Annotated in this window: 53 protein-coding genes and 3 pseudogenes (1 of these 56 cut by a window edge); 28 read left to right on the top strand and 28 right to left on the bottom strand. The window is 61.4% G+C overall.

The features are described from left to right. From FQ320_RS25815 to FQ320_RS19890, 4 genes are all read left to right on the top strand, one after another. Positions 1-144, top strand: the 3' portion of a protein-coding gene (locus tag FQ320_RS25815; protein ID WP_187393997.1) for a hypothetical protein. Its footprint begins 237 nt before the window's first position; the window shows 144 of its 381 coding nt (coding positions 238-381); its start codon lies off the left edge, out of view; the stop codon is at positions 142-144. 71 nt (positions 145-215) lie between these two features. Further along, a complete protein-coding gene (locus tag FQ320_RS19900; protein WP_148475081.1) occupies positions 216-1613 on the top strand; it encodes a replication initiation protein in 1398 nt (465 codons plus the stop codon). 102 nt (positions 1614-1715) lie between these two features. Then, the gene (locus FQ320_RS19895) at positions 1716-2018 is read left to right on the top strand and encodes a hypothetical protein (RefSeq protein WP_148475080.1); all 303 of its coding nucleotides are present in this window, start codon (positions 1716-1718) and stop codon (positions 2016-2018) included. Further along, positions 2015-2797: a hydroxypyruvate isomerase family protein gene (locus FQ320_RS19890; RefSeq protein ID WP_148475079.1), complete on the top strand. Its 783-nt coding sequence runs from the start codon at positions 2015-2017 to the stop codon at positions 2795-2797. The genes FQ320_RS19895 and FQ320_RS19890 overlap by 4 nt, the downstream gene beginning before the upstream one ends. A gap of 11 nt (positions 2798-2808) precedes the next feature. Here FQ320_RS19890 and FQ320_RS19885 read toward each other — a convergent pair whose 3' ends face one another. Together FQ320_RS19885 and FQ320_RS19880 are read right to left on the bottom strand one after the other, a co-directional pair. Continuing rightward, on the bottom strand, positions 2809-3591 hold the full coding sequence (locus tag FQ320_RS19885; RefSeq protein WP_148475078.1) for an LnmK family bifunctional acyltransferase/decarboxylase: 783 nt from the start codon (positions 3589-3591) through the stop codon (positions 2809-2811). Positions 3592-3603: 12 nt separating this feature from the next. Continuing rightward, on the bottom strand, positions 3604-4911 hold the full coding sequence (locus FQ320_RS19880; RefSeq protein WP_148475077.1) for a hypothetical protein: 1308 nt from the start codon (positions 4909-4911) through the stop codon (positions 3604-3606). 51 nt (positions 4912-4962) lie between these two features. On the opposite strand from FQ320_RS19880, the gene FQ320_RS19875 reads away from it, so the two are divergent. The 9 genes from FQ320_RS19875 to FQ320_RS19835 all read left to right on the top strand — a co-directional run bounded on the left by FQ320_RS19875 (position 4963) and on the right by FQ320_RS19835 (position 13854). Then, positions 4963-5190, top strand: a complete 228-nt coding sequence (locus tag FQ320_RS19875) for an acyl carrier protein (protein ID WP_148475076.1) — start codon at positions 4963-4965, stop codon at positions 5188-5190. A gap of 459 nt (positions 5191-5649) precedes the next feature. Next, a complete protein-coding gene (locus FQ320_RS19870) occupies positions 5650-7215 on the top strand; it encodes an ABC transporter substrate-binding protein (RefSeq protein WP_148475075.1) in 1566 nt (521 codons plus the stop codon). A gap of 119 nt (positions 7216-7334) precedes the next feature. After that, positions 7335-8243, top strand: a complete 909-nt coding sequence (locus tag FQ320_RS19865) for an ABC transporter ATP-binding protein (RefSeq protein WP_370513087.1) — start codon at positions 7335-7337, stop codon at positions 8241-8243. Continuing rightward, positions 8240-9073: an ATP-binding cassette domain-containing protein gene (locus FQ320_RS19860; RefSeq protein ID WP_148475073.1), complete on the top strand. Its 834-nt coding sequence runs from the start codon at positions 8240-8242 to the stop codon at positions 9071-9073. Before FQ320_RS19865 ends, FQ320_RS19860 begins: the two co-directional genes overlap by 4 nt. After that, a complete protein-coding gene (locus FQ320_RS19855; RefSeq protein WP_148475072.1) occupies positions 9070-9777 on the top strand; it encodes a glycerophosphodiester phosphodiesterase family protein in 708 nt (235 codons plus the stop codon). Before FQ320_RS19860 ends, FQ320_RS19855 begins: the two co-directional genes overlap by 4 nt. Before the next feature lies 1 nt (position 9778). Then, a complete protein-coding gene (locus FQ320_RS19850) occupies positions 9779-11221 on the top strand; it encodes an alkaline phosphatase family protein (RefSeq protein ID WP_148475071.1) in 1443 nt (480 codons plus the stop codon). After that, on the top strand, positions 11218-12156 hold the full coding sequence (locus FQ320_RS19845) for an ABC transporter permease (RefSeq protein ID WP_148475070.1): 939 nt from the start codon (positions 11218-11220) through the stop codon (positions 12154-12156). The genes FQ320_RS19850 and FQ320_RS19845 overlap by 4 nt, the downstream gene beginning before the upstream one ends. Continuing rightward, positions 12153-13058: an ABC transporter permease gene (locus FQ320_RS19840; protein ID WP_148475069.1), complete on the top strand. Its 906-nt coding sequence runs from the start codon at positions 12153-12155 to the stop codon at positions 13056-13058. The genes FQ320_RS19845 and FQ320_RS19840 overlap by 4 nt, the downstream gene beginning before the upstream one ends. Further along, positions 13024-13854 carry an HAD-IIA family hydrolase gene (locus FQ320_RS19835; protein WP_148475068.1) on the top strand — a complete coding sequence of 277 codons (831 nt, stop codon included), beginning with the start codon at positions 13024-13026 and terminating at the stop codon, positions 13852-13854. The genes FQ320_RS19840 and FQ320_RS19835 overlap by 35 nt, the downstream gene beginning before the upstream one ends. Before the next feature lie 248 nt (positions 13855-14102). Here FQ320_RS19835 and FQ320_RS19830 read toward each other — a convergent pair whose 3' ends face one another. Then, on the bottom strand, positions 14103-15509 hold the full coding sequence (locus FQ320_RS19830) for a hypothetical protein (RefSeq protein ID WP_148475067.1): 1407 nt from the start codon (positions 15507-15509) through the stop codon (positions 14103-14105). Positions 15510-15956: 447 nt separating this feature from the next. Between FQ320_RS19830 and FQ320_RS19820 the strand changes: the two genes are divergently transcribed. After that, positions 15957-16265, top strand: a complete 309-nt coding sequence (locus FQ320_RS19820) for a BrnT family toxin (RefSeq protein ID WP_148475065.1) — start codon at positions 15957-15959, stop codon at positions 16263-16265. Continuing rightward, positions 16246-16560, top strand: a complete 315-nt coding sequence (locus tag FQ320_RS19815) for a BrnA antitoxin family protein (RefSeq protein ID WP_148475064.1) — start codon at positions 16246-16248, stop codon at positions 16558-16560. The genes FQ320_RS19820 and FQ320_RS19815 overlap by 20 nt, the downstream gene beginning before the upstream one ends. 24 nt (positions 16561-16584) lie before the next feature. Here FQ320_RS19815 and FQ320_RS19810 read toward each other — a convergent pair whose 3' ends face one another. The 11 genes from FQ320_RS19810 to FQ320_RS19760 form a co-directional block, all read right to left on the bottom strand. Beyond that, the gene (locus FQ320_RS19810) at positions 16585-16791 is read right to left on the bottom strand and encodes a hypothetical protein (RefSeq protein WP_148475063.1); all 207 of its coding nucleotides are present in this window, start codon (positions 16789-16791) and stop codon (positions 16585-16587) included. 138 nt (positions 16792-16929) lie between these two features. Continuing rightward, positions 16930-17199, bottom strand: coding sequence for a nitrate/nitrite transporter NrtS (nrtS, locus tag FQ320_RS26920; RefSeq protein WP_148475062.1), 270 nt, complete (start codon positions 17197-17199; stop codon positions 16930-16932). A 393-nt stretch (positions 17200-17592) separates the two neighbouring features. Continuing rightward, positions 17593-19287: a thiamine pyrophosphate-requiring protein gene (locus FQ320_RS19800; RefSeq protein WP_148475061.1), complete on the bottom strand. Its 1695-nt coding sequence runs from the start codon at positions 19285-19287 to the stop codon at positions 17593-17595. A 57-nt stretch (positions 19288-19344) separates the two neighbouring features. Next, complete coding sequence (locus tag FQ320_RS19795; RefSeq protein WP_148475060.1) at positions 19345-20652, bottom strand: TRAP transporter large permease; 1308 nt, start codon at positions 20650-20652, stop codon at positions 19345-19347. Beyond that, the gene (locus tag FQ320_RS19790) at positions 20642-21151 is read right to left on the bottom strand and encodes a TRAP transporter small permease (RefSeq protein WP_148475059.1); all 510 of its coding nucleotides are present in this window, start codon (positions 21149-21151) and stop codon (positions 20642-20644) included. Before FQ320_RS19790 ends, FQ320_RS19795 begins: the two co-directional genes overlap by 11 nt. Before the next feature lie 6 nt (positions 21152-21157). Continuing rightward, entirely contained in the window at positions 21158-22192 is a 1035-nt protein-coding gene (locus FQ320_RS19785; RefSeq protein ID WP_222861665.1) for a TRAP transporter substrate-binding protein, read from the bottom strand. A 46-nt stretch (positions 22193-22238) separates the two neighbouring features. Continuing rightward, a complete protein-coding gene (locus tag FQ320_RS19780; protein WP_222861664.1) occupies positions 22239-23279 on the bottom strand; it encodes a TRAP transporter substrate-binding protein in 1041 nt (346 codons plus the stop codon). A gap of 261 nt (positions 23280-23540) precedes the next feature. Then, positions 23541-24434 carry an amidohydrolase family protein gene (locus FQ320_RS19775; protein WP_148475058.1) on the bottom strand — a complete coding sequence of 298 codons (894 nt, stop codon included), beginning with the start codon at positions 24432-24434 and terminating at the stop codon, positions 23541-23543. Continuing rightward, on the bottom strand, positions 24431-25489 hold the full coding sequence (locus FQ320_RS19770; RefSeq protein ID WP_148475057.1) for a 4-oxalomesaconate tautomerase: 1059 nt from the start codon (positions 25487-25489) through the stop codon (positions 24431-24433). Before FQ320_RS19770 ends, FQ320_RS19775 begins: the two co-directional genes overlap by 4 nt. Next, complete coding sequence (locus FQ320_RS19765) at positions 25482-26153, bottom strand: 4-carboxy-4-hydroxy-2-oxoadipate aldolase/oxaloacetate decarboxylase (protein ID WP_148475056.1); 672 nt, start codon at positions 26151-26153, stop codon at positions 25482-25484. Before FQ320_RS19765 ends, FQ320_RS19770 begins: the two co-directional genes overlap by 8 nt. 76 nt (positions 26154-26229) lie before the next feature. Further along, on the bottom strand, positions 26230-26964 hold the full coding sequence (locus tag FQ320_RS19760; RefSeq protein WP_148475055.1) for a PIG-L deacetylase family protein: 735 nt from the start codon (positions 26962-26964) through the stop codon (positions 26230-26232). 197 nt (positions 26965-27161) lie between these two features. On the opposite strand from FQ320_RS19760, the gene FQ320_RS19755 reads away from it, so the two are divergent. Continuing rightward, positions 27162-28370: a LysR family transcriptional regulator gene (locus FQ320_RS19755; protein WP_187393988.1), complete on the top strand. Its 1209-nt coding sequence runs from the start codon at positions 27162-27164 to the stop codon at positions 28368-28370. A gap of 3 nt (positions 28371-28373) precedes the next feature. On the opposite strand, the gene FQ320_RS19750 is transcribed toward FQ320_RS19755, so the two are convergent. Next, the gene (locus tag FQ320_RS19750) at positions 28374-29186 is read right to left on the bottom strand and encodes an IclR family transcriptional regulator (RefSeq protein ID WP_148475053.1); all 813 of its coding nucleotides are present in this window, start codon (positions 29184-29186) and stop codon (positions 28374-28376) included. 267 nt (positions 29187-29453) lie between these two features. On the opposite strand from FQ320_RS19750, the gene pobA reads away from it, so the two are divergent. The 5 genes from pobA to FQ320_RS19725 all read left to right on the top strand — a co-directional run bounded on the left by pobA (position 29454) and on the right by FQ320_RS19725 (position 33960). Further along, complete coding sequence (pobA, locus tag FQ320_RS19745; RefSeq protein ID WP_148475052.1) at positions 29454-30632, top strand: 4-hydroxybenzoate 3-monooxygenase; 1179 nt, start codon at positions 29454-29456, stop codon at positions 30630-30632. 191 nt (positions 30633-30823) lie between these two features. Then, positions 30824-31234 carry a protocatechuate 3,4-dioxygenase gene (locus FQ320_RS19740; protein WP_148475051.1) on the top strand — a complete coding sequence of 137 codons (411 nt, stop codon included), beginning with the start codon at positions 30824-30826 and terminating at the stop codon, positions 31232-31234. A gap of 9 nt (positions 31235-31243) precedes the next feature. Then, positions 31244-32095: a class III extradiol dioxygenase family protein gene (locus FQ320_RS19735; RefSeq protein WP_148475050.1), complete on the top strand. Its 852-nt coding sequence runs from the start codon at positions 31244-31246 to the stop codon at positions 32093-32095. A gap of 18 nt (positions 32096-32113) precedes the next feature. Further along, positions 32114-33049: a Gfo/Idh/MocA family oxidoreductase gene (locus FQ320_RS19730; protein ID WP_148475049.1), complete on the top strand. Its 936-nt coding sequence runs from the start codon at positions 32114-32116 to the stop codon at positions 33047-33049. Positions 33050-33072: 23 nt separating this feature from the next. Then, entirely contained in the window at positions 33073-33960 is an 888-nt protein-coding gene (locus tag FQ320_RS19725) for an NAD(P)-dependent oxidoreductase (RefSeq protein WP_148475048.1), read from the top strand. Between the two features lie 285 nt (positions 33961-34245). Here the strand turns inward: FQ320_RS19725 and FQ320_RS19720 are convergent, their stop codons facing one another. After that, on the bottom strand, positions 34246-35736 hold the full coding sequence (locus FQ320_RS19720) for an aldehyde dehydrogenase family protein (protein WP_148475047.1): 1491 nt from the start codon (positions 35734-35736) through the stop codon (positions 34246-34248). Between the two features lie 394 nt (positions 35737-36130). Between FQ320_RS19720 and pcaH the strand changes: the two genes are divergently transcribed. Next, complete coding sequence (pcaH, locus tag FQ320_RS19715; RefSeq protein ID WP_148475046.1) at positions 36131-36883, top strand: protocatechuate 3,4-dioxygenase subunit beta; 753 nt, start codon at positions 36131-36133, stop codon at positions 36881-36883. Between the two features lie 40 nt (positions 36884-36923). Then, positions 36924-37526, top strand: coding sequence for a protocatechuate 3,4-dioxygenase subunit alpha (gene pcaG, locus FQ320_RS19710; protein ID WP_148475045.1), 603 nt, complete (start codon positions 36924-36926; stop codon positions 37524-37526). 161 nt (positions 37527-37687) lie between these two features. Here pcaG and FQ320_RS19705 read toward each other — a convergent pair whose 3' ends face one another. Both FQ320_RS19705 and FQ320_RS19700 read right to left on the bottom strand, forming a co-directional pair. Next, entirely contained in the window at positions 37688-38440 is a 753-nt protein-coding gene (locus FQ320_RS19705) for a sulfite exporter TauE/SafE family protein (protein WP_148475044.1), read from the bottom strand. Between the two features lie 320 nt (positions 38441-38760). Then, positions 38761-39942: an OsmC family protein gene (locus FQ320_RS19700; RefSeq protein WP_148475043.1), complete on the bottom strand. Its 1182-nt coding sequence runs from the start codon at positions 39940-39942 to the stop codon at positions 38761-38763. 295 nt (positions 39943-40237) lie between these two features. On the opposite strand from FQ320_RS19700, the gene FQ320_RS19695 reads away from it, so the two are divergent. After that, complete coding sequence (locus FQ320_RS19695; RefSeq protein WP_148475042.1) at positions 40238-40540, top strand: DUF2218 domain-containing protein; 303 nt, start codon at positions 40238-40240, stop codon at positions 40538-40540. A gap of 502 nt (positions 40541-41042) precedes the next feature. On the opposite strand, the gene FQ320_RS19690 is transcribed toward FQ320_RS19695, so the two are convergent. The 8 genes from FQ320_RS19690 to FQ320_RS19655 all read right to left on the bottom strand — a co-directional run bounded on the left by FQ320_RS19690 (position 41043) and on the right by FQ320_RS19655 (position 50927). Further along, positions 41043-41882, bottom strand: a complete 840-nt coding sequence (locus tag FQ320_RS19690; RefSeq protein WP_187393987.1) for an MTAP family purine nucleoside phosphorylase — start codon at positions 41880-41882, stop codon at positions 41043-41045. Positions 41883-41886: 4 nt separating this feature from the next. After that, complete coding sequence (locus FQ320_RS19685; protein WP_148475040.1) at positions 41887-43194, bottom strand: amidohydrolase family protein; 1308 nt, start codon at positions 43192-43194, stop codon at positions 41887-41889. Further along, on the bottom strand, positions 43195-43911 hold the full coding sequence (locus tag FQ320_RS19680) for an MBL fold metallo-hydrolase (protein ID WP_148475039.1): 717 nt from the start codon (positions 43909-43911) through the stop codon (positions 43195-43197). A 2-nt stretch (positions 43912-43913) separates the two neighbouring features. Continuing rightward, a complete protein-coding gene (locus FQ320_RS19675; RefSeq protein WP_148475038.1) occupies positions 43914-44768 on the bottom strand; it encodes an ABC transporter permease in 855 nt (284 codons plus the stop codon). Beyond that, complete coding sequence (locus tag FQ320_RS19670; RefSeq protein ID WP_148475037.1) at positions 44768-45685, bottom strand: ABC transporter permease; 918 nt, start codon at positions 45683-45685, stop codon at positions 44768-44770. Before FQ320_RS19670 ends, FQ320_RS19675 begins: the two co-directional genes overlap by 1 nt. An 86-nt stretch (positions 45686-45771) precedes the next feature. Next, complete coding sequence (locus FQ320_RS19665) at positions 45772-47283, bottom strand: ABC transporter substrate-binding protein (RefSeq protein ID WP_148475036.1); 1512 nt, start codon at positions 47281-47283, stop codon at positions 45772-45774. Between the two features lie 114 nt (positions 47284-47397). Continuing rightward, complete coding sequence (locus FQ320_RS19660) at positions 47398-49458, bottom strand: alpha-amylase family protein (protein WP_148475035.1); 2061 nt, start codon at positions 49456-49458, stop codon at positions 47398-47400. Then, a complete protein-coding gene (locus tag FQ320_RS19655; protein WP_187393986.1) occupies positions 49449-50927 on the bottom strand; it encodes an amidohydrolase family protein in 1479 nt (492 codons plus the stop codon). Before FQ320_RS19655 ends, FQ320_RS19660 begins: the two co-directional genes overlap by 10 nt. Positions 50928-51181: 254 nt before the next feature. Here FQ320_RS19655 and FQ320_RS19650 point away from each other — a divergent pair, with 254 nt between their 5' ends. The 3 genes from FQ320_RS19650 to FQ320_RS19640 all read left to right on the top strand — a co-directional run bounded on the left by FQ320_RS19650 (position 51182) and on the right by FQ320_RS19640 (position 54319). Continuing rightward, on the top strand, positions 51182-52069 hold the full coding sequence (locus FQ320_RS19650) for a LysR family transcriptional regulator (RefSeq protein ID WP_222861662.1): 888 nt from the start codon (positions 51182-51184) through the stop codon (positions 52067-52069). 20 nt (positions 52070-52089) lie between these two features. Further along, positions 52090-53931: an ABC transporter ATP-binding protein gene (locus tag FQ320_RS19645; RefSeq protein WP_148475033.1), complete on the top strand. Its 1842-nt coding sequence runs from the start codon at positions 52090-52092 to the stop codon at positions 53929-53931. 166 nt (positions 53932-54097) lie between these two features. Continuing rightward, positions 54098-54319: a transposase gene (locus FQ320_RS19640; protein ID WP_187393985.1), complete on the top strand. Its 222-nt coding sequence runs from the start codon at positions 54098-54100 to the stop codon at positions 54317-54319. A 90-nt stretch (positions 54320-54409) separates the two neighbouring features. Here FQ320_RS19640 and FQ320_RS19635 read toward each other — a convergent pair. Next, positions 54410-55796 (bottom strand): annotated as a pseudogene (locus FQ320_RS19635) (IS66 family transposase); the annotation flags it as partial. A 26-nt stretch (positions 55797-55822) separates the two neighbouring features. After that, positions 55823-56975, bottom strand: a pseudogene (locus FQ320_RS19630) (IS3 family transposase). A 47-nt stretch (positions 56976-57022) separates the two neighbouring features. Between FQ320_RS19630 and FQ320_RS19625 the strand changes: the two are divergent. Beyond that, a pseudogene (locus tag FQ320_RS19625) lies at positions 57023-57235 on the top strand (IS110 family transposase); the annotation flags it as partial.

Raw genomic sequence — 57235 nt, 5'->3', positions numbered from 1 at the left:
GGCCGTTTGTGGGACAGGTGGCCGTTTATGGGACGCAACGCCCCCGCGGCGGCGTTCTCGCTGATTTACCCGGAATATTCGCGCCGTGCGGTGACTGTCGGCCGCCAAAGGTGGCCGTTTATGGGAAGCTTGAAAACGGTCTGAAAAGGGGACGGCGCGCTTGCCTGTCCGGCCACTTTTCACTAGCCTCGGCAGAACCGGACAAAAGGCGCAAGATGAGCAGAACGGCACCTGTCGCCACGGGCGAGCAAAGCGAATTTTTTGAACCGTCCGATCTTCCGGCCGAGATTCCCGATGGCTTCAAGAAGGCGATCGGGGTGGTCCAGGTGGCCATGGGGCGGTTGGGGTTCCTGCACCGCAAGCTTTACAACGTGATGATCGCCAACGCCTATGAGGGTTTGGGTGAGGGGCGCAGCCAGTTTTCGATTCCCGCCTCGATGATGGCCGAACTCGCCGGGTTCGAAAGCAACAATTATCAGGTTCTCTATGATCACTGCCGCGCGCTGATGCAGACCGAGGTTCTGACGCTGAATTTCGACAACCGCCAGAAGGGCAGGGGGGGCAGACCGGCCCGAACCACACGGCCCCGGCGCGGCGGCACCACCCTGATCGCGGATTTCGATGTGATCGAGGGCGGTACGATCAACTATAGTTTTTCGTCCAAGATGGCCGGGCTGCTGCACGACCCGGAGCAATACATCTGGATGGCCCTGTCGATCCAGAACCGGTTTTCCAGCAAATATGAACTCAGCCTGTTCGAAAACTGCATCCGCTATGTCGGCATCGGCTCCACCGGCTTTAAGGACGTCGAGGAATGGCGCGCCGTGCTCGGGGCCGAAGAACCGACCTATGACCAATTCAAGGATTTGAACAAGAAGGTGCTGAAACCCGCAGCGGCGGGCGTCAACGGCAAGTCCGGCATTCTGGTCGTTCCGGAATTCGAACGCAGCAACCGCCGCATCGCCCGGATCAAGTTCAACGTGCGCGAAAACCCGCAGCTGTCTCTGCTGGATCACAAGACCCACTCCCTCATCCGCAACTGTCCGACCTACAAGGCCGCCCGCGCCATGGGGCTTGAGGATGTGGTCGCCATCCATTTCATCGAGACGAAGGGCGAAACCTATGTCGCCGAGGCGCTGAGCTATGTGGAGCGGCGCAATCCCAAGAACCCGGGGGGGTATCTGGCCCATGCGCTTCGGTCGGGCTATGGCGGGTTGAGCGAACAGCAGCGCGGAGAGGCCGAAGAGGCAGAGACGCGCCGCAAGACCCTCCAGGCCACGCGAGAGACCACACAGCGGCTCCAGGCCACGCAGGAGGCGCTTGAGGCACAGTTCGCGCAACACCGTGCGGCGCGGGTCCGGACGTTGCTGGCAGGGCTCTCTGGCGCCCGGCGGGCCGAAGTGATCGATGCGATCTCGACCGACATCGCCATCCCCTCGGTCGCCCGGGAGTGGGAGGCGCTGGCCCGCGATCCCGACCGACTGCCCGAGGCGCGCAAGGGCACCCGCAAGATCATGGGTGACCGGCTGGAAGACGTGCTGCTGGCCCGCTGGGGCGCGGCGGAGGATCTGGACATCGAGGCGTTTCGCGCGGCAGGCACGCCAGAGACGTAAGGCCGGGCAGGGGGGCGGGTAACCAAGCCGGATTTGCGCAAGGTCCAAGCATATTCAACGCAAGGGAAGGGCGGAGCTCGCCGGTTTTTCAAGCGGTGGATCATGCGCGGCCAGCAATGGGTTGGCCGTGCGATCATCGGGCGTGTGACGCTGGTGGCGTTTTTTCTGCCGCGCGATCTCCAGATGGAGCAGGGGCGCGGTCTGGCCGGGAACGGCGCGGCGGTGATTCTGATCAATCCCCGCCCAGTGGTTGCTGCCCGCGCCCTCAAAGCCGCCTGCAACGCGGTCGAGAAGATGGACACTGCCCGCCGTGCTCTGCTGACCCGTCGCATGAGCCTCAGGGCTTTCTCACGGTACCAAATTCATTTACGGGTCAGTCGAATTCGATGGGGAGTGGATGCATGAAGTTTTCGGCTAATTTGGGTTTTCTATGGAATGACCGATCCTTGCCGGACGCCATTCGCGCGGCCAAAGCGGCCGGTTTCGACGCGGTCGAGTGCCACTGGCCCTATGACGTGCCCGCGGAACAGGTCCGCGGGGCGCTGGAGGAAACCGGGCTGCCGATGCTGGGTCTGAATGCCCGGCGCGGCGATGTTGCGGCCGGTGACAACGGTCTGTCCGCACTGGCCGGGCGAGAGGCCGAGGCCCGCGCCGCCATCACCGAGGCGATTGCCTATGCCGGTGCCACGGGAACCCGCGCCGTCCACGTCATGGCGGGGTTTGCCAATGGTCCCGAGGCCCATTCTGCCTTTGTCGCCAATCTGCGTTCCGCCTGCGCAGAGGCCGCGCATCACGGCATAACTATCCTGATCGAGCCGCTGAACCGCCATGATGCGCCGGGCTATTTCCTGACCACGACAGATCAGGCCAGCGCGATCATCGCCGAGGTCGATCACCCGGCGCTAAAGCTTATGTTTGACTGCTATCATGTGCAGATCACAGAGGGCGATCTGACGCGCAGGTTGCGAAATTTGCAGCCCTTGATCGGCCATATCCAGTTTGCATCGGTGCCGGACCGGGGCGCGCCTGATCACGGTGAGGTCGATTACCGCCATATTTTCGCGACCGTCGCTGCTCTGGGGTACGACATGCCTCTGGGCGCCGAATACAAGCCAGTCGGCCCTACTGAGGCGACACTGGGTTGGCTTGACGCCGCCCGGAGAGGCGTCGCGATGCCAGCCTGATCCCCAAGGGTTCAGCGTTCGGCGATGGTGACGAGCGGTGCCTCGGCCAGTGACAGGAACAGTCGGCGGCCATCAATATCGCTGAGCAGTGTTGTGCAGGCATCGCCATCGCGTGTCACATGCGCCAGCACATGATCGCCATCCTCGACGTTGCCGAAATACCAGCAGTCCCGTCGGTTGTTCAATCGGATGGGATTGCCGCGGTTCTGCCGCCATTCGGCAGCTTTGGAGATCCGCACGAAGTTTTTGAAATACAGAAAGTCGGCGGTGTTGAAGTCCTGGATGCGGTTCACCTCGTAATCCATGGCCAGCGGCGCCTCGACCGGGTGGGTCTTCATCGCGTGATGGCGGTCAAGCTCGGCATCGATCAGATCACCGTTCACATCCTCTGCCGTCCAGATTTCGCGCACCTTGGCGAATTTCTTGTTCGATCCCTTGGTCTTGCGCTTGATGAAGCTCGACAGGATCCGCACCTCGGCCCTGACCTGGCCGTTAACGGTAAAACGCGTGGAAGATAGCGCATGTGGCTTGCGGATAGACAGAAAGCCGGTCTCTGCCACAAAGACATCATCCTCGCGCAGCGGGTTTCCCAGATCAAAGGCGGTGGAAAGATAGATCACCGCGCCATACATGCGGTCACCCTGGGAATCGAGCCACTCAGAAGGCTTGAGACCCAGGCTGCGCGCCAGCACGATCCAGTGATTTTCGAGCGCCGTGGCCAACGCCCAGTCTTCTGATAGGGTATGAATATCGAGATGCGGTAGCCCGGCAGTGAATTGGCTGGTGTAGTCCATGCGCGTGATCCTTCAATATCTCAGATAATTCCAGAACCCGTTGTTGGGAAACATGTCTTCGGGTGCGCCACAAACGATCGATTCAAGGCAATTCCCGTAAAAAACGCCAAAAGCCTGCTCAAACGTCTCGCGGTCCGGGTAATCGGATGCAAGCGGGCCCGGTTCCAGGGAAAAGACGAACCCTTCCCCCGTCCAAATTGAACGGGAAAAATACGCTGCCGCCTTGCCTAGATAGGCCAGCGCCGCGCCTCCGCGACCGATCTTGACCGAGCTGCCGCAGGCCGTGATGTCCATCCTGTCTCCATAGGGACCATCCGGGAATACTCGGACAAGGCGGGGGTCGCTGCGCATGAGCTTGGCCAGCTTTGCAAAGCCCTTCGCCACATCTGGCCCTGCGGTCGCGAGATGAAAATTCCGCAATTCCGGGGAGGGTTGCACGTGTTCGGCAATCAGCGAATACGGCATCTGTGGCGGCGGTATCGCATAGACTGTCGACAAGCCAGCGTGGGCATGTGCCAGCAGGACACTGCGCCCGGAGGCGATGTGGGCCAGCACCGGCGCAAGATCCAGAGGCGTGATCCGTTTGCGCAGCGCCGTTAGGATGGCCAGCGCGGTTTTTTCGTCCGCTGTCCTGTCGTCCGCCGGTTTCACTTGGATGCTCCGGGCGATCACGCTGAGATATTTCATGCGACGGACAAGCTCGCTTCCCCAGCGCATGCGGTCAAAAAACGCCTCGTCGTCCTTCGGATCCCTTCCACTCAGGCGGGCAATCATCGGACCCATCCGGTTGATCGCGGGAAATGGTCCTTCAGGCTGGATCCTGACCAATGGGTCCACAATAGCGGCCTCGGGGTCGGGCCAGAAATCGCGCAGGTGCGAGATCAGTGGGGTGATCTGGTGCTCAATGCCCCACTGTCGCAGCCAGTTGCGGATTCCCAGACGTTCGGCAGGGGTATGGGTGTTCAAAGCCAGAATGCGATTGGCCTCGACACTTGTACCTTCCCGATCGCCCAAACGCCAAATCGCAATCAGCCGGATGTAGGCCTGAGAGGCTGTATCGGCCAGATCAGGAGCGCCGAAACGGGTCAAGTGGATCGCCTCGGGCAACCGCTCAGGGGCTGCCAGCAGGATGCGCCCCGCCTCGGCAAATACGCGCTGACGTCTGGCTGCAGGCGGCTGTCCCGGGGTTTCGGTAATCCGCCCAAGCGCGGTTTCCAGAGCGTGCCGGATCGCCGCGCCATCCAAGTCAGCGGTGGCGAACAGGGCAGCCGGATCGGGCAGAGCCAGAACGCCGAACGATGAGGGAAGGTTGCCTTGCATAGAATTAACGATCCCGGCTATTGGAGAAGGAAAATATAGAAATGCAAACATATGATTGATCGGCAACAATTCGAATTCCTTTTTTGCAAATATGCAAAAGTCCCGGCTGTCTCGGACGACGACGTGATTTTCGGCAGTGGGATCAACCTCAGCTCGATCGGCTTCACAGAGTTCATCATGGAGCTTGAGGAGGTCATCGGGCGCGACATCGACATCGATGATCTCGATGCGTCGGTCCGCACCGTTGGCCAGCTTTATGCCCGGCTGAATACAGGCTGAAATGGGCCTGTCAGGGGTGGCATCCGACGGTATTTTCAGTGCCGGCATGAGGCTGCAACGGCCAAACCGCGTCGTTGATCAGACATCCCCTAAACCGACCCATACCGTGTGAAAACCTGAACAGGATTCCCAGCCTGATGTGGTCGCGGCATCCTTGGTCGTGGTGATGCTTTCCAAGCAGAAGTGACCCGGGCCGGCGTATAATTTCCACTGCAAGCTAATACTCAAAAGCTCGCATGGTTGGGAGATGAGGGTTCGCTAAAGGCCGCAACCAAGTGTCGAGGGTCAAGAAAGCGAGCAGGGGCTTCCTGCGACCAAATTTCAGCTCCTGGTCCGGGTATCCATACCAGTAGTCCTGACACCGCATCCCGCCGCGGCTGTAATATAAGGTTCATCTAAATGTAGCGCGAGTGACACATAGCAAGTCTAGCCTCAGGCTAACCAAAACCTGGGGACATTATGAAGCCTATTCAAAAATCCGCCCGCACGCTCGTCGTTGCCACTGCGCTGCTTACGGCCTTTGGCGCTGCTGCGACTGCGCAAGAGGACAGCCGTCCCAACCTAACGATCGCCGTTGCCGGCCTGCCGCCCACTCTGGAGCCCGCGAAGGAGCTCTCCAACGTCGGCACGCGAATTACCTATTCCGTCTATGACACGCTCATCCGCCGCAACTTCCTCTCCGAAGAGGGCGGTGGCGGCTCCGAGCTGACCCCCGGCCTCGCAGAGAGCTGGGAGCGGGTGGACGACCGCACCCTCGAAGTCCGACTCCGCTCCGGCGTGACCTTTCAGAACGGCTCTGGGCTGACGGCCCAGGACGTGGCCTTCACCTTCTCTCCCGAGCGTCTGACCGGTCCCGACACCCTTCTGCCTGAAGGTGCCGGCTATTTCTCCACGCTCGAGAGCGTCGAAGCGGTCGGTCCGCTGACCGTGCGCTTCGTGACCACTGAACCCGATCCGCTTCTGGAGCAGCGTCTTGCCTCCTGGGCGTCCTGGATTGTGAATGCCGCGGATTGGCGCGCGAAGGCCGAAGAAACCGGCGGCCTGCCGCGCTTTCCCGTCGGCACCGGCCCCTACATGCTGAATGAGTTCCAGGCCGATCAGGAGATCCGTCTGGAGGCGTTCGACGATTATTACGGCGGCCGCCCCACGGCCCAGAGCGTGACGTTCCGCGCGGTGCCTGAAGATGCGGCCCGCATCTCCGGCCTCGTCAGCGGCGAGTTCGACATCGTCACCAACATTGCGCCGGACCAGATCGCCCAGATCAACTCCTACGACGACATCGAAACGCGCAGCGTCACCCTCGCGAACTCCCACGTGCTTGTCTACAACACGAACCACCCTGTGCTGGAGGACAAGCGCATCCGTCAGGCGCTGAATCTCGCCATTGACCGGGACCTCCTGAACGCCGCCCTCTGGAGCGGTGAGGCGAAGGTGCCGAACAGCCACCAGTATCCCGAATACGGCGATATGTACGACGACAACCGGGACGACCTGCGCTACGATCCCGAAGCAGCAAAGGCGCTTCTCGAAGAGGCCGGCTATGACGGCACGGAGATCGTCTATTCCACGCACCCGTCCTACTACCTTAACGCCCTTCCCGCCGCTCAGGCACTGGTCGAGATGTGGAAGGCTGTGGGGCTGAACGTCAGCTTGAACGTCACCGAGGATCTGAACAACCTGCGCGGCGACGATCTGATGATGCGCAACTGGTCCAACTCTACACGCTACCCCGATCCGCTCGGCGCGCTGTGGCTGGCCTGGGGCCCTCCGGGCGGCCCGCAGCAAACGTGGATGACGTGGTCCAACGATGAGTTCAACGCCGCCGGTCGCGAACTTGAGGTGACCACGGTGCTGGAAGAGCGACAGGCGCTCGCCACCGAGATGCTGGACATCTGGGCGGACGACGCGCCTGGCACGATCCTCTACCAGCCGCTGGAGACCTACGGCGTCCGCAAATCGCTGAAATGGCAGCCCTACACGTTCTACTACATGGATCTGCGCCCCGATAACCTTGAGGTCGAATGACCTTGCCCGGGATCATTACATTGGACGGGAGCGCCGTTCGCCCTGCCGTCCAGACCAGGTCCGCAAGGATCGGGGGACCCGCGCTGAGCGTCACGGATCTTTCCGTGCGGCGGGGGTCCGTGGCTTTGGTCGAGAACACCTCCCTGTCCGTAGCGACGGGGGAGACGCTCTGCCTTGTCGGTGAGAGCGGCTGCGGCAAGAGCCTGACTTGCACCGCCATAATGGGCCTCATCGATGCGCCTCTGGCGGCCGAGGGCTCAATCCGGCTCTTGGGCCGGGAGATTGCCGATCTGCCGGAGCGCCAACTGAACGGGGTTCGCGGGCGGGACGTTGCGATGATCTTTCAGGACCCGATGGCGGCGTTGAACCCGATCCAGCGCGTCGGTGCCCAGGTCGCCGAGATTCTGTCCGTCCACGGCACGACCTCCGCCGCCGAGCGGGGCCGCGAAGTGCTCGCTCTCTTCGAGCGTGTCGGGTTGCCGGATCCCGCGCGACAGGCCCGCGCCTATCCGCACCAGCTTTCGGGTGGGATGTGCCAACGCGTGATGATTGCCATGGCGATTGCCTGCCGTCCGAAGGTGCTGATCGCGGACGAGCCTACCACAGCGCTCGACGTCACCATCCAGGCGCAGATCCTGCGCCTTCTGCGCGAGCTTCAGGACGACACCGGCATGGCGATAGTCTTCGTCACCCATGACCTGGGCGTTGTGGCCGAGATCGCGGACCGCGTCGCCGTGATGTATTCGGGTCGCGTCGTCGAGGAGGCGGGTGTGCACGAGATATTCGACGCGCCCCGCCATCCCTATACCCGCGCGCTCATGGCCTGCCGCGTCGGCACCGGCCAGCCAGGAACGGCTCTGCCAGCGATTACCGGAAGCGTGCCAGCGCCTTCCGCCCGACCTGATGGCTGCATCTTTGCGCCCCGCTGTGATCATGCCGGGCCGCTCTGTCTCGTCCGGCCTGCGCTGACGCAGCGGGGGACGTCCGGTACCCGGGTCGCCTGCCACCACCCGGAGGAAGCACAATGAACGAACCGATCCTGCAAATGAACGGCGTGACGCGGCGCTATGAGACTGGCGGCGAATTCTTCTCCAGGCCGACCGTCACTACCGCCGTCGATGATGTCAGCCTGACCGTCGCCGCCGGTGAGGTCTGCGCCATCGTCGGTGAAAGCGGCAGTGGCAAGTCCACCCTCGCGCGCCTTGCCGCCGGGTTCGACAGCCCTGATGCGGGGCAGGTGCTGTTCCGCGGCACGCCCTATGCAAAGCCGGGAAGCGCGCCGTGGCGGCGGGAGCGGGCCGTCGTCCAGTTCGTCTTCCAGAACCCCTCCAGCGCCCTTGATCCACGCGCGACGATCGCCAGCCAGATCGGCGAGATGCTGACCACCCACGAGCGCTGCGACGCGGCCACGCGGCAGCTGCGCATCGACGAAATCCTGGATCGTGTCGGGCTTGGCGGAATGGGCCGCCGCTTGCCGCAGCAGATGTCGGGCGGGCAGCTCCAGCGCGCGGTTCTTGCACGCGCCCTTATCGTGCGGCCGGAGCTGCTCATTTGCGACGAGGCGGTGAGCGCGCTCGACGTCTCGGTGCAGGCGCAGATCCTCAACCTGCTGATGTCTCTCAAGGACGAGTTCGGGCTGACAATGATCTTCATCACCCACGATCTCGGCGTGGCCCGCCACGTGGGAGACCGGATCGCCGTGATGCAGAAGGGTCGGATCGTTGAGAACCGGCGCACCGGCTACCTCTTCGAAAGCCCGCGCCACGCCTATACCCGCACCCTCCTTGCCGCGATCCCGGCGGCCACCCCCGCCGCCCGCCGCGCCTGGGATGCCGCTGCGGCGAAGGCAGCGGCATGATGCGCATCGTCGCGCATCGCGGCCATTCGGCCCGCTATAAGGAGAACTCGGTCGCCGCCTGGCGCGGAGCGGTGGAAGCTGGAACGGATCTAGTCGAAATCGACGTCCGGTTCACGGCGGACGGTCATGCGGTCTGCTGTCACGACCCGGATCTTTCGCGACTTGCGAGCGATCCGCGCCTTATCTCGGAGCTGCAGCTTGGCCATCTGGCAGAGCTTCGGGATGCGCATCCGGGGCTAGTGCCGGATCTCCGAGACGCCTTCGCAGAGATTCCAGCGGGCACAGGTCTTCTGTTCGACGTCAAGGATGAGCTCCCTTGGGCGCTGGATCTCCTCGCGGCGGTTCTGGAGCAAGCGGCCCGGCCCATTTGCGTCCTGGGTTTACACTCGCTTCAGGCCGTCCGGCGCATGGCCGGGGTCGCCCCGATTCTCGCCCTCTCGCCGCGCGGGTCTGACAGCGACGCCTTTGTCGCTGCGGGCGCGGACATAATCCGTCTTTGGGAGGCGGATGTGCCGCCCTCTGGCCCCCCAATCGACGCCGCGCCGGTCTGGGTCACCGCAGGCGGCGAGGAAACCGGGCGCGCGGTCGGAGATATTGAGGCGTCAGACCTCCGCCGCCTTGCCGAGCGGTGCGTCGCGGGCGTGCTCGTCAACGATCCGGAGGCCGCGCGCGTGGCCCTGACCCCCTCTTACCCTCGGGACTGACATGATGACCGATACCTGCCTTATCGTGACCTTCGACGGGTTGCGCCGGGACCGTGCGACAGCGGACCTGATGCCCAACCTCGCCCGCTTCCTCGGCGAGGGAACCGATTGCGTGAATGCCCGCTCGGTCTTCCCCAGCGAAACCCGCGTGGCGGTAACCAGCACCGTCACCGGCTGCGCCCCCGCTGCGCATGGTTTGGTCGCGAACCAGTTCCTGCACCCTGTGGTGCCCGACCGGATATTCCAGACTGCCAGCAATGCGGATCTCTCTGCCGCCGCCGCGGCGGGCCAGCTCATCGATCGCCGCTCGCTCGGAGAGCGTCTGTCGGAGGCGGGGCGCAGCATGGCCATCGTCAGCACAGCGAGCGGCGGAGCGACCCGGATGATGAGCCATCGCGCCCATGCCTTGAGGCATCCTGTCTTCTCCGTCCATGGCACACCGGTGGGCACCGAGGCGCTGCAACAGATGGCGGAGGAGCGCCTGGGCCCGGTGCCGGAGGCGGGCACGCCCAACAGCGCCCGCGTTGACCATGCGGTCGATGTGCTGACCGAGATCGTCTATCCCGAGCACCATCCCGACCTCGCGATCCTCTGGCTCTCCGATCCTGACATCACCTCGCATGGCTACGGCGTCACCGCGCCTGAAACCGCGGCGGCGCAGAGGGCTTGCGATGCGGCATTCGGCCGGCTTCTGAAGTGGTGGCAAGCGGGGAATGGCCCCGCGAACATCGTCGTGATGTCCGACCACGGTCAGATCACCGGCAGTGCCCGCGTGGATCCGGTGGCGGAGTGTCCGGACTGGGAAGGGCAGCTTGTGCCCGGTGCGCTCTGCGGTCTCTGGCTCGACGACCCCAGTGCGGGCGAGGTGCAAGACGCGGTGGATCGGCTGAGGGATGCGCCCTGGGCCGGCCTGATCTTCGCGAACGGACCTGACGGCGGAAGGATCAACGGTGCCATGCCGTGGTCCGCCGTCCATCAGGGACACGCCCGCACCCCCACCATTGGCGTCACACTGCGCGCGGGGCCTGAAGGGGCGGACGGGATGGAGAGCACGCTCTTCGCCGCCGGTATCGAACCCGGCGGAGGCATCCATGGCGGTCTGACGCGAGGCGAGCTTTCCACGGTCCTTGCGGCGCAGGGTCCGGCCTTCCGGCAGGGGCATCGCTCCGACGTGCCGTGCTGGTTGCCCGATATCGCCCCGACAATCCTGTCCGTGATGGGGCTCCCGGTGACCGGAACGACCGGGCGCGTGATGGCGGAAATCCTCGCTGCCGATGGAGCTGCCCCCGACTGGCACCGCCATGTCGAGACCGTGGAGCATCGCGGGCAGGTCCAGCATCTTGCCTGGTGGCAAGTCGGCGCGTCCCGTGTCGTGGATTGCGGCTGGATGGAGGAGGCAGGCGAGGCCGCCCCGCAGTGCCTCACCAAGGAGGCGGGCGCATGAGCGGCCCGTTTCTCTTGCGCAAGTTCGCGCGCTGCCTGCTGACGCTGCTGCTGGCGGTCACCTTCGTTTTCGTCGTCCTGCGTCTGTCAGGCGATCCGGTACAGCGGATGCTGGCCGATGACGTGCCGGCGCGAGTGATCGAGTCCTACCGCACGATGTGGGGCCTCGACCGGCCCCTGCCGGAGCAATACCTGCGCTATATCTCGCGGGTTGTGCAGGGGGATTTCGGCGTTTCCTTCCGGGACGACCGGCCCGTCGCCGCGATCATCGCCGAGCGCATTCCGGCAACGCTCCACCTCGGCCTCCTTGCGCTCGGGATCACGCTTTTGATCGGCATTCCGGGCGGCATCGTCGCGGCGCTGAACCGGGGGCGAGTGGTGGACCGGGTGGTCATGGGGATCACCATTCTCGGCCACAGCCTGCCGAATTTCCTCCTCGGGATCCTGCTAATCCTCTACTTCTCGATGACGCTTCGGCTTCTGCCGAGCTCCGGCATCGGTACATGGCAGCACATGGTGATGCCCGCCATCACGCTCGGCACATCGTTCGCCGGAACCGTGGCGCGCTTCACCCGCTCGGCCATGCTGGAGGTGCTGAACCAGCCCTATATGCGGACCGCGCGCGCCAAGGGACTGGGCCGGCCCGCCCGCGTCTGGCGTCATGCCCTGCCGAATGCGGCGATCCCGATCGTGACCGTGATCGGCCTGCGTCTTGGCGCGCTCGTCGGCGGGGCAACTGTCGTGGAGACGGTGTTCGGCTATCCCGGCATCGGGTCGCTTCTCGTCAACTCGGTGGCACAGCGCGATCTGGCGGTGGTGCAGGGCGTGGTCCTGCTGATCGCTTTCACGATGGTGGTCACGAACCTGACAATCGACCTCACCTATGGCTGGCTCGATCCGCGGATTGCAACGTCAGGGAAGGGGGCGAAGGCATGAGCGCTCTGGACGCACACCCGCCCGCGCGACGCTGGTTCTTTCGCCCGCGCCGCCGTGCTGTCAAGGCGCATCAACGGCCGTCGCTTCTGGTGATGATCTGCCTTTTCTGGCTGGCGCTCGTTGTCTTCACCGCGATATTCGCCGGCTGGCTGGCACCCTTCGGCTATACCGAGCAGAGCCTCATGAACCGACTGAAGCCCCCGGCTTTCCTTGGCGGTCCGGCGGAGAATCTTCTGGGCACGGACGGGCTCGGGCGGGACGTGCTCAGCCGCTTGTTCTTCGCCCTTCGGACGAGCATCCTGGTCGCGCTTCTGGGCACGGTGATCGGTGCCGTCACCGGGACCGTTCTCGGCATCCTTGCGGCGCACTTCCGGGGCTGGGTGGACGATATCGTCATGGTGCTGGTGGATTTTCAGGCCAGCGTGCCGTTCCTCATCGTTGCCCTCGCGGTTCTCGCATTCTTCGGCAACAGCTTCGTGCTCTTTGTCTGCATCGTCGGGCTGTTCGGGTGGGAAACCTATGCAAGACTGGTGCGCGGTCTGGTCCTGTCGGTGTCGGGGGAAGGCTATGCCTTCGCAATCCGCACCCTCGGAGTCCATCCCGCGCGAATCTACCTGCGCCATGTCCTGCCCAACATCGCCGGCGTTCTGGTGGTGCAGCTGACGCTGAATTTCCCGGAAATCATCCTGCTGGAAACCTCGCTCTCCTTTCTCGGCCTCGGCATCCAGCCGCCCGGAACCAGCCTCGGCCTCGCCTTGGGGGAAGGGCGCAACTATATCGCGACCGCGTGGTGGATCGGCCTGCCCGCGGGGATGGTGATCTTCCTGACAACGCTGTCGATCAGCCTCGTCGGGGACTGGGTGCGCGATGCTCTCGATCCCTCGCTCGCGCAGTCGGAGTAACGAGATGGAGCGCTTCGATCTGCCGCATGTGGCGGGCGTGATCTCCGATCTCGACGGTGTGGTGTATCGCGGGACACAGCCGATCCCGAGCGCCGTAGTACGGTTTCGCGACTGGTGGGAGCAGGGCGTGCCCTATTGCTTCGTCACTAACAACTCGACCCGCAGCCCCGAAGAGGTGGCCGCCAAGCTCACCGCGATGGGCGTGCCCACCGAGGCGGACCAGGTCGTCACAAGTGCCGTAATGACGGCGGAGGCGATGGCGCGGCGCTGGCCCGAGGGCGGTGCCGCCTTCGTCATTGGCGCGCCGGCGCTTGCGGAGGCGGTCGCGGATGCGGGCTTCAGTGTGGCAACGGATCGGGCGGACGCCGTCGTGGTGGGGCTCGACCGAGACTTCACCTATGCGAAGCTCGACCGGGCGATGCAGCTGATCCGGGGCGGTGCCACCCTGATCGCAACCAATTCCGACCGCATCCTGCCTAATGGAGACCGCTTTGAGCCGGGCAACGGTGCCATCGTCGCCGCGATTGCGGCGGCTGGCGGCACGGCCCCTCTGGTGATCGGAAAGCCCGAGCGGCATCTGGTGGACGAGGCGCTTGCGCGGCTGGCGATCCCGCCCGAGCGGGCGATCCTTATCGGCGATCAGCTTGCGACGGATATTGCGGCGGCGCGGGCGGCGGGTGTCTACGCGATCCTCGTGGAAACGGGAGTCGAACAGCTTGAGGGGGCAGGGCCGGCAGACTTGCGCATTCCAGATCTGTCGGCGCTCCCGGACTTCGGCCCGCCGGACGGAGCATAGGCAGGATAGCGGAAAACCAGCTTTTCCTCAGGCCGTCATATGAGCGACAGTCCTCGAAAGCCGCGTTTTCTTGAAGAATAGGACCCTGCGCTTCATCTTTTCGGGAATGTAACACAAGCCTCTTGGTCGCGAGGAAAACCGCGACAGACGGGTCGGCGCGCAAATTGTTCGGCAACGTACCGCTCCGCCCCGCGAAATATTCGACCGGCGGGCGTCCGAACAGAGCAGTGTATTCGCGTCTGAACGGATCAAAGTAGGTGGAAAAGTGCGAGCGCCCACAGTGTCAGGGCAGCGCCGGCCACGAGGGTATACACGCCATTCCAGCCTAATCCTGCCCGCATCGGGGACACCCCGCCCAAGGATGCAGCCAGCATCACGGATGCAGTGAATGGTGAAGTTGTCCCGCTCAGCGCCCATCCGGCGGTGATCGCCACGACCAGCGCCGTGGGCGGAATTCCCATCACTTCGGGTGAAGGCAGAATGGGCACCAGCAGAGACACGGCAAGGATCGGATTCATGCCCAACTGCCCGGTAAACGGGATGATCCAGACCATCGCGACGATAATGATCCAGGGCGGGATCGCTGTCAGATCCAACCCTTGTGCCTGCACCAGTGGCACAAGAAGGAATGCCCCGAGACTGCCGATGAAACCTGCCATGAACAGCAAGACAATCTCGCCGCGATAAATGGGCAGTTCATGTGTGAAGAACAGGAGGGCGCGTTGCCTGACGTTGGCGCTGCGCGTCACGCCAGACGGCGGTTGCTGCATCGCGACCCACAGAAGGGCGATAACCGGAACCAGCGACATGACCGCGCCTATCACATCGACATCCGTGACGACGTGAAGCATCGCGACGCCGACCAACACAACACACAGCAGCACCAGCAGGGGGCGCAACTGCTCCAGCCATCGCCCGGTCTCCTGTGGGTGTGCCTTCAACGGCCCCCGTGTTTTGTAAAGTGTGTCCAGACCCCATCCGACCACCAGCATTATCAGCGCGCTGACCACCCCCGGCAGGGCAACGGCAGTCCAGCTTGCACCCGGCACGACGGCGAGGCTGACGATCATTGAAAACCCCAAGGGGGACCAACACAGGGTGGCCGCAAATCCCCGCTGAATTGCGATCATCATGCGGCGGGTGCGCTGCCTGCGAATATCGGGGTCCGGCTCGCGCGCAGCACTCTCGGACGCCAATGTCCCCAGCAGCGATATCGAGCCATAGAGGAGGATCAGCGAGAACAGATGCCCGCCGATGGTCAACGCGGTATAGCGCAACCCCGGACGCTGTCGGGCTAGAAAACGGCCGCATTCGACAATTTCCGGCGCACTCATGGCAGCGCTGCGGATCGCTGTCAGGGCGGTGAACAACGCCATTATCATCGCACCGCGCTGCGCCGCTATTGCAGTCGCCTCCAGCCAGCCCGTAGTGGTCAGCGCGGCCCAAAGCACCAATGCGATTGCGATCAGCACGAAGGCGACCCGAGAGGCGCCGACGCCAAAGCTGAAAACGGCCACTGCGAACACGGCCAGCACCGAGGCCGCCACTGCAAATGCGGAATTGCCCGTGTATTCAAAGCAGACCATCAAAACGACGACCGCGGCAGGCAGAAGGCCAGCCGAGGAAAAAACGCGCGACGGTATCGAGATATTCATTAAGGCCCTGTCGCGTTTTAGTGTCGCTCCAAGTGCCCGTTTAAGCCACCTTCCGTTCGAAGGCGACCGGACTTTTCCAACTCAATTCTGAGTGACGACGGCGCGGGTTATAGAAGCGCGGATTATAGAGGTCATGGATGCAGGAGCCGCCACCATTCTTATCACTGACCTCAGCGCCTCGGCGAAGGCGCGGGCCAGCATCGGTGTCCTGCGCTGGCATTGTCATTCGCCTCGTTATCGGCAGCCGCGACTTTGATGAGCTCAGGAAGCAGCCGTATGACCTGGCGCCATGTGACACTTATGGTGGAGCAGAACAGGCTTGAGGCAAATCCGGCGCTCAGGTGGCTTGGCGCAACCATGTCAGCCTCCCAGGGATCACCTCTCACCTCTTCATCGAGAAAGAGGTGCCGGGTTGAATAATTACATTTTTGTAGTTATATTTTCAAAATGAAGATACGATTCATTTGGGACGAGACCAAGAACCGTTCCAACCAGAGAAAGCATGATGGAATCGCCTTCACTGAAGCAGTCCATGTGTTTCGGGATCCGTTCCGTCTGACCCGACAAGACCGGATAGAAGACACAGAGGAACGCTGGCAGACCCTCGGCGTGGTGCATGGCGTCACCGTGCTTCTGGTTGCCCACACGCTCACCGAAGATGACGAGGATGGAAAATCTGTCGAAGTCATCCGCATCATTTCGGCCCGCCGCGCCACACCAAGAGAAAGGAAGCACTATGAGCAAGAAAGCCACTGACTATACGCTCGACACGCTGCCACCTCTCACCGAGAAGCAGCATCTCCATCTGGAAGCCCTGGCCGCCCAGCCCGACGATCAGATCAATCTGACCGATATTCCCGAACTGACCGATGCCCAATTGGCCGAAATGAAACCGGCCGCGCAGTATCGGCCGATCAAGAAACAGATCACCGCCCGCGTGGACGCGGACGTGCTGGCCTGGCTGAAATCACAGGGAAAAGGCTATCAAAGCCGTATCAACGCCATCCTGCGGCGCGAAATGCTGGAACAGCGACAGACGAAAGCCCGGTAACCGGTCTGGAGACGCTCGCATGATCTATGCCCATTCGACGACAAGGGAGGACCGGTCCGGCTGGGGGCCCTTGCCGATCATGCAACCCGCGTGGCCGATGCCGTCGCGCGGCGGGCACAACCCTTCGGCGCCGCCGATCTTGCGGCGCATCTGGGTCACCTCCACGACCTTGGAAAGAGGAAGCCCGGTTTTCAGGCCAAGCTGGCGGGCCAGGCCAATGACACCCTTCATTCGGGCCCTCATTCGGGCGGGGGCGCGCGTCTGCTGGCCGAGGTATCAAGGGAGTTTTATTGGTCGATGGCGATGGGCTCTTTGGATTTGATCGTTGCTCGCGAACCTATCTTAACTAGGATCCGGTCATGATTTACCCTAAGAGTTTACCTGCCCCCCTCTTTGTGAGCGCGTTAACTCACGTACTGCCAAAACTGAGGAATATGTCGAAACCGAGTATGGCACACAGAACGTCAGCATGATCTTCAGCGCCGTCGCCGGATCGACATTGCCCTGCATAATGACACCACCATGGTTGAGGGCCGCCAACACCAGTCCGACAACCACTGCCACTCGCGCCGCGCGCCTGACCACAGCAGGGCTGAGAGCTATTTTACAAAGCTCCGAAAAAGAGTCCGCCGAACTCATTTGGCGAGAACGATAATGTCATTCAGCAACAACATTGCGCAGTCGGGGCTCATATCAAAGTTCTCCATCTTTTATGGTCAATCCTGTAGATTGAGGGTTTTTCGCTGTCAAATCCCGGCAGGTGGGTGGGGTGTTATTTGAACAGCTATCCCTCTTGGATACAGGCAATTTTCATTGCGGGCAAAGGCGTCTTGTTGCCCAAGGATGTGTGCGGCAACCGTTGGCCGCAGAACCCGGCGCAACGATGCAACGTCGTTTTCTGCTCTTCGCCGGGCCGCAAGTGGTGGCTTTGCAGAGCTTCCCGGTCTGCCCGTCGAAGCGTTCGAACATGCCCTCGGTCTGTGGCGACTTTGGGGGAGTCAGGCAGTCGATCTGCGGCCCGTTCAATCCCGTTCAATCCGGGCGCACCCGCACGTTAAGGACGACTTGCTGGCGATCGTTGCGTATGACGTTCAGGGCCTCGGCTAGCACCGCCGGAAGATCCTCGGCATCTTCAACAAGACGCGTCCACGCACGCGAGCCGGCGGCGACGGAGCAATAGTCAGGCGACGGTGACAAGCTTGACATCGGCGTCTGATTGGCACGCGAGGCAAAGCCTTCCGGATAAACTTCCAGTGTCGACAGGCGTACGGCGTCCCAAGCGCCGTTGTTGAGGATCACTGTCAGCAGCGGTAGGCCGTGCGCTTCCGCCACCTGGTGGCAGGCGACGGGATTGGCGAACATGTAAGAGCCATCGCCGACGACGCAGACGACGAGCCGATCGCGCTCGGCCAGCTGTGCGCCAAGTGCGGCGGGCAGAGCCCAGCCGAGGCCACCGGCCGGCGTGTTTCCAAAGAAGCGATTGCCAGCCTTGAGCGTGTAAAAGGGCGATGGCGCGCCGCGTTCATTGAAAATGATGCCATCATCGCCCAGAATATCGGAAATGCAGCGCGCGACCCACGCCTTGCTGGCCGCGCCACGGCTTCCGGCTTCTGCTGCCTTTGCCACACTGTTGCGATAGGTCTCATGGCGGGCAAGTGTAACCTCCCGGCGCTTGTTATCGGCGGGCGCATGTGCGCCGAGTGCGGTGTCGAGGGCCGAAAGGACGTTCGCCGTATTCGCTGCGATGGCCAATGACGTACGATAGGAGCGCACTGGCATCCGCGCGAACAGGGGATCGGGGCCGATATGGATGACTTTTGCTCCCGCGTCCGGCTGCGCAACATTTTCTATCCAGGCAACCGGTGCGTCGACGACCAGGATGACATCGGCGGCCGGCAGAAGCTCTGCGAGGTTGGGGCCGACGAGCATCGGATGGTCGCTTGCCATAACGTTACGTGTGGCGAACACTTCGCTGACGGCGATACCGTGTCGCTCGGACAACTCGCCCAGCAACGCCGAGACTTTTCCGGCCGGGTCGCCACGTTGACAGATGATCAGCGGATTCTTCGCCGAAGCCAGCCAAGCCGCTGCTTGCTCCACGGCCTGCGGATTGGGAGCGGCGGGGCTCGCCGCTGTTTGGATCGGCGGAGTTCTGTCAACCGGAGCCGGTTCGCACAGGGGCTCGCGCGGCATGCTCAGATAGACAGCGCCGACGGGCTCGGACATGGCGATGGCATAGCCGCGCGACACCAGATTGGCGGCGTTTTCTGCATATCGCAGTTCGTAATCCCATTTGACCAGCTCGCGGACCATGCCGCTCTGGTCAAATTGTTCCTGCCCATACTGGATCGGTGTACGGCGCGCACCCGGGCGATCGTGCTCGGTCAGTGGAGTGCGCCCGGACAGCATGATCAGCGGCACGTCATCGGCATGGGCATTGATCAGCCCCATCACGGCATTGGCCAGCCCAACGTTGACATGGACCATAGCGGCCTGCGGCCGACCGGTCACCAGATAATAGCCATGCGCCATGGCCACGAGCGCGGCCTCATGCGGCACAATGACGGGTCGCGGCGCAAAACTTTCGTCGTCGCCGCGTTTGGCATAGCTCTCGATGATTGGCGCAAAATCGCTGCCCGCATTGACGAACAGATAGTCGACGCCATTCGCCTTCAGGCTGGACAGCACCGCATCGGCACCAGTGAAATGGTCAATTGTGTCGGTCATATCGTATTCTTTGCCTTGGCTTATGAGAAGTCCGCAGTCCGTTTTCGAGACGGCGCGCTACTGCCCCATCATTGTTTGCGGAATGTAGAGCGCGATAGCCGGGAACAGGATCAGCAGCACCGTACAAACCGCCATGGCGATCCAGAACGGGATGACGCCGCGGAAAACGGTCGATAGCGGTACGTTGTCGGAGATACTGGCGACGACAAAGACATTGAGGCCGACTGGTGGAGAAATCAGTCCCATCTCGAGAGTGATCACAGCGATCACGCCAAACCAGATAGGATCGAAACCAGCGGCGACGATGACAGGGAAAACGATCGGCAGGGTAATGACCAACAGCGACAACCCCTCAAGGAAGGTGCCGAGCACGATATAGGTGGCGAGGATCAGGAACAGAATGCCATAGGGGCCGACATCGAGACTGGTGAGGCTTTGGCTGATAAAGTTCGGCAGATCGCTGAGCGAGAGGAACGGGCCGAAGATGTTGGCGCCAACGAGGATGAGGAAGACCATAGAGGTCGTCCGCACCGTTTGCATCAGCACCTCTTTCCACTCTGTCAGATTAAGGCGACCGCGGAAGAATGATACAAACAGAGTCAGCACCGCCCCGACACCAGCGGCTTCGGCCGGAGTGAAAAAGCCAAGATAAATGCCACCGATCGTGATGACGATGATGCCGCCAATCAGCGAGGCGCGCAGCGTGGCGCGGCAACTTTCGCGCAGAGTGAAGGGCTTTCCGGCCGGACCGTCGGCCGGACGTATCAGCGTGACAATATAGATTGCGACGACAAACAGCGAGGTGAGCAGGATGCCAGGCAGGATGCCAGCCATAAACAGGCGGCCGATCGATTGCTCGGTGAGCGTGGCATAGATGATGAACCCGGTCGATGGCGGAATCAGGATGCCGAGCGTGCCACCGGCAGCCACAGATCCTGTTGCCAATGCGTCCGAATAGGCGAAACGCTTCATCTCGGGCAGGGCAACGCGGCCCATGGTGACAGCCGAGGCAATGGACGACCCGCTGAGAGCGGAGAATCCAGCGCAGCCGATGACCGTCGCTGAGGCAAGTCCGCCGCGCAGCCGGCCGATCCAGGCGAAAGCCGCATCATATAGATCGCGACTGAGGCCGGATGCGCTGGCGATATTGCCCATCAGAACAAACAGCGGGATGACGACAAGTTCGTATTGCGTGACAGTCGCGAAGGCTTCGGACGAGGCCATGTAGAAAGCGCTGTTAAAGCCACTCAGCGCCACGATACCGGCAAAGCCGACGGTGGCGATGGCGAGCGCCACCGGCACCCGCAGGATCAGGAGTACCGCCAGGCCTACAATGCCCAGCAGCCCATAAAACTCATTCGGCATGCCTGTTTCCCAGCGTCAATTGTTTGATGATGTCGAAAGCGATGACCAGGGCATGAAGACCGAAGCCGAGTGACAGGGCGAAATAGAAGGGCGCGTAGGGCAGCGACAAAAGCATAGTCCGCTCGCCGAAATCACCGGCTTCCATACCGCCCACGAAGCTACGCCAAGCGAGGATGGCGAGTATCGTCAAGCTGATCAGGTCGGCAAGCAGGAGCTGGCCGCGTCGCAGCGGGGCTGGCAGGACATTCTTCAGGGCGTCGATGGAGATGTGGACACCCTGCGTTGCTCCGCTGGCGAATCCGCTGGCGATGATCACCGCCAGCATCATCACCATGATATCGCGTGCGCCAAAAATCGGTGATCCGAAGGCACGCCCTATCACATCGCAGAACACCAGTCCGGCCAGAAACAGGATTGCTATCCCGCCCAGAAGGCCGAACCCGTCGACCAGACGGTCAAGGACCGCCGGCCTAGCGTCCTTCGAACGAGGTATACTCATTGTTTGTTACTTCTTCTTCTGGAGAGCGGAGGCAATATCCGCCGCGTTTGCCACGCCGCGGCTCTCGGCATCTGCGACAAGCTGTTCCGCCACTGGTTTCGTTGCGTCTACGAAAGCCTGTCTCGCTTCGTCCTCGAGCCGGATAATTTCCCGGCCCGCCTTTTCCAGCATGTCCATGCCCCGCTCTGCTTCCAGAGTGTTGGAGGCCGCAGAATCGAGACTGAGCTGACGTCCGCTCAGGCTGTCGAGCGCCGTTTTTTCGCCATCGCTCAGCCCGTCCCAGGAATCCTTGTTCATGACCAGGAAAAAGACCGAGGAAGGCGTTGGCAGATCGAGTGTCACATATTTAACGACTTCGTCGAGACGGAAGGACGGCACGCCGCTCGCATCAATGAACAGGCCGTCGATGACACCTGTATCCATGGCCGTATAGATTTCGCTCGCCGGCAGGGGCACTGGCGTGCCGCCCCAGGCGTCGATAAGTGCCGCCGCAACCTGATCGGCGGTCCGGATTTTCAGGCCCTTTATATCGGCAAGAGTGCGCACCGGTTTGTCCCGGGTCATGAGGGCTGCCGGCTCAGTGCTCCACAGGGCGAGCAGCTTGGCCCGCTCATAGTCCGGGGCGATATCGGCGATGTCATCCCATATGGCGTTGGTCGCCTCGGCGGCGGTTTCGAAGAGACCAGGTGACACGGCCAGCATGGTGCGTGGAAAATTCTCTGTCGTATAGCCTGGCAGCCCGAAAGCGATGTCGGTGACACCGGTCAACGCCGTTTTCCACTGTGCCGCGGGACTTTTGCTCAGTTCACCGGAGGGAAAGATGCGAAACGTCAGACTATCGCCCGTCTGCTCGGCCAACTCCTTGGCCATCGGCTCGAGTACCCGCACCTGCATATGATGCATGGGCGACATGAAGTGCGAGACCTTCAACTCGGTGGCATTGGCGGATGTTGCTGCCGTTGTGATCGCCAAACCGAGCAATCCGGCCAGCCCTGCTGCTATACGTTTCATATCTTTCCTCCCCGTTGTTTTTTTCGACATGCATTATGCCGCGGCGGGATATCTCCCCGCCGCATGTGCTATTCTCTTATTGGGTCGCCGATACGCTGCCGCGCAGTCCCTCGAGGATTGTCTCCCCGTCAATCCCGGCAGCTTCTGCCGCCTGCAGCATTGACTGCACCACGATGTCGGACTTGGCGTGGAAATCCTCGAGAACGGCGGGCTGGACCTCGATGATTGTCTTGCCGGCTTCGCGTACCATCTGCAAACCGTGTGCTGCCTCATCGGCATAGGATTTGCTGGCTGTCATGCTGAGCTCCTGGCCGGTCAGTGCATCCAGTTTTGCCTGCTGCTCCTCGTTCAGATTTCCAAAGCTGTCCTTGTTCATGACCATGAAGTAGGCCGATGTGCTGGACGGCAGGCCGACGGTGAAATAGTTGGCGACCTCATGCAGCTTGAAGGATGCGATGGTGCTGGCATCGCTCATGATGCCGTCGATTACGCCCGTGTCGAGGGCCGTGTACATTTCGCTCGCGGGCAGGGGCACAGGTGTGCCGCCCATTGCCTGAACGATAGCCGCTCCAACCTGATCGGCGGTCCGGATCTTCAGGCCCTTCATGTCATCCATCGTCTCGACGGGGACAGTCTTGGTCATGATGATGGCCGGTTCAGCCGCCCAGGCGGCAAGCAGTTTGGCACGCTCGTAATCGGGCGCCAGAGCATCGATGTTCTCCCAAAGCGCCTTGGTCGCCTCGGTCGAAGAGTGAAACAGGCCTGGCGCGACGACAAACATGGTGCGCGGGAAGGTTTCACTGGTATAGCCCTGCAGCCCGAACGTTATGTCGGCAACGCCGGTCAGGGCCGTCTTCCACTGTGCAGCGGCGCTCTTGCTTAATTCGCCAGACGGGAAAATACGGAGGGTCACCTCGCCGTCGGTCTCGGCCGCAAGTTTTTCCGCCAGCGGCTCCATCATGCGCTTTTGCATGTGATGCATAGGCGACATGAAGTGCGCCAGACGCAACTCGGCAGCGTCGGCATGTGTCACAGTGATCGCCAAACCAAGCAATCCGGCCAGTCCTGCTGCTATAAGTTTCATATTTTTCCTCCCCGTTGTGTTCTTGGCACCCATCGTGCCTGCGGTGGGATATGGTCCCGCCGCGTATGTTATTGGCTTATCGGGTCACCACCTGCGAAACGGCGTGTCGCCTCGACGCCATAGGGGTTGATCGTGCTGATGCCGTTCCGTCGATGTCGATGCACCTTTTGCGAACCGGCAGAGGGCGCGCGACACGAATTGTGCCCGGCGCACTCTGAGGCTGCAGCGAGGGCAAGATGCTGAAGACCCCAGGTTCAAAACCTCTTGAAGGCTGCGAGGGGATTGTCATGCGGGTCATTCCTCGCCCCAGTAAAGGCGGAGCGGATTGTGTATGAGCAACTTGCGCTGGAGGTCCAGAGTGGGGGCGATCTGCGGAATCAGATCGACAAGCAGCCCGTCATCGGGAATGTGGCTTGTCATGTTTGGATGCGGCCAATCTGTGCCCCACAGGACCCGGTCTGAATAGGTTTCGACCAGGCGCCGTGCAAAGGGTACCACGTCGCGATAGGGCGGGCCGTCGCATGTCAGCCGCTCCGGGCAACCGACTTTGACCCAAAATTTATCGTCCTCGAGCAGGGTCATCAAGCCGCGAAACGGAGCGGCATCGACGCCGGCCGCTACGTCCGGTCGACCCATATGGTCAATGACCACCGTCGTCGGAAGGCTGCGCAAGAAGGGTGCCAGATCCGGGAGGTCGGGCATCTCGAAATAGACGACGATATGCCAGCCAAGCTTGGCCACCCGCTCGGCAATGCGCTGAAAGTCTTCGCGCGGCGTGGTATCGACGAGGCGGGACAGAAAATTGAAGCGCACGGCGCGCACGCCGGCTTTGTCCATCTTTTCGAGTTCGGCATCGGAAATGGAGGGATCGACCACGGCAACACCGCGCGTTGCTTGCGGATCCGCTTCAAGCGCGTCGATGAGCGCCGCATTGTCCTTTCCGTGACAGCTCGCCTGGACAATGACGTTGCGGGCGAAGCCGAGATGGCGGCGCAGGGCGAACAGCTTTTCCTTTGGCGCGTCGACGGGGGTGTATTTGCGCTCGGCCGCGTAGGGAAAACGCGCCGCAGGGCCGAAGACATGGCAATGCGCGTCAACCGCGCCGACCGGCGGCACATAGGTTGGCTTGGACGGATTCGGGTGAAATGTCGCCGGTTCGATGGCTGTAGTCCTTGGTTCTGTTGTCATTGCGCGAATACCTCACCATCAAAAAGTTTGCGTGCTGTGCGCAGCATTCCGGCGCTGGTAACCGCGCCCTCTTCGTCGACCGAAAGGATCGTCGGCGTCGCCCCGGAAGGATGCTCTATTAGCATTATCTTCTCCGAGCCCGGCGGCACATTGGCGATGTCTGCCACCGGCGCGCCCGGCAAAAGGCAGGCGGTGGCGACACTGACAGCGCCGAACACTCCAATGGACGCGTGGCAGCGGTGTGGGATGAACGTGCGCGTGGTGATCGCCCCGCCATTCCGGGAGGGAGCCACGATGGTCATTTTTGGCACCGACTTCTGCGTCACGTCGCCGAGATTCATCATCGGACCGGCAATCAAACGGATAACTTCCAGACGTGCTTTCAGCTCTGTGTTGGCATCAAGTTCTTCACGCGTTTCATAGCCGGTGATGCCAATATCGCTTGCGGCAAGCACAACCACCGGCATGCCGTTGTCGATGCAGGTCACGGCGAGGCCATCGATCATGTCAACCGGGCGCCCGGTGGGCAGAAGCGCGCCACAACTGGAACCGGCAACGTCCAGAAACTCGAGCGGCACCGCGGCAGCCGTTGCCGGAACGCCATCAATGCGCGCCTCGCCGCGATAGGTGACACGCCCGTCTGGTGTCGCAACACGCGCCACGGCCACCTTGCCGGTGTTCGCCATATAGATACGAACGCTGGTTTCCCCGTCTTGCACCGGCACCAGGCCACGCTCTATGGCAAATGGGCCGACGGCGGCCAACATGTTGCCGCACCCCTGTGCGTCCGTGACCAGCGCTTGATCGACGAAGACCTGCAAGAATAAATATTCGATATCAGCGTCGTCGCGCGCCGAAGGGGAGACGATCGCCACTTTCGAGGTTAACGGATCGGCGCCGCCCAGACCGTCGATCTGGCGTGGATCCGGCGACCCCATGACGCCCAGCAGAAACGCGTTGCGTGCCGCCGTGTCCGACGGAAGATCGTCGGCAAGAAAGACCCCGCCCTTCGAGGTGCCGCCGCGCATCCACATGCAGCGCACGCCGTCAGACATATTTCAGGCCTTTCTGCTCCAGGCGCGCGCGCATGTCATAAAGGTCGAGACCGAGTTCGCCGGCGGCAAGCCGGACACGCTTGGCCTCTTCGTTGCTTTCACGCTCGCGGGCTTTGACCAGCACATCTGCGGCTTCCTCGCGTCGCACCACGCAGACACCGTCATCATCGGCAATGATAATGTCTCCCGGATGAACCAGTGCGCCGGCGCAAACCACCGGTATGTTGACCGAGCCCAGGGTCTCCTTGACTGTGCCTTGCGCGCAGATCGCTTTCGACCACACGGGAAAGCGCATCTCCGTCAATTCTCGCACATCGCGCACGCCGGCATCGATGATCAGCCCAACGCCACCGCGCGCTTGCATGGAGGTGGCGAGAAGGTCACCGAAATAGCCGGCATCCGTAGGAGACGTGGTCGCAAGGACGAGAATATCACCGGCCTGCACCTGCTCAACAGCGACATGCACCATCCAGTTATCGCAAGGCGGTGCCAGGACGGTGACTGCAGAGGCGCCGATCCGGGCGCCGGGATAGATAGGGCGCATGTAAGCGGCCAGAAGCCCTTTGCGCCCCTGCGCCTCATGCACAGTCGAAACGCCACACCGGGCGAGTCCCTCAATGATTACGGGATCAGCCCGCTCGATGTTCTGTACGACAACGTTCATGGCAGCCTGTTCCAAACTTCTGTTTTTGCGCATTTCGACCCGAATTGTGGAGGAAGACGCCCCGCCGGGCGCCCCCTTAGAGTTCGTCGACGGTGCGTGGATAAACCGACTGGAAGCCTTCCGCGTATCTGGCGGCTCGACCGCCTGACTGACCACCGGAGTTGCGGCGGAAATGATTGCCGCGGTTTTCGGCCAGATTGGTGTAGAAGTCCCAGAGGTGTTCCTGGCCCTTCATGCACTCAATAGCCTTCTTTTTCTTCTCCCAGACATCGGTGATGTCGAGGAACGTATCCGGCTTCCAGCCCATCTGCTCGGTCTGATGCGGCTCGAACAGATAGAGCTGCGGCGCACCGAGCACCTTTTCCCCGGGGTTGTGGCCCCAGGCCTGGGCGATCATCCGGCACTCCATGGCGACCTTGGTCGTATGGGAATGGTCGAGATTATAAGGGTCGTAATGGGCGTGGCTGAACATGAAGCGTGGCTGTACGGAGCGGATCACATCAACCAGCCGGTATTTCGCGTCCCGGTCGACCTCGAGCGGATAATCGCCAAGATCGAAGAATTGGATATCGTGAACGCCAAGTGCCTTGGCGGCATTCTCGGCTTCATGCCGACGCTCCGTCTTGACCTTGTCGAGTGTCATGCCCTCGGACTTCCACAGCTTGGCAGATTCGCCCCGCTCGCCGTAGGAGAGGCAAACAACCGTGACCTCATAGCCAAGCTTGGAATGCTGGGCGATGGCACCGCCCGCCCTCCATACAAAATCGGCAGAATGAGCGCTGATGACGAGAGCAGTTTTGTCGCTGGCCATTGGGACGATTGCTACCTTCTTGCTTCTTGGAGTGGGTGTTCACACATCCACAAACTAGCGGTATTTCGACCTTATCCGCCAATATGAATTTCGCACCGGTCAGCGCCAACTATTCATTTTCCACAAGTATCTTTTTTGTTAGGGTGCAAACTTGGCGCAGGCGAGCCACGGACGTCGATTTTGCAGGAGGACCTGTTTTGGACAGCTATAGCTATATTCCGAACCTGAAACACCTGCAGGCGCTGGAGACGATTGCTTCGATGCGAAGCATCACGCGCGCAAGCAACCATTTGAATCTGTCGCAGCCCGCATTGACCCAAGGCATCGCGAAGGTGGAAATTCAGCTCGGGGTAAGACTGTTTGAACGTCAGCGCGGCATGGTGCTGACAGAGCTCGGTGCGATCTACCTGACGCGGATCCGTCGCGGTACGCACTATCTGCGACGGGCGGCCGACTATGCGGCCCGCTTCACCGACAAGCCGCCACCACATTTGTACCGTCGCTTTACACTCAGCCAACTGCGGGCCCTGATCTCGGTGGTCGAGCACGAGAGCTTTCGGCTTGGTGCGCAGCAACTGTCCGTGCAGCAATCGACAGTGCATCGCTCATGCCGCGAGCTTGAGGCACAGCTTACCTGTGCGCTGTTCGAGCGCACGAGCGCCGGCATCAAGCCGACGCGTCAGGCGGTTGAATTCTCGCGCCTGGCCAAGTTGGCATTGGGAGAGTTTGTTCAGGCACAGGCCGATGTGCAAGGCTGGAAGGGTACCTTTGTCGGACGCTTGGCGATTGGTTGCCTGCCATTGGCCAAGACCAGCCTTCTGCCGCGCGCGCTGATGCTTCTCACCGACGAATACCCGATGTTAGATATCACCGTGGTCGACGCTCCTTATATTGATCTCTCAAAGGCGCTGCGTCATGGCGATATTGATATCATAATCGGCGCCCTGCGCCGCGCCCTTTTGCCGCCTGAACTTGTGCAGGAAGGGTTGTTCATCGATCGGATGATCATCGTCGGTCGCAGCGACCACCCGCTGCTCGGCGGCGAAGCCGTAACATTACAGCGTTTGGCGTCGTGGCCATGGATCGCGCCGCGTACCGGCGCGCCGGCACGGACCTATTTCGACGGATTTTACAAGATGCTCGATCGTCCACAAGGCGAGGCGCATCCGATCGAGACCGGATCGCTGACAGTGCTGCGAGGCCTGCTGATGAACAGCAACCGGCTTACCGTCATTTCGGCGCGGCAGGTGTCATATGAGATCAAGCTCGGCCTGCTTTCGGAAATCCCCTACCCATTGGATGGCAGCGAGCGCTCGATAGGCATCACGATGCGCGAAGACTGGATGCCGGGCGTGCCGCAGCAGCGCCTGCTTGAGCATCTGCGCACGATCGCCGCCGAAGAATAGCGATCATGTCAGGGGAAACGCCATCTCCATACCCCGGTGCAACTGATAAGCGTCGCCGAGATTCGCCGCGCATTCATGCAGCGCCGGAAGATATTGCTGATGAAGTTGTTCGTCGGTGATCGCGTTTTTGAGGATGATCTGAACGAGCGCGCCAACCGGCTGTTTATCCGACATCACCGCGACACCGACCGCCTTCGTTCCGGCCATCGGCGCGTTGTAGTCGTGCGACGAATAGCCCTGCGCCTCGACGGCCGCAATTGCCGCGAGGGTCCGGTCGACCAAGGCACCAGTATTATTCCCGCCAGACTGCATATCGCAGTGGCGATTGACAATTTTCAGCCGCTCGCTTTGCGGCAGGACAGCCAGGAAGGCCAGACCTGCGGCCGAATCTAGAATCGGAAATCGCCGTTGTTCGAAGCGGCGCAGATGGATCGGCGCCGTGTCGCGGTTGGAGGCAACGACGACCATCGCATCGGGCTCTGCTATCAAGAGGTCCGATGGCCAGCTGATTTGCTGACCGAACAGGTTTAACCGCTGGCGTGCTTCGTTGAGAAACGGGTTTTCGATCATCATCGCGCTGGCCAGACGGCGCACCTTCGGTAACGGCTCATATGCGCCGGTGTCGCTGTTTTGGCGCAGATAACCAGCCGATCTCAATGTGGCCAGAAGGCGGATCACGGTTGCCTTGGGTAAGTCCGTCAGGGTGACCAGCCGGGAAATCGTGGCCGGTGGATTCTCGTTGACCGCGGTCAGGACTTCGAGCCCGCGCAGCAGCGAGCGAATGCCAGAAGGCGCTGATTCTTCATCGGATTTCATTATGCCACTTCCATGTTTCTGGATGAAAAAGGGCGGGCAAGAAAAGCCTTCAAAAGCCCGGTTCTGTCAACTCGGCAACTTCGGCATTGTGGCGCTGCATTCAGCTCTGTGTTTCTGGGTGGTCCACTCTGCAAACCGGAGTTCATTTTCTTGACAGCGCAACCGCCATAGCCTTTATTGGGGTTCTCGCCATGGTTTGTCTAGACGGACCCGCCGCGCCCGGCGCGACAATTGCCTTGAAAATTCACTAAGTTGGTAGCTTGAACAATGAAGAAAACGCGCGTTGCAATTATCGGAGGGGGGCCTGCTGGGCTACTGCTCTCCCACATCCTCGACCTGAAAGGGATCGATAACATCGTTCTGGAGCGACAGAGCAAGGCCTATGTGCTCAAGCGCATCCGCGCTGGTGTGCTGGAGTATGGCACGATCAAGTTGCTGCGCGACATTGGCCTGGGCGAGCGCATGGACCGCGAGGGACATTTGCACAACGGTACGCATATCGTCTGGCAGGGACGCGATCCGTTCTTCATCGATACGGTCAAATATACCGGCAAGCCGATGATGGCCTATGGTCAGACGGCGATCACTGAAGATCTGTATGCCGCGCGCGAGAAGGCGGGAGCCGAAATCATCAACGAAGCGGTGGACGTCGCGCTGCACGATTTGACCAGCGACAAACCCTATGTGACCTATGTCAAGGACGGCAAGAGTGAGCGCATTGAGTGCGATTTCGTCGCCGCCTGCGACGGTTTCCACGGTGTTGGGCGACAATCGATCCCTGCTGATATCCTTAAGATCTATGAACAGGTCTACCCGTTCGGCTGGCTCGGCATCATGTCGGAAACCCCGCCCCTGCCCGATATCATCTATGCGCGGCACGAAAATGGCTTCGCTCTCGCCTCCCAGCGCAACCCGATGCTCAGCCGCTACTATATCCAGTGCGATGTGGATGCCGATCTCAACGAATGGCCGGATGAGCGCTTCTGGGAAGAGTTGAAAACACGCTTTCCGAGCGAACTCGCCGATCAGATTGTCACCGGTCCATCGATCGAGAAATCCATCGCCCCACTGCGCAGTTTCGTCGCCGAACCGATGCGCTATGGGCAGATGTTCCTGGCCGGTGACGCGGCGCACATCGTTCCGCCCACCGGCGCAAAGGGTCTCAACCTGGCAGTCTCTGACGTCTTCTATTTGGCTCGCGGCCTTGAGTCCCATTACGGCAAGGGCGACGACACTTATCTCGCCGACTATTCTGCAACGGCGCTTCGACGCGTCTGGTCAGCCGAGCGTCTGACATGGTGGCTGACCAAACTTCTGCACGTGTTCCCGGAAGAAACGGCGTTCGAGAAAAAGGTGCGCATCAACGATTACGATCATCTGTGCACTTCCGAGCGCGCTCAGGCGGCGCTGGCCGAACAGTATATCGGCCTGCCATTCGAAGACTGATGTCCTCAGTGGTCAGGCCATTCGTCAATGATGAATGTAGTTTTGGCGGAAAATAGGCATTATCGGGTTTAATCAAGTCGATGTTTTGCGGAAAATGAATGGTAGAGCGCGCGTTTCCAATTTCAGCCTGCTCTTCGGAAGTGCTAATGTGAAGTGGCAGGTTCCGCTTCAGTGCGAACAAGGAGATTTTCATGTCATCGTCCGATGAAGAAGCCGCCGGTGAGCCGACGATCAGCGAGCGCATCGAGGAAGATAAGCGTCTCGCCCGCTCGCTCGAGGGCACCTATCTGTTCGACGGCACACGCAGCCAGAAGAACTATCCGCTCAACAAGATGTGTATGTCCCTGACCAAGCGGGATAATCGCGCTGCGTTCGCCGCAGACGAGGCCGCATACTGTGCGCAGTTCGGCCTCAGCGAAGAGTCGAAGCAGCTGGTCTTCGACCGTGACTGGATCGGGATGATCCGGTCGGGCGGCAACATCTATTACGTGTTCAAGCTGGCATCGATCAACCACACCTCCATGCAGCATGTGGGCGCGCAGCAAAACAGTATGACACTCGAAGAGTTTCGCGCCAAACTCAACGCCCACACCAGTAAATAAGAGGTTTCCATGGCTGAAATCATCGCGGCAGTTACGACGAGCCACGTTCCTTCCATCGGCATCGCCATGGACAGCGGAATCACGCAGGACCCCTACTGGAAGCCGTTGTTCGACGGCTATCTTCCGGCCAAGGAGTTCGTCAAAGAATTAAAGCCTGACGTCACCATCGTCATCTACAACGACCATGGGCTGGAGGTGTTTCTGGACCGTGTGCCGACCTTCGGCATTGGAGCCGCAGCGCAATACCTTTCCGGCGACGAAGGCTGGGGCCCAAGGCCTATTCCCCCTTTCCAGGGCGATCCCGACCTGAGCTGGCACCTGATTGAACACCTGGTCGCCCAAGAGTTCGACATGACGATGTTCCAGGAAATGGAAGTCGATCATGGATTTACCGTTCCAATGAGCGTCTTTTTCGGCGGTCCGGCCGGTGAGATCGAGGAGTGGCCGACCCGTGTGATCCCGATCACGGTCAACACGATCCAGTTTCCTCTGCCAATGCCACTGCGTTGCTTCAAGCTTGGTCAGGCGATCCGCAAGGCAGTCGATGCGTATCCAAAGGATACGCGGGTCCTGATCATGGGCACCGGGGGCATGTCTCACCAATTGCAAGGCGAACGCTCAGGCTTCATGAAGCCGGATTTCGACCGTATGTTCCTCGACAAGATGGTCACCGATCCTATGGCGCTGACCAAAATCCCAAATGGCGTCTTTATGAAGGAAGCTGGCCACGAGGGCGCCGAACTGATCATGTGGCTGGTGGCGCGCGGCGCCATGAACATGGATATCGAGGAAGTCTATCAGCACTATCACGTCTCCGCCTCGCTCACCGCTGCCGGGCTCGCTTGCTACCGTAACAAGTAACTGCGGGTCGATAGGGCGATGGTGCGGATCGGTATCGTTGGCGAAGGTGCAATCGCCGATGTGCATATGCAGTCGCTGTCGTGCATGGTTGGAATTAAGGTGGTGGCTGTGGTCTATGGCGACGCAATGGCGGGGAACGCTTTTGCAGCCAAATGGAACATAGCCACCGCCACCGCCGACCTTGATGCGATCTTGGGGCGAGACGACATCGACGCGGTGATTATCGCCAGTCCGTCCAGCCTGCACCCGGAGCACGCAACCAAAGCGTTGAAAGCCGGAAAGCATGTGCTTTTAGAGATCCCGATGGGGCTCGATCTGGCGGCTTGCGAGGCGCTTGCTGAACTTTGCGATACGCGGCCGGCACAAGTGGCGATGGCCTGCCATACGCGCCGTTTTTCCCCGGCTCACCGACACTTGAAAGCGCGGATCGACGAGGGATCATTTGTCCTGCATCACCTCGTGGCAGAGACCTATTTTTTCCGCCGCTCCAACCTCAACATGCATGGCAAACCGCGTAGTTGGGTGGACAATCTTCTTTGGCACCACGCCTGCCATACGATCGACCTGTTCATCTGGCTGACCGGTGATCCCGAGCCGCAAGCCTTCGGTCACGCCGGACCACGACATCCCGTGCTCGGCATACCGATGGATATGAGCATTGCCCTGAAGGCCAGCAACGGCGCTCTGCTCTCGCTTGCGCTCTCGTTCAACAATCAAGGTCCCTTCGGCGGCTTCTACCGCTACATTGGCGATACGGGCACGTTTCATGTGTTTCGCGATGGGATGACCGATCATGAACACAAGTCAGTACCCCTTTCAGGCGCGGCGTTTGTCGACCAGAACCAAGCCTTCATCGACGCGATCAATGGGGATCGGGCCGTGCAGTCGTCGATAAGCGATTTGCTACCGGCCATGCGTGTCATCGACTATATCGACCGGATTTTTCATTCTTAACTGCGCGAATTGGACAGATACCCATGCAGACGATTGCCTTTGTCGGTTTTGGTGAAGCCGCGACAGCCTTTACCGAAGGCTGGGATGCGCGCACCCGCTCGGTGGTGAACGCGTTCGACACAAAGACCGCCAGCGTTAAGGAGAGCGTGGCAGCCGGAAAACGAGCCGACTATCTGCGCGTCGGCATTTCTGGCCACGCAACACTGCAAGAGGCCCTCGAGAACGCCAACCTCGTCTTCAGCACAGTGACCGCTGATCAGGCACTTGCCGCAGCTCAGAGCACGGCAGCGCATATTCTTCCCGGCGCTCTGTATTTCGACATGAACTCCTGTGCGCCGGCTTCAAAACGGGCGGCAGCCGAGACGATAGAGGCCGCCGGCGCGCGCTATGTGGATGTTGCCGTCATGTCCCCGGTGTTGCCGCTTCGCCAACACGCGCCGCTGCTGGTCAGCGGGCCGCATGCGACTGAGGCGCTCGCCGTCCTTGAAAGTCTGGACATGCGGCCGACAATCGCCCCGGGCCCAATTGGCACAGCCTCGGCGATCAAGATGATCCGCAGCATCATGATCAAGGGCATTGAGGCCCTGGTCGTCGAATGCGTGCTTTCCGCGACCCGGGAAGGCGTCGACGGGGTGGTCTTGCCGTCCCTTGAAAGTTCGTTTCCGGGTTTTGGCTGGGCTGAGCGCTCGGCCTACATGCTCGAACGTGTCATGGTGCATGGCGAACGGCGCGCTGCCGAAATGGAGGAAGCCGCGAAGACAGCCGCCGATCTCGGTCTTTCTGGACGCATGGCTGCGGCCACCGCCGAATGGCAGAAAACTGTCGGCGCAATGGACTTCGGCGAAATCAGTGAGGCGGAAAAAGCCGATTACCGGCTTCTGGCCCAAAAAATCCTGGCTCATATCGACTGATTTGGCGCTTTCGACGGTTCGGCCCCGTTGCTCAGTTCCACGCGTTGTTTGTCGCTGTCGGCCAAGCACAACACGTCTGTCGCCATCCCGCAGCGCCTCCATCTATAAGAGTTGGCCCTCTTCCCCGACGTTGCGGATCGCCATCTCGGTCTTGGCACAGCGCTCCGTTTCCCGGGACCCACCCGAGCTCGGGTGGGTCATTTGTGCGTTGTTTGGAGAGATCCGGCCCAGAATGGGCAGGCCGTCGAACGTCAGGCAAGCCTGCCTGTTATCCGGCTTGCACCGTCAGGTGTTATTCAACCAGCCCGCTGGAGCAGAGATCGAATGATAGCCCTGGAATTCCAGAACGCCCTCATAGCCCAAGTTGCGGCCGATGCCGGATTTCTTGAAGCCGCCAAAGGGACCGCGGCTGTCCTGTGCTGCGGGTCCATGCCCGTTGATGTAGGTATAACCAGCCTCGAGCTGGCGGGCGATGACCAGTGCCCGCTCGCGATCCTCAGTCCAGACAGAGGAGCAGAGGCCAAAATCACTGTCGTTTGCCAGCCGCACCGCCTCTGCCTCGTCATCAAACGGAATGATCGGCAGAATTGGGCCAAATTGTTCCTCGCGCACGACGCTAAGGCCGGGTTCTGGCCGGAAAACCAGTGTCGGTTTCTGGAAATAGCCCTTTTCGTAGAGTTCGGCATCTGGCACGGAGCCGAATTCCTTGACCTCGGCACCCGCGCTGCGCGCCTCTGCGATCATCGCTTGGACAATGCCAAGCTGCTTGCGGTTGTTCAGCGGTCCCATCGTCGTTTCAGGCAACATACCGTCACCCACGACCTGCTTTGCGCAGGCGGCCGACAGGCCATCGACCACCTCGTCGTACCGCGACCGATGCACATAGAGCCGCTTTAGGGCCATGCAAATCTGGCCACTCGACATAAAGGCGCCGAGATACATCCGCATAAACGCCGCATCGTCCAGCACCGCATCGGGCAGGATGATCGCGGCATCGTTGCCACCCAGTTCGAGCGTTACGGGTGTCAGGTGATCCGCCGCCGTCTTCATGACGTGCTTGCCGATTTCGATCGAGCCGGTGAAATTGACCCGCCGGACCAGTTTGTGACCGACCAATGCGTCGCCGATTTCACTGGAGCTGCCGGTGATCACGTTCAGCACGCCGGGCGGCAGGAGCTGTGCGATCTTGTGCAGCGTCAATGTCGGCGCCAAGGCCGAATTCTGCGATGGTTTTACGACCACCGTATTTCCGGCGATCAGGGCCTGCGGCAACTTGGCGCCAAGGATCGACAGTGGCCAGTTCCACGGTACGATCAGTGCGGCGACACCACGCGGCTGACGCGTGATGATCGTGTCAAAAGGCGGGCCGGACAGCTTCTCGTCGTCCTGCAGCCGGTCGGCATAGGAGGCGGAGAGCAGAAAGCGGTCGCCGAGCCGCGCCATTTCCATTCGGGTCTCTTTCAGAATCTTTCCATGCTCACGGCAGAAAAGTCTGGAGCGAAAGTCAACGTCGGCCTCGTCCTCGACCAGAACCCTGGCGATTTTCACCAGTAGCTCGGCGCGTTCGCCATAGGGCATTCGCGCCCAAGCAGGATAGGCTTCATGGGCGGAGCGCACCGCGGCGTCCACGTCCGCAACCGATCCCCGCGCAGCATGGCCAACGCATTCATCGGGTCTGGCTGGATTGTGGATCGCATAGGTGCGACCGTTCTCGGCGGCGCAGGGCGCGCCGTTGATAAACAGTTCCGTAGTAATCTGCTGCTCGGCTCGTGACACGATAAAACCTCCCCTTGGCAAGCGTCAATTACACCTGGCCAGATGCCAAGGGCTTTGCGCCAGTTGCGGAAAAGTCGCATAGTTGCTGCACCTCGTCAATTAAAATGGACCTCGGTCCATAATTGAAGCATGCTATATATGGTCACGACAATATTATTGGCGATGTGTTTCGATTGGAGTGATGCGATAGAGGGAATGGGCCCGGCACCTTGGCAAAGTTCCGCCCGCGGACCCTGTGTGTTCTGCGCCAACTCGCCCTGAGATTTGGCACTGTGTTCGAAGCGCAATGCGAACCTCAGCACGCTCCAGCCTGTGGCGATCCATGCCGACGTGCCGCCCGCCATCCACGCGTCCAATTAGGCGAAGCATACTATTCTGACATGGAGAGACACGGATGACCGCAGCTAAAAATTCCAACGCCCCCGGTCGCAACGGCTTTGTTAACCGCGACCGCGACTGGCACCCGCCGGCTTTGTACCCGCCCTATAAGACCAGCGTGAAACGCTCGCCCCAGGCGTCATTGCTGTCATTCCCTACTTCGATCAGCGAAGAGACCGGTCCGGTTTTCGGACATGACACGATCAATCCGTTGGACAATGATCTGATCCACAATTTTTCTGCGGATCAGGGTGCCGCAATCGGGCCGCGCATCGTGGTGCATGGCCGGGTTAGCGACGAATTCGGCCGACCCGTTCCCCATTCCCTGATCGAAATCTGGCAGGCCAACGCGGGCGGACGGTATCGCCACAAAAAGGAAAGCTATCTTGCCGCGCTTGATCCGAACTTTGGCGGCTGCGGGCGGGTGATGACGGACGAAGACGGCGCTTATGAATTCCGCACCGTGATGCCTGGCCCGTATCCCTGGCCGAACTCGATGAACGACTGGCGTCCAGCCCATATCCACCTGAGCCTGTTCGGGCATTCCTTTGCCCAGCGTCTGATCACCCAGATGTATTTTGAAGGTGATCCGCTGATCTGGAAATGTCCCATCGTCGGAGGCATTCCGACGCGCGAGGGTGTGGAAAGCCTGATCGCGCCGCTCGACATGGCGCGGACCATCCCGATGGATGCGCTGGCCTACCGTTTTGACATTGTATTGCGCGGGCGGCGACAGACGATGTTCGAAAACCGCGTCGAGGGTCTTTGACCATGTTGGAATTGAATGCCTTCGCCGGAAAGAGAATCTGATGGTCCAGAAACTTCACAGGCTCAGAGAAACGCCAAGCCAGACGGCGGGGCCCTATGTTCACATCGGTTGCACGCCAAATTTTACCGGGATCAGCGCCTATGGCGGGGATCTCGGAGTTTCGATGAAAACCGGCCCGGTCAAGGGCGAAGAGATCCTGATCACCGGCGCTGTCCATGACGGAACCGGTATGGCCCTGAAGGATGCAATGGTCGAAATCTGGCAGGCGGATGCTTCGGGGTGCTTTGCCGGTCAGCCAGGGGCCGACCCGGATTTCACCGGCTGGGGCCGGTCGCCGGGCGACATGGACACCGGTGCCTTCCGGTTTGATACGGTCAGACCCGGGCGGGTGGCCTGGCCAGACGGAAGGATGCAGGCCCCGCATATCACGGTCTGGATCGTGGCGCGGGGAATCAACGTCGGCCTGCACACCCGGATATATTTCGCGGATGAGGAGGCGGCCAATGCCGAAGACCCGATCCTGAGCCGGCTCGAGCATCGCGACCGGGTTCCAACCCTGTTGGCGCAACGCGCCGCGAACGGCGAATTTCGCTTCGACATCCACCTGCAAGGCCCTCACGAAACCATTTTCTTTGACATCTGAAGGCCAGGTGTTCGACCCGACAGTCTGATGGTGCGATCCTTTCCCAAGAGGGGAAGGAAGCAACATGGGACAAGTCCCTCACAGGGGCGTCACAACCACGTTCGCCGTCAGAGCGGCACTACAGTGATCGCAAGCTTCGCGCGCAGTCCTGTCGTCGTCCGCTATGCGAGTGCAGTCCAGATCAGCCGACAGGCCAGCAAGCCCAGAAAGACCAGAATGATCCGGTCGAAACCCTTTGGCCCAATACGCTCGGCGGCGGCGGCCCCCAACGGCATGCCCGCAAACAGCGGTACGAGGGCGAGTGCGCCGACACCGAAAAGCTGCCAGGTCATCAGATCGTAGGCAAAAAGAACAGGCACTTGCACCACAGACATGACAACAAAGAACGCCGATATCGTGGCAATAAAAGCGGGGCGGCTGAGCCGCATTGCATTGAGGAAGCTGACCGAGATCGGCGCAGAGACCCCTGCAGCTCCCTGAAGGATGCCTGCTGCAAATCCCATCGGGAGCACGATCCGGTCAGCGGTGGTGCGGAGCAGGCTGAGATCGGGGCGGATCAGGCGCAGCGCTATATAGGCTATCACGACAAGCGCTGTCGACAGTTGCAACGCCTCCAGCGGCAGCGAGGCGAGGATGACGGTGCCGAGTGTCGCCCCGACCGCCCCCGCGATCGCAAAGCCCAGCGTGAACGCCCGGCCAATGCCGTGTCCGCGAAACTGCCACATCTGCCAAATATTGGTCAACAAGTTCGGCGTCGCCATGATGACGATTGCGATGCGAATATCGAACACGGCAGCGAGCACCGGTACGGAAATTACCGGAGCACCAGCTCCGGTCGCACCCTTGAGCATGCCGCCAAGCACAAGGGCCAGCAGCACGGCGGCAAGAGGCCAGGGATCGGCATAGTTGAACATGATATTTGCGTCTCCAACTCGAACGCGCGCGGCTGTTGCAAGCCCAACTGGGACTAAAGTCGGAACAGGGCATGCTGTTTTATGAGGTCGTGATCGCAGTGGGCGGAGGGTGGACAGGAGACATTCAGACAGAGCCAATTGTACAACCCGGTGCGATTGCGAGCGTCCTTCTTGCCCGGAACCGGTCGTTCAATCCGCACCCGTCTGCTTTAGGTTGCCTTCGTTTTCGATCTTGAAACAAATCTCAACGTTTTTTGGCCTCTGCCGAATGAAGACATCGCTTCTGACATCCGGCAGAGATTTTCATAGGCGATCGCCGATTACGCCGCTGGTGTGATATCAAGAGAAACCTTGGCTTTTAATGGCGTACGGCAGAAAGCGTGCAGGAAGCAGGTCTGCTCGGACACATCCAATGCCTTTTGAACGAAAGCATCGGGTTGCTCGCTCCATACATGCACATGGGTTTCCAGTGGATCAGCGTGACCCGCCAGGCCCGTATTGCCACTGGCGCCACCCTTGGAAAAATGGAAGTCCTGGATGATCTGGTATTCTTTCAGCGGCTGTTTTCGCATCATGGCATAGCGCCCGATCTGGGTCATGAAGCAGAAGCCGATCCCTGCACTGATGAGTGCAGCCGCCGATGGCGCCCGACCCATTTCATCTGAAGTGAAGTGGAAAATGGAGCCATGCGGATTGAAAAGATGCTGGACGATCCGAGTGGTTCCGTCTGGCTCGCGCTCTGCGAAGACGCGCAAATGCAGAATGCGGTTTTGTGTTTCAGTCAAAGCGCCACCAGCAAATGTGGTGCTGTTCTCGTTCATCGGCGTCAGCTTGCCGGTTCGCTCCACGATAGCGGACCAGTCGCCGTTTTGCATGTCCGAGGCATCCACGGTCAGTGCGGGAACAGGTGGTGCGCCAAGCTCGGTGGCGCCGGTTGAATTGATCGGGGTGCCATTGTGGCTCAACGTGAAAAGGCTGGCTTTTATACCTGCCATCAACCCGTTCAGCGGAGAGGCCGCGATCGCATCATAGACAAGGGCGCGGATGGCTTCTTTGGGTTCATCAGACTGAACGATCGCCCGAACCGCAATATCGTGGGCGGACGCGACCATCGTGCCTGCCATGAGCGAGCCGTTCATCGAGTAGAAATTGTCCTGAACCAGCTTGATCGATTTGAGATCAAGCTTGCGTATGGCCGCCAATGCCAGAATTTCGTTCAGATAAGATGAGACCATGCCGGCGGAGAGATAGGCCAAGGGCGGTGGAGCTTCATCGTAACCGTTCAAATAAGCGCCTTCGTCGGACGACAAACGCCACACCCGATCGGAGTTGGCCGAGGCAATGATCGCCTCTTTCTGCATGACCGTGAGTGACCGAACCACAGTGCGGGTCGAGTCGCCCAAGCGCGCGACTGGAGCAGTCAGCGCAGCTGCACCCGGCAGTTGAACGGCGTATCCAAGCGGAAAGCCCCGCGTGGCAAGAAGATTTTCTGGTTTAGTCATTTTTCAAGTCCGCACAGTGAACCAAGGTCCATAATAACTGCCTTTGTATTCTGCCCCTGTCAACCTCTCAATCCGCATGCCCTTGGCTCGCAGCTTGGTTGAAACGGATGAAGCCCTGAATACAGGTCGGCCATTACAAGCCGCACGACCGAGGTTTTTTCCAGCTATCCCAAAATCAATGAGGGCGCGTTTCATGGAGGCCTTTGCGTGAGGCCCCGGGGCGCTTGGATGACTGGACAAAGTTGATGGAATTTGTCAGGTAAGTAGCCGTTGAAATTATTCAGGATAATCCCCGGTGCAAGAACAGTTGACGATCAAGGGCCGTTTTGAAACGCCCAGTGCCAGCCGCTACCTGCAACAGCTTTGCAAGCACTTCGGCCACAAGATTGACGTGCGGTTCGACGAACACTCCGGCGAGATCGCGCTGTCAGCCGGACCCGCGACTCTTACCGCGACAGACACCGAATTGGTCGTCGTCCTCAAGGCTGACGACGCAGAAGCGCTGGAGCGGTCATGCAACGTTATCGACAACCATCTCGAACGCTTTGCATTCAGGGAAGCATTCAAGAATTTCGACTGGGATCAAATCGAGACCTGATAAGCCAAAGCGATCGGTTTTAGCACTACGCGCTGAAGCGGTCGTTGGTAAACCTGACGAGCCGCCCCTCGGCCAAGGTCACGATTGCGGTTTTTTGCGAAAAAAATTGATCGCCAACAAGGTCTCGCAACGCAAAGCAAAGGGCGGTGTCAGGGCCGGGGTCCTCGAGAAAACCAATTGGCATGTCAGAGTCTCCAAGCCAAGATCTCACCTACGATAGTATCAGGCGGCATTCATCGCTGGGGAGCACCCCCCCAGCAGAAGCACCGCGCGCTTGAGCTATTTGAGGGCACTTGGCCCGGCGCACTTGCAACACGCGAAACCCGAAACCTGAAACCGACGCCCCCCCAGGACTCTCGTTATGAACGAGGGACAACCGCGCTTGCCATGATGCGCTCCTTTCGCGTGATCATCGCGAAGCCGCGGCGCTTAATGCAACCGTCCCGGTTACCTGTCCGCGCAGCCGCGAGAGTCCGGCTTCAGACCCGCGCGGCTTGCTGTCCTACTCGGCGCCCTGGACGGTCCGGCCCAACCAGGCGGGGGGCGCGCCATGGAACCCGCCATCAAGGGCATTGTGGCAGCGACAGCCCCGAACCGGCGAGAGTGTGGTGAAGGCGTCAATCAGCGCGCTTTCGATGAGGTCGTGCAGCCCCTCGCGGTAATAGGTCTCGTTCATGCTGCCGGGGCCGAAATGCAGGACCGCGGGCGCCATCCCGGCGCCGAAGTTGATGACCGGAGCGATTGAGGCGAAACACATTTCGGCTTCGCGGGCGAAAATGACTTCCGGGATCAGCGGTGTGCCGACGATGTCGCCGCCGTCGGCCCGATAGGCGCGGATCTCGGCGGGGGTTTCGAAGCGGGGCCCCTCGGTGCACACGAAGGTGCCGCGCTCGATCACCCGGTCGGAAAACTTGGTCGCCGAGGCGATCAGCTCCGCCCGCAGCTGGGGGCAGAAGGGATCGGTGAAATCGACACGCACCCAGCATTCGCTTTCATCAAACAGGGACTGCACACGGGATTTGGTCTTGTCGAGAAAGTCGTCCGAGATGACGATATCGCCGGGGCGGATCGCGGTATTGACCGAACCGATGGCGTTCTGTGAAATGATGACCTCGACCCCAAGCACCTTCAGCGCCCAGATATTGGCCTGATAGTTGATCTTGTGGCTTGGGCAGGTCAGGTCGGCCCCATAGCGCAGCACCACCGCGGCCTCCTTGCCACCGATCCGCCCGGTCAGGACATCTGCATCACCCCAGGGGGTGGGCACCCGTTGCAGGGTGCGCCCGGTCAGCAGTTTTTCCGAAGCGGCGCTGGTGATCAAGCCGATGGGAGCGTCAGTCATTCTTTTATCCTTCCGGGATATTTCCGTAATGATCGTAAATTTCCATTTCAACCTGCAGGGCATCGATCCGGGTGAAGGCGCCGTCTTCGAGGATCATCTCGCCAGCGACCATCACCGCGCGGACTTCGCGCGGGCCGATCCGATAGACGATGTCCGAAAGCACCCGCCCGGGGGTCAGGCCCAGCGGGTGGCGCAGGTCGAGAACCACAAGATCCGCCTGAAACCCGGGGGCGAGCTGACCGATTTCATCCGCCCAGCCCAGCACCTTCGCGCCTTCGCTTGTGGCCATGCGAAAGGCATCGCCTGCCCCCATCACGGTGCCATCAAGGGTGTGGATCCGTTGCATCAGGACGGAGAGCTTCATTTCCTGAAACAGATCGAGTGAATTGTTGCTGAGCGTGCTGTCGGTCCCCAACCCGACGGAAATCCCCGCCGCGCGCATCGCCGGAACCGGCGCGACACCGCTTGCCAGCTTGGCATTGCTTGCCGGATTATGGGCGACGCTGGCGCCGCTGCGGGCCAGAATCTGGATATCCGCCTCGTTCAGCCAGACGCAGTGGGCAAGGATCGAATTCGCGTCGAGAACGCCGAGATCGGCCAGCCAGCGGATCGGCGATTTGCCATAGCGGGCCTCGATCATTTCGGTTTCGCGGCGGTTCTCGGCGGCATGGATGACGAAGGGCAACCCCAGATCATCGGCGGCCTGCTTGACCTCCAGCAACAGGTCCGGCGTGCAGCTATAGGGGGAATGTGCCCCGAGATAGAACCGGGCCAGCGGGTTGGAGGCATTCCGCGCCAGCGCGGCCCGGGTTTCCTCAAGCGCCAGCGGCCAGTTTGGACGCCCGGTCGGGCGAAGTTCCGGCGAGTTTGCCAAGGCCCCGCCAAGCGAACGCATGCCAAGACCCGTCGCCACCTCGCTGAACACGCCAGCCCCGAAGCGGGTGCAGTCACAGGCGGTGGTGATGCCGTTGCGCAGCATTTCCAGCACCGCCAGCGTGCAGCCGCGCCGGTTGTCCTCGATGGTGAGATGCGAGGTATGGGGCGCCAATGCCGCTGCCCATTCGAACAGGTCGCCCTCATCGCAACAGCCGCGGTGGGTGGAAAGACCGCCATGGGCATGGGTGTTGATCAACCCGGGGATCACCACCTGTCCGCCCAGATCGACGCGGTGCGCCAAGGCAGCTTCTGCCGGAAGGGCCGACATCGGGCCGATCCAGGTAATTTTGGACCCGTCGATCAGGATTGCCCCGTCGGGCAGGGCGGGCTGATCCGCGCCCCGGAAGACGAAGGCGTTGTGCAGCAGCGTGGACATTCAGGCCTCCAGAACGTGGGTTCGGCCATCCAGCGTGATGGTGAGGGTCTGGCTTTGTGGCGCAAGCGGAATGAAGTCGGTCCCACTGCGCCGCAGACAGACATCGTGGCCGGGCACGATCAGATCCGCCATCGCGCAGATCCGCGCGACGCTTTTCTCGGCCGCGACACCGTCAACGGCGCCGGGCACGGGGCCACCGCCGGTCTCGGTCCGGTTCTTCAGCGCATCCTGGGCAAAGACGATGCAGCCCTCGGCGCTGTCCAGAACCAGCGAGGCGTGACCGCCGGAATGGCCGGGAGTGCGGATCAGTCTCAGCCCCTCGGCCAGTTCGGGCTCTCCGGTCACGATCTCGAGGCGCGGCTGGGCCAGAAGGGTTTGGGCCAGGAACAGCGGCATCGCGGGATCGCTCTGACCGGACCCGTGGAAATAGGCGACCTCATCCTCATGCAGGACGATCCGCGCTTGCGGGAAGCATTCGACATTGCCGACGTGATCGAAATGCAGATGCGACAGATACAGGGTGCGGATGTCGTCGGGCACAAGCCCTTCGCGCGTCAGTGCGGCCATCAGACCCGGCCGATCCCCCGCCCCGCCGGTGTCCAGCAGGGCAGGCCCATCGGCGGTGTGGAACAGCACGATGGTGCTCCAACCCAGAAAGCCCCGTTCACTGCGCCCCGGAAAGCCCTGCATCAGGATGCGATAGGTGGTGGCGGACATGCTCAACCCTCCATCTGGCGCAGGCGCGGATCAAGCATGTCGCGCAACCGGTCGCCGATCAGGTTGATGCCGATCACGGTCAGGAAGATCGAAAGGCCGGGGAATGTGGCGACCCACCAGGCGTTGCCGACATAGTTGCGGCCATCGGCGATCATCGTCCCCCAGGTCGGGGTCTGCGGCGGCACGCCCAGCCCGAGAAAGCTGAGCGAGGATTCGAACAGGATCATCTTGGCAACCAGAAGGCTGGAAATCACGATGACCGTGGACATCACATTGGGCAGCAGGTGGCGGATCAGGATCATCGGCACCGAAATACCCATGGTATGGGCCGCCTGAATGTATTCGCGCCGTCTGAGAGCAAGCACCTCGGAACGCACGACCCGGGCATATTGCACCCAGTTGGTCAGTCCGAGGATCGCGATGATGTTCCACAGGCTCGGCCCGACCACGGCAGCCACCGCCAGCGCCAGCACCAGAAAGGGAATCGCCAGCTGGATGTCGGTGACCGCCATCAGGAACCGCCCGGCATATTTCTCTTCATAGCCCGCGATCAGCCCGAAGGTGACACCGACGACCCCCGAGATCACCACCGAGGCAACCCCGACCAGCAGCGAAACCCGCGCGCCGATCACGAGGCGGCTGAAGATGTCGCGCCCGAGGGCATCCGTTCCCAGCAGATGAAGCCCGGTCGGACCCGAGAACAGCGGCGGCTTCAGGCGCAGCATGATGTTCTGCGCATCGGGGTCGAAGGGGATCAGCCATTGGCCGAACAGCGCGCCGATGACGACCATGAAGACGATCACCAGGCCGGTGGCGGCAAGATAGCTTTCGGTGAACTGCTTGAGAAAGCCGGACATCATGCTTTCCTCATACGTGGATCGAGCAGCCCATAGGACAGATCGACCAGAAGGTTGATGGTGACGATCGTGATCGACATCACGATCACGAAGGCCTGGACCACGGTGAAGTCGCGGTTGGCGATGGCCTGGATCGCGAGCCGTCCGATGCCGGGATAGGCAAACACCTCTTCCGTGATCACCGCGCCGCCCAGCAGCGCTCCCACCTGAAGGCCGATGACCGTGATCGTCGGAATGGCGGCGTTGCGCAGCCCGTGTTTCATCACGATGCGCCACTCGCTCAGCCCCTTGCCGCGGGCGGTGCGGATATAATCGGCCTGCAGGACCTCGATCATCGACGAACGCAGCAGCCGGGTGATGATCGCGGTGGAATAGGTGGCAAGCACGATCGACGGCATGATCAGGTGTTGCCATGTCCCGCGCCCCGAGGGCGGCAGGATCCGGAATGTCTCGGAGAACAGCAGGATCAGCATGATGGCCAGCCAGAAGGCCGGAAAGCTCTGCCCGATCAGCGAGATGACCAGGCTTGCCCGGTCGATCACCGTGCCGCGGAAGGCGGCCGCCATGATGCCCAGGGGGACGGCGATCACGATCGACAGCGCCAGGGCGGACCCGCTGAGTGCGAGGGTGGCGGGCGCCCGGTCCAGCACCAGCGCCATCGCCGGTTCGTTATAGCGCAGCGACATGCCGAAATCGCCGCGCAGGGCTTTTCCGAGAAAGGCGAGATATTGTTCGAGCAGCGGGCGATCAAACCCCATGAGATGGCGGAACCGCTCGATCTCTGCCACCGGCGCGTCCGGCGGCAGGAACAGCGATGTCGGATCGCCGCCCATGCGGATCAGGAAAAACACCGCGACCGACACGCCGAATACGACGAGAATGGCATAAAACAGGCGTGACAGGACGAAGGCGGCCATGGTGCAGGGGGTCCTTTCATAAGACAGCACAAGGAGGGCTGCCGGGGTCTGCCGGCCAGTCAGAAACCGGCCAGCAGGGCGTCAGGTCATTCGTAGTGGGCGGCGCGCAGATCGATCATGCCGTCGCTCCGGGGAGTCCAGACCAGCGTCTTGTCCAGACCGTAGATCAGCGGCGGCTGGATCATCGGCAGGTGCGGCGCTTCGTCCTTGATGATCTTCGCGGCGGCGGAATAGATCTCTTTGCGCTCCTCGGGATCGATCGTGGAGGCACCGGCCTCAAGCAGCTTGTCCAGCTCGGCATTGCTGAAATAGCTCTGGTAGAGGCCGGTTTTCAGCAGTGGATACCAGACTAGGTTCGGGTCGCGACCGCTCCAGCCCGGAAAGATGATGCCTTCGCGGCCCTTCTGCTCCGAGACCTGGCCCCAGACACCGGGTTCAAGATATTCGATCTCGGTCTTGATGCCGACCTCGGCAAGGAATCCGGCAGACGCCTCGATGATCTCGGCGTCCTTCAGGAAGCGGCCCTTGCGTGACATCATCTTGATGGTGAAGCCATCGGGATATCCGGCCTCTGCCAGCAACGCCTTGGCCTTTTCGGGGTCATAGGCATAGGGCTCCCAAGTGGGATCATAGGCGAAACCGTTGACCGGCAGGGTCAGGGCGATGCGCTTGCCCATGCCGTTCATCAGAGCCGCTTGGATCGCGTCCACGTCGACCGCGTGGTTGATCGCCTGGCGCACCAGCTTGTTGGTGAGGGGCGTGTCGCGGGTGGTGTCGAAGACGAAGAAGTAGAGGAAATCGCTGGGAACGACCGAGATCTTGGTTTCGTCGGTCTCGAGCGAGTCCACATCTTCGGGCGGGATATCTGCCGCGATGTCGACGCCGCCGCTTCTGAGTTCGGCGATCCGGGTGCGGGTTTCCTTGATCGGGCGGAACACGACCTTCTCGATCTCGGGGGCACCGCCCCAATAGTCGGGATTGGCCTTGAGCACGACCCGTTCGTCTTTCAGCCACTCGACAAAGAGATAGGGGCCGGTGCCGATCGGATGGGCGGCAAGCTTGGCGCCGTCTTCTTCGGCGGCATAGGCCGGCGGCACGATCAGTGCCGGGAAGGAGGCCTCGTAGAGGGTCAGAAGCATGGTCGGATAGGGGGCCTCGGTCTTGAAGTCGACGGTATAGTCATCGACGACCTCAACGCCCGTGATCGCCGAGATGCGCGAAAAATAGGGCGCCTGGAACGCGGGGTCGAGCGCGCGATCGAAGGTGTATTTCACCGCATGGGCGTCGAACTTCTCGCCGTTGTGAAAGGTCACGTCCTCGCGCAGCTTGAACCGCCAGGTCAGCGGATCCGGGTTCGACCATTCTGTCGCCAGCGCCGGGGCGATCTCGCCCTCGGCATCCTGTGTCACCAGGGCATCGTAGATCTGGAACAGGACATTGGCCGTCGTGAAGGCAGAATGTTTTGCCGGGTCCATGGAATAGGCATCGGCGGGTTGGGCGACCACCAGCGTCTGGGCGTCCTGCGCCTGGCTTTGCACCGGTAAACTCGCCACGCTGATCGCGGCGAGCAATAGTCCGGATGTCAGAAAGTGTTTCATATCACTGTCCTTGTTGGGTGTCCTTCGCGGGGAAGGAAGGAATGCCGCCTAATGTCTGCGTGCATCTTGCGGCGGCGGTTTTTGCAACCCTTGTGGGTCACGTAGGTGGTAAAATCAGTCAAAGGTCAGGGCAATCACCCGGAATAGCATCAGGCGGTCGATGTCGATCTGAAGCCAATCCCCCTGGCGGCGGCTGGGCAGGATGCGACCGGTTTCCAGACAGGTCGCGATCCGGGCATCGGTGCGCACCGGGATCGTCATCCCCGCCAGCGCAGGGGGCTCGACCAGGGGGCGGCCCGCCGCGCTTGCCCGGTTCAGAAGGGTCAGCAGATGGCCATCGGGGTGGCGCCCCAGGATCGCCTCCATCGCCGGGCCCGCCGGGCAGTCGACCCGCGCATGGGCCCCGGCCCGGTCCAGCATCCCGGCCAGGATCGCCCGGTATTCCGGCATCGCGTAGCGGTGATAGAGCGCCCCGATCTGCCAGGGAAGCCAGACCGCCTGTCCTGCCCCATGGGCGCGTCGGATCAATCCGGGCGCCTCACCGTGATCGGGCAGCACCGTGAATTCGGGGGCATTGTTGCTGAACGGTCCGATCAGGTGCAGATCATCCTCGGGCTGGCGGTCCTCGAAGGGGGTCCAGAACAACCCGGTCGCGGCAACGGTGCGGGCCCCCTGAAGGATATTTTCTGCCGCGCCGGTCGATCCGTCGGGGTCGGTGCGATGGAAATAGGCGCCATCAATCGCCCGCGCCGCCCCGGGAAGCGCCGGCAGAGAGGCGAATGCCGCGGCAGAGCGTGGCGTCCCGGTGGCATCGGCGCGCCCGGTATCGGAAGTGACAATCAACGTGCCGCCCGCGGCCACATAGCCGTCAAGCACCGCCGCATCCGCATCCGAGAGACACTGGACCGCGGGCGCAATGATGGCATCGAACCGGGCGAGATCGCTTTGCTCAAGGGCGCCGGTGAGACGCAGCTCGGGTGTGTGGCCCAGATCTGCGAGCATCTCGAACACACCCCTGAATTCGGCCACATGGCCGTTTCCCGAGGGCGCACCGGCCATCCGGCCCGCGTCCTCGCCCCAGAGGCGGCTTTGTTCGGACCGGATCACGGCAACCGACGCCTCGGGGCGCAGATCGCGGTACCAGTCGGCATGCTGTTCCAGAAAACGCCCGATCCGCTCCAGCATCGGGCGAAAGCGCGCATCCCCCGCCGACAGCAGACCGTTGGTGGCTGGCGCGGTGCTGGCCCCATGGGCCGCCGCCTGAAGCAGGTTATGGGCAAGGCGCGCATCCGGCATCGCGCTCTGGCGGCTTGCGAAGACCTCGGATGTGGTCTGGATCAGCAGCGGCGCGGCTTCGGGCTTCAGCGCCAGCGCCGTCAGCGCCTCTTCAGCGGCCCAGTGGTTCCAGATCGGCTGGGGATCCAGCGGGTTGGGGATCAGCGGGTTGGAGACCTGCGAGCTGATGATGTCACTGACCTCGGCCATCCGGGCCACATCCCACCCGTCGTGGACGTGATGATAGGGCACGATCGCGGCACCCGGGTTGCGCCGGTGCACCGCGTCGCGGATGCGGCCGACATATTCGGCCAGAAAGACCTGACGCCAGCGCTCATAGGATGGATCGCGCTCGGGGCCTGCGGGAACGGGCGCGCCGGTCGCTTCCAGGACGATCGCCTGGCATCTGGGGCAATGGCATTTCGCGACGTGGAGATAGTTGAAGAAGAACCCGTCAAGATCGGGATACCGCACCAGAAGATCGTCGATGTTCGCGAAGACCTCGTCCTGCCAGAGCGCGCCTGTGGCGCAGATCTGCGGCATGTCCCAGATCGTGGCGAACCCGCCTTTGACGTCGCGCACCAGATCCTCGGGACGGTCGCTTTCCAGCCCGGCGCGTCCCTTCGAGATGTCGAGCCGCACGAGAACCCGCAGGTTGGCAGCTTTGGCGGCGGCCAGAACCTCCCCCAGAAAATCCCCCGACATGTGGGGGTTCACCGCCTGCATCACGCTTCCCGTTGGATACCAGGCCGAAAAACCGCCGCCCATCGCGACGATCGCGTTCGCCCCGACCGACCGGGCTTCCTTCACCAGAGTTTCAGCATCCAACCCCCGGGCATCCTCTTCACGCAGAAGGTGCTGAAAGAAGCGAAGCGGCGTTTTGGTCCAGCTCAGTGGCATGGGGTGCCCTCTTTGTTGGCGGAATTTTCAGTCACGCGCGTCAGCATTCGCGATATGGCCAGGTCGAGGCCGGGTTTGGCCGCCGCCGGGGTCTGCCCATAGGCCGTCGCGATCTCGCGGGCCTCGGCCCAGAGGGCGCGCGGCGCGTCGGCGCCGTGGTCGCCCGACGACCAGACCACGCGACCAGCGACCAGCACGTGATCGAGGGCGGCCCCGCTTTCGGCGAGGACAAGCTGGCGCGGGGCATTGTTCAACGGCACGAAGGCCGGGGCATTCAGGGAAAACACGGCAATGTCGGCGGCCATTCCGGGGGCGATCCGACCGCAGACACCGCCGAGGCCCAGAATCTCGGCCCCCTTCGACGTTGCTGCCGACAGGGCCCTGTCGATCCCGGTGAACCGCCCATGTTTATTGTGCCGCAGCGCCGCCCACTTCATCGTTTCCAACATGTTGTTGCTGTCATTGCAGCAGGCACTGTCCGTGCCAAGCGCCACCCGGACCCCCGCGTCCAGCAAGGCGGGCAAAGGACAGGTGCCACTGCCGAGGCGGGCGTTGGATACGGGATTGTGGATCACCGCCGCGCCGCGGGCGGCGATGAGTTCGGCGTCCCCCGGTTCCAGCCAGATCGAATGAACGAGATGGGTCCGCGCCGTGAGGCATCCGAGATCGTCAAGATGCGCCAGCATGCCCTTGCCATACCGCTCCCAGCCCATCTGGCGTTGGGCGGAGGTTTCAAGGACATGGCAATGAAAGGGAACATTGTGATCCGCGCTGAAGGTGGCCGCAGCGCGCAACAGAATATCCGAACAGCGTTGCGGTCCCGACGGTCCGATGCCGACAGTGATCCGGCCCTCCGCCCCGTGCCAGCGGTCATGGAACGCCGCCACGATCTCCATCTGGTCGTGCCAGGGCAGCGGCGGGGCACTGGTCAGGGCCGCCCGGTCCAGTCCGGTGAAATCGGCATCCACAAAGGGCATCGTGTCCAGCGGCGCAAGGTCGGACACCACCGGGGCGATCACGACCCGCAACCCGCTGTCCAGCCAGGCCTGCGCAACGGCGTCCAGGCCCTCGGCGGAAATGTCCGGCGAGATGCGCACGTGATCGACAACGCAGGTGGTTCCCGTCGAGGCCATTTCCAGCGCGCCCAGCATGGTGGACACATGGATGTCGCGGGGGCTGCGTCCGGTTCTTGGGGCAGAAGACGCCAGCGACCACAGCTCCAGCGGCAGGTCACCGGCACATCCCCGCGACAGATTGTCGGGAGAGTGGGTATGTGCGTTGACCAGCCCGGGCATAGCCATCAGCTGTGTGCCGTCGATCCGCAGTTCATCCGGCTGCAGATCCGTGGGAGGCGACGACGTACAACCCGCAATGCGCCCGTCGCGGATCCGCAGACTTTGCCGCTTGGCGGTCCAGCCCGACGCTGTCTCGGTCAGGCACAGGATGTTGTCATAGCGTCGTGCGGTCACACCGGATCCCGTCATCATGTTTTGCAACGACTGTTGTTCTGCCGTTGCCTTGACTATGTTTCGGGGGGTGGCTGGGCGGAATGCTACCTTTTGGAAAGACAGTTTCCACGGAAACGACGTGCCATTCTTGCGCAGTGTCCGCTAGCTCTTGCGGGGTATCGCGCCGCTGCCCGTCCGGCGATATCAAGATTTTCCATTTTCCACACCGATGCGGAAAAATAGCCAACCTACTGACCTAACAGGAAATAGCTGAGGTGAATAAGTTCCAGGACATGCAATGCTTCGTGGCCGTTGCTGAGCTTGGCAGCTTCACGGGGGCCTCTCGCAGGCTCAACCTTTCCACCTCGGCGGTCACCAAATGCGTGAACCGGCTGGAGGACAATCTGGGCGTTCAGCTTCTGGTGCGCAGCACGCGCCGGATGCACCTGACCAATCACGGCATCAGTTATTGCGAGCGGTGCAAGGCCATTCTGGTCGATGTGGAAGACGCCGAGGATGCCCTGCTGGATGCGAGCGAGTCGACCGTCGGTAACGTGCGCATCGCAATGCCCCCTGCCTTTGCGCGAAAGACCTTCATCCCTGCTCTCCCGCGGTTCTACGAACTCTACCCCGACGTCACTATCGATCTGCAACTCAAGGGGCAGACCTCGAACCCGATCGAAGGCGGCTATGATCTGGTCGTTCATTCCGGCCGCCTGCCGGACTCGCGGCTGATCAACCGGATTCTGGTGCGCGGCTCCCAGCGGACCGTCGCATCCCCCGCCTATATCGCGCGCTATGGCCTTCCCAAGGTGCCGGCTGACCTGACGGGGCATCGCTGCATCACCGGCGCTTTCGGGCCCAACTGGACCTTTCGCGAACCTTCGGGCGGCGATCAGGTGGTGCGGGTGACCGGACCCCTGGTGACCGACAGCGGCGACATTATGCGGGAGGCGGCGCTGGAGGGGCTGGGCATCACCCAGGCCACCTGGTGGCTGTTTCGCCAGGCCCTGGAAACCGGAGCCCTTGTGCCGATTCTGACCGAATACGAGACCGAAGCCCTGCCGATCTCGATCGTCTTTCCGGCCCATCGCGTCACGCCGTCGAAAGTTCGTGTCGTGGTCGATTTTCTTGTCGACCTGACCCGCGACTCCACCCTTTAGCCATCCACGAGGTTCTTACGATGCAAACTTCCGCCAGTGCGAAGCCGATCATTTCCCCTCAGAAGGTGCTGAGTGTTTGCGATCTCACCACGTCCTTTCGCGTGAACGGAAGCTGGATCCCGGTGGTACGGAACATCTCTTTCGAGGTCATGTCCGGAGAAACGCTTGCCATCGTGGGCGAGTCCGGGTCAGGCAAGAGCGTGACCGCGCTGTCGATCATGCGCCTGTTGCCGCCTCACTCCAGCAAGGTCACCGGCAAGATCCTTCTCAACGACCAGGATGTCACCGCCCTGAGCGATCGGGCCATGCGGAACGTCCGGGGGCGGGATGCCTCAATGATCTTCCAGGAACCGATGACCAGCCTCAACCCGATGTTCACCGTCGGGGACCAGATCATGGAAGCCGTGCTGGCCCATGCCGAAGGCCAGACCCGGGACGGTGCGCGTCAGGCGGCCTTGGCCCTGATGGAAAAGGTCCGCATTCCGTCGGCGCTGTCGCGGTTCGACGAATATCCGCACCAGTTCTCGGGCGGTATGCGCCAACGGGTGATGATCGCCATTGCCCTGGCCAGTAAGCCGCGTCTGTTGATCGCCGACGAGCCGACAACCGCCCTGGATGTCACCATTCAGGGGCAGGTGCTCGACCTGATCAAGGAGCTTCAGCGCGAGGATGACATGGCGGTCCTGTTCATCACCCATGACATGGGGGTTGTTGCCGAGATCGCCGACCGGACCATGGTGATGTTCCGTGGCGAGCGGATCGAAACAGGACCGACCCCGGAGGTTTTTCATGCCCCGCGCAAGCCCTATACCCGTGCGCTTCTGACCGCCGTTCCGGTTCTTGGGTCGATGGTCGGACGCAATGAACCGCTGCGCTTTGCCGAGGTGGACATGCAGACCGGCGAGGTGACCGATCCCCCGGCCCCGAAGGATACCATCGATCATGCCGCCCCGCCCGTGGTCGAGGTGCACAATCTGACCACCCGGTTCGATATCCGGGGCGGTGCGATGCGCCGCTGCACCGGGCGGGTCCATGCGGTTGAAAACGTGTCCTTTGCCATCCAGCCGGGGGAAACCCTGTCGCTGGTCGGGGAATCAGGATGCGGGAAATCGACCATCGGCCGTTCTATCCTGCGGCTCGAGACGCCCCATTCCGGCGAGATCACCTTTGGCGGCAGGACGGCCAGCGCGATGGGGCGAAAGGACCGGTCCGACTTGCGGCGGGATGTCCAGATGATCTTTCAGGATCCCTTTGCCAGTCTAAATCCCCGCATGCGCGTCGGCGCTGCGATCGCCGAGCCATTTCTGACACATGGGCTCGGATCAAAAAGCGACGCCTTGGCCCGGGTGTCCGAACTTCTGACCCAGGTCGGGCTGGAGCCGGGCTTTGCCTCACGCTATCCCCATGAATTTTCCGGCGGCCAAAGGCAACGGGTCTGCATCGCCCGGGCGCTTGCCCTGAATCCCAAGTTGATCGTCGCCGATGAATCGGTCTCCGCTCTCGATGTCTCGGTAAAGGCCCAGGTGATCAACCTGCTGCTCGACCTGCAGGAGCGTCTCGGCCTCGCCTATCTGTTCATCTCTCACGACATGTCGGTGGTCGAGCGGGTAAGCCACCGGGTCGCGGTGATGTATCTTGGGGAAATCGTGGAGATCGGACAGCGCCGGGACGTGTTCGAAAACCCCCAACACCCCTATACGCGCCGTCTTCTGGATGCGGTCCCCGTCCCCGATCCGTCGCGGCGCCATCTTCAGAGGCCGCTCGACAACAGCGAAATCCAGACGCCGATCAGATCGCTGGACTATCAAGCTCCCAACCGGACGTACAAGACGCTCACCGAGGGCCATCTTGTGATGGTCTAGCGGGGACTATTGCCACGCTCCACGGCGTCTTTGCCCTATGCCGCAAAGGAACCGTGAACGACTCGCTCCAGCACCGCCGCCTGCTCTTGGGCGGCGTTCTGCAACTCCGCGCATAGAGAGTGTTCGATAGTGTCCGCTTTGGATAGCGGACTCTCTGGGGCTATTGATGGCGCGTCGAACAAAGCGACTTTGGGCGGACGAAGAGAAGCGAACGATCCGTTTTCAGACGACGGCACCGGGCGTTTCTGTGGCACAAGTTGCACGTTGCTACGCGATGAGTGCGAACATGGTTTTCAAATGGTTGCGCGATCCTTGGTATGCGTCCGATCCCGAAGCGGACGAGGATTTGGCGGCCGATACGCCGTGCTTTCTGCCGGTTGATTGTTGACCGGTCTCGGGCCGATGACGGATCTTCGGCACCTGAAACTATGCCGGCGCAAAGTGAGATTGAGAGTAACCGCGCGATTGATACCGCGGCTTATGCGGCTTGACTGCCGGCCTCGGTGGCCAGCGGCACCCAATGCCACGGCAACAGCTCATCGAGCCTGTTGATCTTGTGATCATGGATACGATCAAGGATGTCGGCGAGGTAGGCCTGCGGATCGAGGCAATTCAGCTTGGCGGTCTCGATGATGGTCATAGCGCGGGCCAAGGTTCCGGCACCGGTGTCGGCGCCCGCAAAAAGCCAATTCTTTCGTCCGATACCGATCGGGCGCAGAGCACGCTCGGCGGGGTTATTATCGATGGCCACGCGACCGTCGGTCAGGAACAGGCTGAAGGCCTCCCGTCGACTGAGGCCGTAGCGGAAGGCTTTGGCCAGATGGTTTTTACCCGGGATGCGCAGGAGTTGTTGTTCGGACCAGGCAAAAAACGCCTCGACCTTTGGCCGGCTCAGCTTTTGACGCGCCGCTTGGCGGGCCTCTGCGCTCTGGCCGTTAATGTCGCGCTCAATGTCGTAAAAGTCGCCGATCCGGTCGAGCGCCTCGCGGGCGATCTCGGACTTGGTCGACGTCCAAAAATTATGGAAGTCCCGCCGCAGGTGCGCCCAACACGCAGCTTCGCGCAAACGCGGCGTGCCATCAGGTTGTGGTTCGTAGAGCTTGGCATAGCCCTTATAACCGTCGGCCTGCAGAATGCCGCACATCCGGGCCAGGTGCTTTTGCACATGCTCCCTGCTTCCAGTCGGGCGCAAACCGGTAAACAGCACCGGGTGGCGATGCCCCCGCCCATGGCCGTTGATCGCGCACATAGGCCCAGATTCGCCCCTGTTTCACGCCTTTACCTAACCCTTTGTCTCTTTTGGAGCGGTCCAGCACCCGGATTGGGGTGTCGTCAGCATGCAGCAGGTCGCTGGCCATGATGTCCGCCTCGATCCGCTCGACCAATGGCGCAAGGGTCTTCATCGCCCGCCCACACCAGCCAACAAGCGTGCTTTCGGGAATGTCCGCGCCCATGCGGGCGAAGATTTCGTGCTGTCGGTAGAGGGGAAGGTGGTCTTCGAATTTCGAAACCAGTATATGCGCCAGCAGGTTCGGGCCGGCCATGCTGCCCGGGATCGGACGGCTGGGTGCCGGCTCCTGCACCATCCGCTCGCAACGGTGGCAAGATTTTTTGATGCGGGCGATCTGGATTACCTTCATCTGCGCCGCGATCATATCGAGGAGTTCGCTGACATCCTCACCAACCACACGCAGATCACCACCACAGTCGGGGCAGCAGGTGCCAGGATCAAGCTCGCGGCGCTCGCGCGGGGTCGCCTCCGAGACACGCGGACGGCGGCGCGAATTGGGCGCATCGGCAGCCTTTACCGCGGGCTCATTCTGCCCCTCATTGATGGGCGCATCATCGCCCTCGGCCACCGCCACTGACCTGCCCCCCGGTCGTCCCTCAGTCATAGCGAGAGTCCTTGGGTTTGATATTCGTCGGTTTCGGGTGTGGCAAGCGCGCCGGGCGCGATGCCATCAAGTAGCTCAAGCGCTCGGCGCGCTTCTGCGGGGGTCTTGTTGCCGAGCGATGAATGCGGCCTGACGTTGTTGTAATCGTAGCGCCAGAGGGCCAGCGTTCGGCGGGCGTCGGTCAGGCTGTCGAAGATCTCTTCGTTGAGGCATTCGTCGCGGAGGCTGCCGTTGAATGACTCGATGTAACCGTTCTGTTGCGGCTTGCCGGGGTCGATGTAATGCCACTCGACCTTGTTGTCGTTGGCCCACTTCAGAATAGCCTTGCTGGTGAACTCCGTGCAGTTGTCAGAAACTATGCAGGTAGGCTGGCCATAGATCCTGATCAGTGCATCCAGCTCCCGCGCCACGCGTGCCCCAGAGATGCTGGTATCGGGAACCAGGCATAGGTTTTCCCGGCAGCAATCGTCGTTCACAGCCAGGATGCGGAATTTGCGACAGGCCCCGAAAGTGTCGGACAGGAAGTCCAAGGACCAGCGCTGGTTCGGACGCAATGCACTGGCATTGGTGTGCGGCTGCCTCGCGCCCGTTTCCGGCCTCTACGGCGGCGCACTGACAGGCCCTCTTCCCGGTAAATCCGGTAAAGCTTCTTTTCGTTCATAATCATGCCCACGCGCTCCAGCAGGACGCCAATGCGCCGGTAACCGAACCGCCGCCGCTTCTCAGCAATCTTGTTCATTTCCAGACGGATCTCCGGGTTATCGGGCGGTCTTTCGCGCCGCACCGTCTTCGGATCGACCCCGATCAGGACGCAGGCCCGGCGTTGAGAGATCGGATGACCCTTCATCGCCCGCAGCACCGCGTCCCGCCGTTGCATCGGCGTCGTCAGGGCTTTCTCAGGAGATCCTTCAGCACAACATTGTCCAGCATGACATCTGCCACCAGGCGCTTCAGCTTCGCGTCCTCATCCTCGAGCTGCTTGAGGCGTTTGGCGTCGGAAACATCCATCCCGCCATATTTGGCCTTCAGCTTGTAGAACGTCGCAGGGCTCAGCCCATGCTTACGGCACAGCTCGGCCGTCGGCAAACCAGCCTCCTGCTCTTTGATCATCCCGATAATCTGCGCTTCGGTGAAACGACTTTTCCTCATCTCGTCTGCTCCTTCAGGTTGGGCAGACTCTACATCAGACTGAGGGAACTTCCGGGGGGCAGGTCACTTTGCGCAAGACACTGGTCGTGGGTTCGACTTCGTTGCTTCGACAGGTGAGAGCGGGCAGAGGCACGAACGCCTCGCCTTGGCTCGTCGAGCTGCTCAAGCGCAAGCCGCCGAAACTCGTGGCCGTCGCGCTGGCCAACAAGATCGCCAGGATCGCGTGGAAAATGATGATGTCGGGCGAGGCCTATAAGAAC

Origin of the sequence: Oceaniovalibus sp. ACAM 378 (genome assembly GCF_008085915.1) — a bacterium.
In the GTDB taxonomy this organism is placed as follows: domain Bacteria; phylum Pseudomonadota; class Alphaproteobacteria; order Rhodobacterales; family Rhodobacteraceae; genus Oceaniglobus.
This window is presented reverse-complemented; position numbering and strand designations above follow the sequence as displayed.

Excerpts from the sequence above, each read along its gene's own strand:
- pcaG (WP_148475045.1), top strand. The coding sequence starts at position 36,924 with ATGGTCCAGAAACTTCACAGGCTCAGAGAAACGCCAAGCCAGACGGCG.
- FQ320_RS19785 (WP_222861665.1), bottom strand. The coding sequence starts at position 22,192 with ATGTCGAAAAAAACAACGGGGAGGAAAGATATGAAACGTATAGCAGCA.
- FQ320_RS19820 (WP_148475065.1), top strand. The coding sequence starts at position 15,957 with ATGAAGATACGATTCATTTGGGACGAGACCAAGAACCGTTCCAACCAG.
- FQ320_RS19685 (WP_148475040.1), bottom strand. The coding sequence starts at position 43,194 with ATGTCCACGCTGCTGCACAACGCCTTCGTCTTCCGGGGCGCGGATCAG.
- FQ320_RS19680 (WP_148475039.1), bottom strand. The coding sequence starts at position 43,911 with ATGTCCGCCACCACCTATCGCATCCTGATGCAGGGCTTTCCGGGGCGC.
- FQ320_RS19845 (WP_148475070.1), top strand. The coding sequence starts at position 11,218 with ATGAGCGGCCCGTTTCTCTTGCGCAAGTTCGCGCGCTGCCTGCTGACG.
- FQ320_RS19770 (WP_148475057.1), bottom strand. The coding sequence starts at position 25,489 with ATGTCTGACGGCGTGCGCTGCATGTGGATGCGCGGCGGCACCTCGAAG.
- FQ320_RS19850 (WP_148475071.1), top strand. The coding sequence starts at position 9,779 with ATGATGACCGATACCTGCCTTATCGTGACCTTCGACGGGTTGCGCCGG.
- FQ320_RS19640 (WP_187393985.1), top strand. The coding sequence starts at position 54,098 with ATGGCGCGTCGAACAAAGCGACTTTGGGCGGACGAAGAGAAGCGAACG.
- FQ320_RS19665 (WP_148475036.1), bottom strand. The coding sequence starts at position 47,283 with ATGAAACACTTTCTGACATCCGGACTATTGCTCGCCGCGATCAGCGTG.
- FQ320_RS19765 (WP_148475056.1), bottom strand. The coding sequence starts at position 26,153 with ATGAACGTTGTCGTACAGAACATCGAGCGGGCTGATCCCGTAATCATT.
- FQ320_RS19660 (WP_148475035.1), bottom strand. The coding sequence starts at position 49,458 with ATGCCACTGAGCTGGACCAAAACGCCGCTTCGCTTCTTTCAGCACCTT.
- pcaH (WP_148475046.1), top strand. The coding sequence starts at position 36,131 with ATGACCGCAGCTAAAAATTCCAACGCCCCCGGTCGCAACGGCTTTGTT.
- FQ320_RS19780 (WP_222861664.1), bottom strand. The coding sequence starts at position 23,279 with ATGGGTGCCAAGAACACAACGGGGAGGAAAAATATGAAACTTATAGCA.
- FQ320_RS19855 (WP_148475072.1), top strand. The coding sequence starts at position 9,070 with ATGATGCGCATCGTCGCGCATCGCGGCCATTCGGCCCGCTATAAGGAG.
- FQ320_RS19840 (WP_148475069.1), top strand. The coding sequence starts at position 12,153 with ATGAGCGCTCTGGACGCACACCCGCCCGCGCGACGCTGGTTCTTTCGC.
- FQ320_RS19880 (WP_148475077.1), bottom strand. The coding sequence starts at position 4,911 with ATGCAAGGCAACCTTCCCTCATCGTTCGGCGTTCTGGCTCTGCCCGAT.
- FQ320_RS19830 (WP_148475067.1), bottom strand. The coding sequence starts at position 15,509 with ATGAATATCTCGATACCGTCGCGCGTTTTTTCCTCGGCTGGCCTTCTG.
- FQ320_RS19725 (WP_148475048.1), top strand. The coding sequence starts at position 33,073 with ATGCAGACGATTGCCTTTGTCGGTTTTGGTGAAGCCGCGACAGCCTTT.
- FQ320_RS19810 (WP_148475063.1), bottom strand. The coding sequence starts at position 16,791 with ATGAAGGGTGTCATTGGCCTGGCCCGCCAGCTTGGCCTGAAAACCGGG.
- FQ320_RS19705 (WP_148475044.1), bottom strand. The coding sequence starts at position 38,440 with ATGTTCAACTATGCCGATCCCTGGCCTCTTGCCGCCGTGCTGCTGGCC.
- FQ320_RS19760 (WP_148475055.1), bottom strand. The coding sequence starts at position 26,964 with ATGGCCAGCGACAAAACTGCTCTCGTCATCAGCGCTCATTCTGCCGAT.
- nrtS (WP_148475062.1), bottom strand. The coding sequence starts at position 17,199 with ATGAGTTCGGCGGACTCTTTTTCGGAGCTTTGTAAAATAGCTCTCAGC.
- FQ320_RS19895 (WP_148475080.1), top strand. The coding sequence starts at position 1,716 with ATGCGCGGCCAGCAATGGGTTGGCCGTGCGATCATCGGGCGTGTGACG.
- FQ320_RS19890 (WP_148475079.1), top strand. The coding sequence starts at position 2,015 with ATGAAGTTTTCGGCTAATTTGGGTTTTCTATGGAATGACCGATCCTTG.
- FQ320_RS19690 (WP_187393987.1), bottom strand. The coding sequence starts at position 41,882 with ATGACTGACGCTCCCATCGGCTTGATCACCAGCGCCGCTTCGGAAAAA.
- FQ320_RS19900 (WP_148475081.1), top strand. The coding sequence starts at position 216 with ATGAGCAGAACGGCACCTGTCGCCACGGGCGAGCAAAGCGAATTTTTT.
- FQ320_RS19870 (WP_148475075.1), top strand. The coding sequence starts at position 5,650 with ATGAAGCCTATTCAAAAATCCGCCCGCACGCTCGTCGTTGCCACTGCG.
- FQ320_RS19750 (WP_148475053.1), bottom strand. The coding sequence starts at position 29,186 with ATGAAATCCGATGAAGAATCAGCGCCTTCTGGCATTCGCTCGCTGCTG.
- FQ320_RS19795 (WP_148475060.1), bottom strand. The coding sequence starts at position 20,652 with ATGCCGAATGAGTTTTATGGGCTGCTGGGCATTGTAGGCCTGGCGGTA.
- FQ320_RS19670 (WP_148475037.1), bottom strand. The coding sequence starts at position 45,685 with ATGGCCGCCTTCGTCCTGTCACGCCTGTTTTATGCCATTCTCGTCGTA.
- FQ320_RS19775 (WP_148475058.1), bottom strand. The coding sequence starts at position 24,434 with ATGACAACAGAACCAAGGACTACAGCCATCGAACCGGCGACATTTCAC.
- FQ320_RS19730 (WP_148475049.1), top strand. The coding sequence starts at position 32,114 with ATGGTGCGGATCGGTATCGTTGGCGAAGGTGCAATCGCCGATGTGCAT.
- FQ320_RS19875 (WP_148475076.1), top strand. The coding sequence starts at position 4,963 with ATGATTGATCGGCAACAATTCGAATTCCTTTTTTGCAAATATGCAAAA.
- FQ320_RS19815 (WP_148475064.1), top strand. The coding sequence starts at position 16,246 with ATGAGCAAGAAAGCCACTGACTATACGCTCGACACGCTGCCACCTCTC.
- FQ320_RS19835 (WP_148475068.1), top strand. The coding sequence starts at position 13,024 with ATGCTCTCGATCCCTCGCTCGCGCAGTCGGAGTAACGAGATGGAGCGC.
- FQ320_RS19885 (WP_148475078.1), bottom strand. The coding sequence starts at position 3,591 with ATGGACTACACCAGCCAATTCACTGCCGGGCTACCGCATCTCGATATT.
- pobA (WP_148475052.1), top strand. The coding sequence starts at position 29,454 with ATGAAGAAAACGCGCGTTGCAATTATCGGAGGGGGGCCTGCTGGGCTA.
- FQ320_RS19860 (WP_148475073.1), top strand. The coding sequence starts at position 8,240 with ATGAACGAACCGATCCTGCAAATGAACGGCGTGACGCGGCGCTATGAG.
- FQ320_RS19800 (WP_148475061.1), bottom strand. The coding sequence starts at position 19,287 with ATGACCGACACAATTGACCATTTCACTGGTGCCGATGCGGTGCTGTCC.
- FQ320_RS19645 (WP_148475033.1), top strand. The coding sequence starts at position 52,090 with ATGCAAACTTCCGCCAGTGCGAAGCCGATCATTTCCCCTCAGAAGGTG.
- FQ320_RS19700 (WP_148475043.1), bottom strand. The coding sequence starts at position 39,942 with ATGACTAAACCAGAAAATCTTCTTGCCACGCGGGGCTTTCCGCTTGGA.
- FQ320_RS19790 (WP_148475059.1), bottom strand. The coding sequence starts at position 21,151 with ATGAGTATACCTCGTTCGAAGGACGCTAGGCCGGCGGTCCTTGACCGT.
- FQ320_RS19675 (WP_148475038.1), bottom strand. The coding sequence starts at position 44,768 with ATGTCCGGCTTTCTCAAGCAGTTCACCGAAAGCTATCTTGCCGCCACC.
- FQ320_RS19740 (WP_148475051.1), top strand. The coding sequence starts at position 30,824 with ATGTCATCGTCCGATGAAGAAGCCGCCGGTGAGCCGACGATCAGCGAG.
- FQ320_RS19735 (WP_148475050.1), top strand. The coding sequence starts at position 31,244 with ATGGCTGAAATCATCGCGGCAGTTACGACGAGCCACGTTCCTTCCATC.